This is a genomic window from Phytohabitans sp. LJ34 (assembly GCF_052068095.1).
Classification (GTDB): Bacteria; Actinomycetota; Actinomycetes; order Mycobacteriales; family Micromonosporaceae; genus Phytohabitans.
In genome coordinates this window covers 57,672-115,342 of sequence record NZ_JBQHDG010000027.1, presented here as the reverse complement: position 1 = coordinate 115,342, position 57,671 = coordinate 57,672, and the positions used below count along the sequence as shown (strand labels likewise).

Genomic DNA, 57,671 nt, shown 5'->3' with positions numbered 1-57,671 from the left:
CGTCGCTGCGCCATACGATCACGCTGCCCTACCTGCATCCCCAGCGACACGAGTGGCCCGAGACGGACGAGGAGCTCACCTTCGAGCCGGTCCCCTTCGACCACCCGCTGTACGTGCTCTACTCCTCCGGCACGACCGGGCTGCCCAAGCCGATCGTGCACGGCCACGGTGGCATCCTCGTCGAGCACCTCAAGATGCTCGCCCTGCACCACGACCTCGGTCCGGGCGACCGGTTCTTCTGGTTCACCACCACCGGCTGGATGATGTGGAACTTCCTCGTCTCCGGCCCGGCGGTCGGCGCCGCGATCGTCATGTTCGACGGAAATCCCGGGCACCCGGACCTCGGCGCGCTCTGGCGGATGGCCGAGGAGGCCGGCGTCACGTACTTCGGCACCAGCGCGCCGTTTCTCCTCGCCTGCCGCAAGGCGGGGCTCACCCCGCGGGCGGGCGCCAAGCTGCGCGCGATCGGCTCGACCGGCGCGCCGCTGCCGCCCGAGGGTTTCGCCTGGGTGTACGAGGTGTTCGGCCCCGACATCCAGCTTCAGTCCCTGTCCGGCGGCACCGACGTGTGCACGGGGTTCATCGGCGGCGCACCGCTCGTCCCGGTGTACGAGGGCGAGCTGTCCTGCCGCTGTCTCGGCGCGCGCGTGGAGGCGTACGACCCGGCCGGCAAGCCGGTGACAGACCAGCTCGGCGAGTTGGTGATCACCGCGCCGATGCCGAGCATGCCGGTCGGCTTCTGGGGTGACGCGGACGGCAGCCGCTATCGCGAGGCGTACTTCGACGTCTTCCCCGGCGTGTGGCGGCACGGCGACTGGATCACGATCAGCGAGCGGGGCACCTGCGTGATCACCGGCCGCTCCGACGCCACGCTCAACCGCGGCGGAGTCCGGCTCGGCACCGCGGAGTTCTACTCGGTGGTCGAGGGGCTGGACGAGGTCGTCGACTCGGTGGTCGTACACATCGACGGCGAGGGCCAGGGCGAGCTGCTGCTCTTCGTGGTGCTGGCCGGCGACCGCGAGCTCGACGACGAGCTGCGCGGCCGGATCGCCCGCGAGCTGCGTACCGCGCTGTCGCCGCGGCACATCCCTGACGAGATCCATCAGGTACGGGCGGTGCCGCGCACGCTCAGCGCGAAGAAGCTGGAGGTACCGGTGAAGCGGATCCTCACCGGTACACCCATCCAGCAGGCCGCCGCGACCGGCGCGCTCGCCAACCCGGAATCCTTGGAGGAGTTCCGACGTTTCGCTCGAAAGCACTGACCACTCAGTCAGCAACCGGCTCGTGAGGCCACAGCGTCTCATTGGCCATGAGCGCGTACCTGCGGCTGACCGTCACCGACACGCTTGGCGTGTGGGTCGACGGCAACCACGCGTTCAACCCGCTGGCCAAGGTCACCCGCACCTGCTGGTACAGGGTGCCCACCGACTGGGTGGTCGACGGCGCGCTCGCGCCCGGCCGGCGCGACCGGCTCGTCGACGCGCTCTACGGACCGGGGTGGCGCGAGGGCAACGCGGACGGCTCCCGCTACGTGCTCCTCGAGGTCGACGAGAAGGTGCTCGACGAGCGTGAGGTGCGTTCGCGGCCATGGCTGAGCGACCGGGCCGGCTTCTACGTCTGGACGGCCGAAAACGCGTTTCGCGAGGTCATACCAGCCGAGTTGTGACTTTTTCGGCCGCCACCCGGTCGTCGACCTTGGCCGGGTCGAGCGCGCCGCAGAGCACCAGCGTCGCGCCACCGGCGAGCGGGGCCAGCAGCCAGTCGAGCGGGTCCGGGTGCCTCGCGGCGTCGACCAGCACCCGGTCGCCAGCGTTCAGCCCCAGCTCCGCCGCACGCACGGCCGCGCGCTCCACGAGGTCGCGGTCGCTTTGATCCGGGTACGGCGTGAAGTGGTCTCCGAAAGTGCGCACTTCGGCCACGTAATCCACAAAACCGGACGGCACTGTCCGCATCGGCAGGGCCATCGGCGCGAGCCCGAGCACGAACCGCTCGCTCGCGCCCCATCCCGCCGCGTCATTCACCCGATCGGCCGACGCGAAGATGACATCGACGGGAATTTTTTCATCCGCGACGTCGAGTCCCGCCGCCCAGCAGCCGAGGAGCACCGCCGCGGTCTGCCAGTGCGGTGGCAGCAGCAGCGCGGCCCGGTCGCCCTGATCCAGCCCCAGGCCGTCTACCAGCAGGTTCGCCGTCTTGGAGACCCAGTTGTCGAGCGTGGCGCCGGAGAGTTCGGTGCGGTCGCCGGTCGCGTCGTCGTACCAGGTGAGCAGTGGTCGGGCCGGATCCTCAGCGGCCGCGGTGGCAAAGCGTTCGATCACAATGCCGGACAGTACTCACTCCTGACTCACTCACTTTGGGAAAAGTCTTACCGTCGCGTCGCAGACAACGATGGCTCAACCGTGCGGCGTAGGCTTTACGTACGTGTTGTTGAACACAACCACAGAGCATCTCAAGGAGTCGCCCAGTGACCTCCGGTAGTCCGCCCCGCGTGCTCGTCGACGCCACGAGTGTTCCCGGCGACCGGGGCGGCGTCGGCAGATACGTCGATGGGCTGCTCGGCGCTGTCGCCAAGGTGATCGGCTCCGGGCTGGAGCTTGCCGTCGTCGCCCTCCGCACCGATGCGGAGCGCTACGCGCGGATGCTGCCGGCCGCCGAGGTGATCCCCGCCCCCGCCGCCGTGGCCCACCGCCCCGCCCGCCTGGCCTGGGAGCAGACCGGGCTGCCGCTGCTGGCCCAGCAGGTCGGCGCCGAGGTGCTGCACTCGCCGTTCTACACCTGCCCGCTGCGCGCCGGCTGCCCGGTGACGGTGACCGTCCACGACGCGACGTTCTTCACCGAGCCTGAGCACTACGACAAGTCCCGCCGCACGTTCTTCCGCAGTGCGATCAAGACCGCGCTGCGCCGGGCCGAGCGGGTGATCGTGCCGAGCAAGGCCACGCGTGACGAGCTGATCCGCCTGCTCGACGCCGACCCCACCCGCATCGACGTGGCCTACCACGGGGTCGACCACGCCGCGTTCCACCCGCCGACCGACGAGGAAAAGGCCCGGGTGCGTGCCCGCCTCGGCCTCGGCGGCAGCGGCTACGTGGCGTTCCTCGGTGCCAAGGAGCCGCGTAAGAACGTGCCCAACCTGATCCGCGGCTGGGCCCAGGCGGTGCGCGACCGCACCGACCCGCCCGCGCTGGTGATCGCCGGCGGCCAAGGGCACGACGACGACATCGACCGCGCGGTCGCCGAGGTGCCGGCCCACCTCCGCCTGCTCCGCCCCGGTTACCTGCGCTACGCCGACCTGCCCGGCTTCCTCGGCGGCGCGCTCGTCGCGGCCTACCCGTCCTACGGCGAGGGCTTCGGCCTGCCGATCCTGGAGGCGATGGCCTGTGCGACGCCGGTGCTGACCACGCCGCGCCTGTCACTGCCCGAGGTCGGTGGCGACGCGGTGGCGTACACGAGCGAAGATCCGGTCCAGATCGGGGCCGACCTCGCCGCGCTCCTGGACGACGAGGCCCGCCGGTTGGCGCTGGCCAAGGCCGGTTTCGACCGGGCCAAGGAGTTCACCTGGGAGTCGAGCGCCGAGGTGCACGTCGCCGCGTGGAGCCGCGCCGCCGCCTGAGCGGTAGGTCGTAACTCACAGCAGGCATGATGGGCTGATGCTCTTCGCCGTCATTCCGGCGGGAGGCAGCGGCACAAGGTTGTGGCCGCTGTCCCGCGCCGGTCACCCTAAGTTTCTGCATCCGCTCACCGGCACGGCCGCCTCGCTGCTCCAGGCGACGGTCGAGCGGCTGGCGCCGCTGACCACCCCGGAGCGGACATTGGTGGTGACCGGCGTGTCCCACGCCGCGGCCGTCGCCCGGCAGCTCACCGGGGTACCCGAGGAAAACATCCTGATCGAGCCGTCGCCGCGCGACTCCTGCGCGGCGATCGCCCTGGCCGCCGCGGTGATCGCGCGCCGCGAGCCGGAGGCGGTCATGGGCTCGTTCGCGGCCGACCACCTCATCGGCGATCCGGACGGATACGTGGCGACGGTGCGCCGCGCGGTGGAGGGCGCCGAGCAGGGCCTCCTGATGACCGTGGGCATCATGCCCACCCGCCCGGAGACGGGATACGGCTACCTCCAGTGCGGCGGTGGCGTCGGCGACGGCCCGATCCGCGTGGTCGAGGAGTTCAAGGAAAAGCCGGCCTACGACGTGGCGGTCTCCTATGTGGAGTCCGGCCGCTACTTCTGGAACGCCAGCATGTTCGTGTGGCGGGTCGACGCGTTCCTCGCCGAGCTCGCCCGCCAGCAGCCGGAGATGCACGCCGGGCTTCAGCGCATCGCCGACGCGTGGGAGACGCCGGCCCGCGAAGAGGTGCTCGCCGACGTCTGGCCGACCCTGCCGAAGATCTCCGTCGACTACGCGGTGATGGAGGGCGCGGCCGCGGCCGGGCTCGTCGGCACCGTGCCCGGCGACTTCGGGTGGAACGACGTCGGCGACTTCCACACGCTCGGTGACGTGCTCCCCGCCGACCCGGCCGGAAACGTCGTCGTGGGCGCCGACCCGACCGAAGACAAGCCGGGTGTGCTGCTCCGCGACTCCAGCGGCCTCGTGGTGGTGCCGCAGTCCGGCCGGCTGGTGGCCACGCTCGGCGTACGCGACCTGATCGTCGTGGACACCCCGGACGCGGTGCTCGTCTGCCCCCGCGACCGCGCCCAGGACGTGAAGAAGCTCGTCGACGACCTCAAGAAACGTGGCGACGACAGCTACGTTTGATCATGAGTGGGAGTCGGGCGTCGAGCGATGGAGCGTGGTAGACAAATGACCCTGACCTCGGTGGAGCTGGCCGTCGGGTGCAACGAGGCGAGCGACCTGTTGCCCGTCCTCTCGCCCGAGGTGCTGGCCGCGCACGGCGCTCGGCGGGCGTTCTGGACGGTGCTCGACGAGGGCACCGTCGAGCAGTGCCTGGCGCTGCTGCTGGAACGCCCGGACGGCACCTGGACGGCACACCACGCCGCGTTCGACGCCGGGATGGAGACCGGCCGCACCGAAGACGGCGAGGCCCTGGCCCGGTCCGGCGAGTGGATCTACGTGCTCGGCTCCCACTTCGGCTCCAAGGGCGGCCCGCTGCGCCCCAAGCGGGCGTTCTTCGCGCGCTTTCGGGAGGCGGACGCGGGTCGCCCCGGCGCGGCGTCCCTGCAAATCGTGCGCAACCAGTTCCGCCTACACCGGCTCGTCAACGACGCGCTGGCCGCGGCCGACATCACGCCGCTGCCGCCGGGCAACACGGTGCAGGCGAGGTTCATCGTGGAGACCATCAACAGGGGCACCGCGCGGGAGAAGAGCTGGGCCGCCCGCCTCGCCCCCGGCGACCTCCCGCTCAACGTCGAGGCGGCCGCCTTCACGCCGTCCGGCACGCTACTGCTCGGGCTCCGCTTCCCGGTGACCGAGAAGGGCGAGCCGGTGCTCGTCGAGGTGGCCGGCGTGGAGGGCATGTTCGACAGCGACCCGCGGACCTGGCCCGAGGTCGTCGGCGCGTACGCCCTGACCGGCGTCACGCCACCCGGCACGCTCGTCGGGTTCCGGGCGCTGACCGCGGTGGGCGGCGGGGCGTACGAGGCGGTGGTCGGCTCGATCGACGCGCTGGGCAAGGGCTCGGTGCTGCTCGACGACCACCCCGAGGGCGGCGACGTGACGAGCAGGCACATCCGCTTCGGCCTCCCCACACCGGACGGCAGCCGCCGGATCCCCGCGGAGCTCGTCGCCGACCTCGACCCGTTCCACAACGTCGAGGGCCTGGCCGTCGATGGCGACCAGCGCGTCTACGTAACCGACGAAGACCACCGCGTCGCGGTCTGGCTCGGCTAGAGGGTCTGAGTTTCGCTCGTCGCGAGGTGTCTCAGGCAGATTTGCCCGGGTCCGTGTCAGCTGCGGACCGCCGCTCCCGCCGGAGAACGCGCGGGTCGGCGGCGAGCTGGCGCTCGCCGAGATCCCCGACCCGCGCTGCCAGGTCCGCGCCGCAATCCCGCCGCCATGTTCGTCGTGGTCCAGAACGCCGCTCCCGCCGCCTCGCCCTGCGCGGTTGGTCGCGGTCACCCTTGCGGAGGTGGAACTTGTCCACATTGTCCCTTGCTGGGTCGATGGCGCGGGCGGACAGCGGGTTTCCTTGCGGACAGTAACGACCGCGAGGCATGCGAAATCTGCCCCTGGAAGTAACGCCAGGCGAGCCTGACTTCGTAACGTCTCTAGATCCAGCATGCCGGGAAGTGGCCTCCGTGCTGGTTGGGTTGGGGCTTGTCGCGCGGACGTGGCAGCGGGGGCCGGGGGTTTCGGCGAGCGCCAGCTCGCCGCCGGTCGCCGCGGTCTCCGGCGGGAGCGGCGGCCTGCGTGTGACGCGGATCCGGGCACATCTGCATTGAAGAAAGACCGGCCCCGGGTCTCGCGTGACGCGGGCCCGGGGCCGTGCCACACCCCTACCTGGCGGTGCAGGTGGGATTCATGCCGGTGCCGGTGCCCGTGCCTTGGAAGCCGAACTCGGTCGACTGTCCAGCGGCGACGGAGCCGTTGTAGCTGGCGTTGCTGAACTGGACCGCGCCGCTCGTGCCGCTGAGGGTGACATTCCAGGAGTTGGTGATGCTGGCGCCGGACGGCAGGGTCACGGCGACCGTCCAGCCGTTGATCGCCGCGGGGCCGGCGGTCACCCGCACCGTTGCCACGAAGCCGCCCGTCCACTGGTTGAGCGACACCGTCGCCGTGCAGCCGTTGCCGGTCGGCGGCGGGGTCGTGGGCGGGGGCGTGGTGGGTGGCGGGGTGGTCGGCGGCGGCGTGGTGGGTGGGGGCGTCGTGGGCGGCGGGGTGGTCGGCGGCGGCGTGGTCTGGCCGCCGTCGGTGAGGGTCGGCGTGGTCCAGTCCCGCCACTCGGCGAGGTTGCCCTGCTTGCGGCTGGAGATGCGGATCGTGCCGGCCGCGCTGCCGGTCTTCAGCAGGAACTTCTGGATGAACTGCTGGAGGGGCGTACGCCATTCCGTGCGGCTGGCGCAGTGCGTGCCGTCGGCCACGTCGGACCAGTACGTGATGTTGCCGCCGACACCGAGCGCCTTGTAGATCTCGGCGCCGGCGAGGGCCGCGTTGCTGCCGGAGCGGGCCGCCAGCCAGTCGATGTGCGGGTTTTCCATGATGAGGAGCCCGCGGGGCGCCACCATGCCCACCATCTCGTGGGTGTCCACCGGCAGTGCGTTGGGGTTGCCGGTGAACGAGCTGAACGCGTCGCCGAGCCACGGCTGCTCGCCGTACGCGCTGCTCAGCGGCTGCGAGCCGGACTCGCCGGGTATGCCGCGGAAGATCGGGGCACCGCCGCTGCCCGACTCGATCGGCATGGTCAGTGCGATGCGCTGGTCGAAGACGCCGATCGTGAAGGCGCCCTTGCCGTAGCGGGAGCAGCCCGTGACGCCCAGGCCGTCGGCCCGGAAGATGTTGCTGCCGGAGGACTCGATGACGTCGATGAGGCGGCTCACGCCCCAGGCCCAGGCCATCAGGATGCCGGTGCTGCTCGACGCGCCGTAGAGCGTGTAGAACGCGCCCTGCTTGTTGTTGCGGGGCGTGCCTTCCCGGCCGACGGCGAGCGGGTCGTAGTTGATGACCGCGGCGCCGGAGCTGCGTATGGTCGCGGTGTCGGCACCGAAGCCGCCCACGACGAAGACCGCCGGGTACGGCGCGGAGCCGGTCGTGGGCAGCTGGACGCTGGCCGAGAAGCTCGCGCTGCGGCCCTGGTCCGACACGTTCACGGTGATGCTGCTGGTCGAGACGGTGCCCGTGACGGATGCCGGCTTCGCGGGCTTCTGTCCGTAAACGGAGCGCTCCGCCATCTCCCTGATCTCGGCCCGGCGGCAACGCCAATCGGCCTTGGTCGAAACGCGAGTACCGTCAATCTTCCGGAACGGATCCGGGAGCCTGGCGCTGGACGTCGAAGGGCTGTTGGCCACGGGGCAGTCGGCGCCGTCGTCTTCGACGCCCACCGCCGCGTACGCGGGGGTGGAGGTTCTCGTTAACACAGCTACCGTGCCGGTTACGGCGAGCACCGCCACTGCCAGCACGATGACCGTCGAACGGAACTTAGAGCCGCCCGAGCTGATGATCACTAGGGCTCTCCTTCCGGAGCGGGGTGGTTGGGCGCGGCCATGGCGATCGATGATCTCCGATGCCAACAACGACAAGTTTCGAACGAGACACCGAAACATGTCAATACTGTTCCGAAACAGTTGCCGGCCACCCACAAGAAATCTCGCGTAGGTGCGAGACGGTCAGCCCTTCAGGAGAGCAGGACGGGCACGCCTCCCGCGCCCTCAGCGGCCAGGGCGGCCCGCAGGCGGTGCACATCCGTGCCGAAGCGCACCAACGCCGCGCTGTCCGCTTGCGGGGGAGGTGTCGCCCGTACCCCCTGGTCCGGGATGTGGGTGAAGAGCGTGCCCGGCGCGACCACGCCGGCCACCGCGGCGATCGCGCGCTCCACCGTGCCGGCGTCGGCCGGCTCCGCGGCGGGCGGCGGCACGAGCGGCAGCAGCGCGGCCTCGCGAAGGCCGGCGGCGCGCGCCTCGGCGGTGCCGAGCGAAAACATGTCGGCGGCCGCCTCACGCACCAGCGCCACCGCCCCAGGGCCGTCGTCGCCCGGCCGGGCCAGGTAGCCGCGCACGACCGCGACCGGCACCTGGTCGGTCTTTCCCTTGACCAGCTCGCTCGCGGCCGCCAACTCGTCGATGACGGCCATCTGGGTGATGTGCAGCTCGTTGCCGTACGGGTCGGTCTCGCCCCGGTGGTCGCGGAACGGCACGATCCCGGCGGCGCCGAGCGCGACGTCGGTGAGGCCGTTGCGCCACGGCCGGCCCATCGTGTCGGAGACGACCACCGCGACGTCGAGGCCGTGCCGCTCGCGCAGCGCCGCGCGGAGGGCGCGGGCCGAGGCGTCCGGATCCTTCGGCAGCAGCACGAGCCGCTGGCGGTCCACGTTGGAGGCGTCGATGCCGGCGGAGGCCATCACGAAGCCGTGGTGGGTCTGCACGATCCGGGTCTGGCCACGGCTGGCCACCCTGCGCGCGGTCTCCGCGGCCAGCACCTCGTCGCGCGCGGCGGCCCGCTCCGGCCCGTCAGCCGGCACGTCGACGAGCTGACCCTCCGCTTTGGACACAATCTTGCTGGTGACCACGAGCACGTCGCCGTCGCGCAGCCATGGCGCCGCGCCCGCGATCAGCGCGGCCAGGTCGTCGCCGGGCGAGACGTCACCGATGCCGGTGACGGGCAGGATTTCCAGGTTCACGCCAGCTCCATCGCGGCGCGCACCATCCCGGCGGTCGCCTGCTCGTCGGTCATCCACAGTGGAACAGCCCGCACCGTCACGCCCGGGACCGCCGTGCCTTCGTCGGTCGTGTCCACCAGCCAGCCGTCGAGGAGATCGGCACCGTACAGGCGGCCCACACCGGCCGCCGTGCACTCGGCGCCCACCACGGCGAGGCACTTGTCGGCCATCCCGCGCACCGGCGCGCCGCCGATGATGGGCGAGACGCCGACCACCGGGGCGGTGGCCGCCACGACCGCGTCGCGCAGCCCCGGGACGGCGAGGATCGGCGCGATGCTCACGACCGGGTTGCTCGGCGCGAGAAGCACCACGTCGGCCGCCGCGATCGCGTCGAGCACGCCGGGTGCCGGCTTGGCCGTCTCCGCGCCGACGAAGACGAAGCGCCGCGTCGGGAGGTCGCCGCGGTAACGCACCCACCACTCCTGGAAGTGGATCGCCTTCTGCTCGCCGTCGAGCTCGACCACCGCGTGGGTCTCCAGCCGGTCGTCGCTGGCCGGCAACATCCGCACGCCCGGCTGCCACCGGTCGCAGAGCGCCTCGGTCACCGCGGAGAGCGGGTAGCCGGCGGTGAGCATCGTGCTGCGGACGAGATGGGTGGCGATGTCCTTGTCGCCGAGCCCGAACCAGGTGGGCTCGGCGCCGTAGGCGGCCAGCTCACCCTTCACCGTCCAGGTCTCGCCGGTGCGCCCCCAGCCGCGCTCCGCGTCGGCGCCGCCACCGAGCGTGTACATCACGCTGTCCAGATCGGGGCAAATCCGGAGCCCGTGCATGGATGCGTCGTCTCCGACATTGACCACGGCGGTCACTTCGGCACCCACCTCGCGGGCGTACGCGCGCACGCCGACCAGGAAACGAGCCCCACCGATGCCTCCGGCAAGTACCACGATCCGCATGCCCCCATCCTCTCCCAGGCCATGGGAGCGCAGCAGTCCTACCCCGGGACCGCTAGGCTCACGGGCGCAGACCGCTTAGTCCGCCACCCCAGGGGGAGCCTTGACCACCCAACCCGAGGCCACGCCGAGCGACGGGACGTCGGCCAGCCAGTTCACCAAGCCGCTGCGCGAGCTCGCCGCCCTGGTGCTTCTTGGCGCCACCGCGGTGCTGCTCTTCGTGGGCATCCTCAACCTGATCCCGGACGGCGAGTTCGAGACCTTCACCGGCAACGCCGCCGGCAGCTTCGACCTCTTCGTCAACCTCGCCACGATCGGCCTGCCGTTCCTGGCGGTGCTCCTGGCCAACCACGTCCGGCCGGTGCTGGGCCGGGCCAAGGTGATCACGCTGGTGGCCCTCGTCCTGTACGCGGTCGCCGCGTTCTTCGGCGTGGTCTTCGGCCTCTTCATCGGCGTCGTCAAGATCGCCGATGACAGCATCTTCAACGCGCTGCTGGCGTTCCTCAGCCGGCTCGCCTTCCTGGCGGTGCTCGCCATCGCGGCCTACGCGCTGGTCCGGGTCGGCCGCGGCCTCTACTGGGTGCCGAAGCCCCAGCCCCAGCCGGGCATGTACGGGCAGCCGGCGTACGGCCAGCAGCCGGGGTACCCGCAGGGCTACGGCCAGCAGCCGGGCTATCCACAGCAGCAGCAGCCGGGCTACCCGCCGGCGTACGGGCAGCCGACCGCGGCCTACCCGCAGGCGTACGGCCAGCCGGGGCAGCAGCCGTACGGCGCCGGCCCGGCCGGTGCGCCCACCGCTCCGGTGCCGCCCATGCCGACCAGCGCCCCGCCGCAGGCACCCACCAGCACCCCGCCGAGCCAGGAGCAGCCGCCGCCGACCGAGCCGGGCCAGCAGACCCAGCTCATCAACCCGGCCAGCCAGCAGCCCTCGGCGGGCTTCCCGCCGCCCCCGCCGGGTGGCCTCGGCGACGACCCGACGCGGCCGGTACAGCGATAGCGCGACCCGCTCGGGCGCCGAAAAGATTCCCGATCGTCGTGTGGGGAGGGCAACTGCCCTCCCCACACCCCTCTTTCGGCCGGACCGCCGTAGGCTTCGTCGGGTGGCTGATCACAACGAAGCTCGGCCCACCGAGGCGAGCCTGCGACGGGCGCTACACCGGGCGGCCGAGGGACGGGCGCTCGACGTGGACGAAGCGGCCACCCTGCTGACCGCCCGAGGCGAGCGGCTCGACGATCTGCTGAGCATCGCCGGCGGCATCCGCGACGCGGGGCTGCGAGACGCGGGTCGGCCGGGCGTCGTCACGTTCTCGAAAAACGTCTTCATCCCGCTCACCCGCCTCTGCCGCGACCGCTGCCACTACTGCACGTTCGCGACCGTGCCACACCGGCTGCCGGCGGCCTTCCTGGAGCGCGACGAGGTGCTCCAGATCGCCCGCGACGGCGCCGCGCAGGGCTGCAAGGAGGCGCTCTTCACGCTCGGCGATCGGCCGGAGGAGCGGTGGCCGGCGGCTCGCGAGTGGCTGCACGAGCGGGGCTACGACTCCACTCTGGACTACGTGCGGGCGAGCGCGATCGCGGTGCTGGAAGAGACCGGCCTGCTGCCGCACCTCAACCCCGGTGTGCTCTCCTGGGCCGACCTCCAGCGCCTCAAGCCGGTCGCGGCCAGCATGGGCATGATGCTGGAGACCACGGCCACGCGATTGTGGAGCGAGCCGGGCGGGCCACACTTCGGCTCACCGGACAAGGAGCCGGCCGTGCGCCTGCGGGTGCTGGAGGACGCCGGGCGGGTGGGCGTGCCGTTCACCACCGGCGTCCTGATCGGCATCGGCGAGACGCTGGGCGAGCGGGCCGACTCGCTCTTCGCGATCCGGCGGGTGGCCCGGCAGTACGGCCACATCCAGGAAGTCATCGTGCAAAACTTCCGGGCCAAGCCGGACACGGCGATGCGCGGCATGCCCGACGCCGAGCTGCACGACCTGGCCGCCACGGTGGCCGTCGCCCGCGTCCTGCTCGGCCCGCGGGCCCGCATCCAGGCCCCGCCCAACCTCATCGCCGGCGAGTACGACCTGCTGCTGCGCGCCGGCATCGACGACTGGGGCGGCGTGTCGCCGGTGACGCCCGACCACGTGAGCCCCGAGCGGCCGTGGCCGCGGATCGAGGAGTTGGCCCGCCACACGGCCGCCGCCGGCTTCACTATGCGCGAGCGCCTGGCCATCTATCCCGAGTACGTGGTGCGCGGCGATCCCTGGCTCGACCCGCGCGTCCTGCCGCACGTGTCCGCGCTTGCCCTCTCCGACGGCCTCGCCAACCCCGACGCTCCGCTGGCGGGCCGCCCCTGGCAGGAGCCCGACGACGCGATCCCGGCCGGCCGGGTCGACCTCCACACCGAGATCGACACCCTCGGTCGCACGGAGGACCGCCGCGGTGACTTCGACTCGGTCTACGGCGACTGGTCCTCGCTCGAGGTATCCGCGCCGGCCGTCTCCTCCGCCGCACCCGTCTCCGCCGCGCTGCGGCTTGCCGCCAGTGATCCGGCCGCGCTGCTCGACCCGCGGCATGAAGAGGCCGCGATGGCGCTGTTCGAGGCCGACGGCCCGGCGCTCGACGAGCTCTGCCGGATCGCCGACGACCTGCGCCGCGAAGCGGTCGGCGACGACATCACCTACGTGGTCAACCGCAACATCAACTTCTCCAACGTCTGCTACGTGGGCTGCCGCTTCTGCGCGTTCGCCCAGCGCGAGCGGGACGCCGACGCGTACCGGCTCTCCGTCGACCAGGTCGCCGACCGGGCCGAGGAGGCGTGGAAGGCGGGCGCGACCGAGGTGTGCATGCAGGGTGGCATCGACCCCAAGCTGCCGGTCACCGCGTACGCCGACCTCGTGCGGGCGATCAAGGAGCGGGTGCCGGAGATGCACGTGCACGCGTTCTCTCCGATGGAGATCGTCACCGCGGCGAGCAAGGCGGGCATGTCCATCCGCGACTGGCTGACCATGCTCCGCGAGGCCGGGCTGGACACGATCCCCGGCACCGCCGCCGAGATCCTCGACGACGACGTGCGCTGGGTGTTGACCAAGGGCAAGCTCCCGGCCGCCACCTGGGTCGAGGTGGTCTCGACGGCGCACGAGCTCGGCATCCGGTCCAGCTCCACGATGATGTACGGCCACGTCGACCACCCCGCCCACTGGCTCGGCCACTTCCGGGTGCTGGCCGGCGTGCAGGACCGCACCGGTGGCTTCACCGAGTTCGTGGCACTGCCGTTCGTGCACACCAACGCGCCGATCTACCTCGCCGGCGTGGCCCGGCCCGGCCCCACCTGGCGGGAAAACCGGGTCGTACACGCGATGGCCCGCATCCTGCTGCACGAGCGGATCGCCAACATCCAGTGCTCGTGGGTGAAGCTCGGTGACGAGGGCACCGTCGCGATGCTCAAGGCTGGCTGCAACGATCTCGGCGGCACGCTGATGGAGGAGACGATCTCGCGGATGGCCGGCTCGGCCAACGGTTCCGCGCGTACCGTCGAGCAGCTCCGCTCGATCGCGGCGGCGGCCGGCCGGCCGGCACGCGAGCGCACCACGGCGTACGTGTTGCGCTGACGCCGTTACCTCCCCCGGGGCTGAATCGGTAGGGCGGTGGCGGCCGCGTGTGGTTCTCCCGCGAGTCGCGCGCGGCACGCCGATAAAGCCGGCCTTTTATCAGGTTCGGCTTGACGACGCACGCATTACACGCGTGTAATTTCACTGGGGTTGTTCGAATAGGATCTTCAGGTGTTCCCTAGGATTACCTGAAACTACACCGTTCGGACATAAAGACACGCCTTCCGCGTGGGGGGTTGCGCCGGCGACGCGGCCGGCGCGCAAGAAGGAGGCAGGCTGATGGACGGCCCACTTGAGGTGGCCGACCTGATCGGAGACGCGCCGGAGTGGCAGGAGCGGGCCCTGTGCTCGCAGACCGACCCGGAGGCGTTCTTTCCGGAAAAGGGCGGATCGACCCGCGAGGCAAAGCGCATCTGCTCACGCTGCGAGGTCAAGGCCGAGTGCTTGGAGTACGCGCTGGGTCACGACGAGCGTTTCGGCATCTGGGGCGGGCTCTCCGAGCGCGAGCGCCGCAAGCTCAAGCGCCGCGTCGCCTAGGTCGCGAGGGAGCTAGCGCGGCGGCGTCCGGACCAAGGCGACGCGGCGCTGGACCACCGCGGACACCACGCCGAGGGAAGACGGCGCCTTTGGCGCCGCCTCGCCTGAGTCGCAATCGTGGAGCGTGCCGGGGGGCGCGCTCCATGACCAGGCCTCAGGCCAGCTCGTCCGGGTCGACGCCGAGCAGGTTGGCGACCTGCTCGATGATCACGTCGTGCACGAGGTCGGCGAGGTCTTCCCGATCCATGGCGCGAAACTCCAGCGGGCGGCGGTAGAGCACGATCCGGGGCGGCACCTCCTGCCGCCCGGGGCGCCCGGGCAGCAGGCGGGCGAGGGGCACCTCGCCGTCTTCCAGCACGTCGGAGTCGTAGACGTTGAGATCCGGAGGCACATCCTCGACGGCGAACTCGACGCCCGCCAGCTCCTTGGCGAAGCGCCGCTCCAGCGCCTCCACCGTGTCGAGCACGAGGTCGTCGAAGATCTCCGCCTTGGTGCGGGCCAGCGGCACCGTGGCCGGCACCAGACGCCCGCGAAGGCCACGGCCGTGACGGTCGCGGCGGGTGCGGCGGCCGGGACCCGGGCGCCGTGGTTCGGGACTGCTCACGTCAAGAGCGTAGTGGCCCGGAGGCGGCACAACTCACCCCGTGTCCAACCTGCGTCTTCATATCGTGATCACGGGTAGTCGGCGTGTCGCGGTCGCATCCGGACCGGCGGAGCGGGTAGGGGAGATAACGTGCCGCCGTGAGGTCACCACGGCGTTGCTCCAGAAACGGCTGCCCGCGTCAGGCCGTCGCCACGTTGACCTATGTCTACAACGACTCCACGGCGGTCGTCGGCCCCCTCGCGGCGTTCGCCGAGCCACACACCTACGACCTGTGCGAGCCGCACGCCCGCAGCCTGACCGCCCCCCGCGGCTGGGAGCTCGTGCGCCACGACGGTGAGTTCGCGCCCCCACCCCCCACGCCGGACGACCTCGTCGCACTCGCCGAGGCCGTCCGCGAAGCCGCCCGGCCCACCCCCCGGCTGGACGACTACCACGACGAGCCGTCGTCAGGACACCAGACCGGCCGCCGCGGCCACCTCAGAGTGATCCCGCCCAGCCACTGACTCAGCCGCCGCCGCCCGGCCCACCCCAGCCAGGCGGCCCCGCACGACCCGCCCGCTCACCCCCCGGGCTTGGCGCGCGGGGCTGGCAGCGGAGGTCGGGGATCTCGGCGAGCGCCAGCTCGCCGCCGGCCGCCGCGGTCTCCGGCGGGAGCGGCGGTCCGCAGCTGACGCGGACCCGGGGCAAATATCCGTCAGCGGAAGGTCTTGAGCAGTTGGCGGGCCATGACGATGCGCTGGACCTGGTTGGTGCCCTCGTAGATCTGCGTGATCTTGGCGTCGCGCATCATGCGTTCGACCGGGAAGTCTCGGGTGTAGCCGTAGCCGCCCAGTAGCTGGACCGCGTCCGTGGTGATTTCCATCGCGGCGTCGGAGGCGTAGCACTTGGCCGCCGCGCCGAAGAACGTGAGGTCGGCGTCGCCGCGCTCGGAGCGGGCCGCCGCCGCGTAGGTCAGCTGGCGGGCGGCCTCCAGCTTCATCGCCATGTCGGCGAGCATGAACTGGATGCCCTGGAAGTCGGCCACTGGCTTGCCGAACTGGGTGCGTTCCGTCACGTACCGGGCGGAGAAGTCGAGCGCGCCCTGCGCGATGCCGAGCGCCTGGGCGGCGATCGTGACGCGGGTGTGGTCGAGCGTGCGCATGGCGGTGGCGAAGCCGGTGCCGGGCTCGCCGATCATGCGGGAGGCCGGGATGCGTACCCCGTCGAGGTAGACCTCGCGGGTGGGCGAGCCCTTGATGCCAAGCTTCTTCTCCGGCGCGCCGAAGCTGACCCCCGCGTCCGACTTGTCGACGACGAAGGCCGAGATGCCCTTGGCGCCCACGCCCGGCTCGGTGACCGCGAAGACGGTGTAGAAGCGGGACACGCCGGCGTTGGTGATCCAACGCTTGACGCCGTCGAGCACCCAGTCGTCGCCGTCGCGGACCGCGCGGGTGGTCATCGAGGCGGCGTCGCTGCCCGCCTCGGGCTCGGACAGGCAGTACGAGAACATCGCCTCGCCGCTCGCCACCGGCGGCAGGAACTCCCGCTTGAGCTCCTCGGAGCCGGCCAGCAGCAGGGGCATCGTGCCCAGCTTGTTGACCGCGGGGATCAGCGACGAGGCGGCGCACGCGCGGGCGACCTCCTCGATCACGATCGCGGTGGCGAGGGCGTCCGCGCCGGCGCCGCCGTACTCCTCGGGGATGTGCGGGGCGTGGAAGTCGGCGGCGCGCAGGGCCTCGTAGGACGACTTGGGGAACTCGCCGGTCTCGTCCGCCTCGGCCGCGTTGGGCGCCACCTTCGCGTCACATACGGCACGAACCGCCTCGCGCACGGCTTCGTGCTCCTCCGGAAGCCGGTACGCTTCGAACGATTCTGTCGGCATGGCGCCTCCCCTTTGGCGATCTTCGTGCGTGGATGTGAGGATACCGACCAGCGTTCAGGTGCCGGTCATGACCGCGTAGGCTCACGCACTATCGTCGGCAGCACAGCAGGCTGACCGAGCGTTTGCCCAATAGACCCAAATAGTCCGATAATCGGTGCCGCCCATGGCGCCCCCACCCGAAGCGCGCGACGCGAAGCGCCGCCAAGTGCGAGCGGAGAACACAGGCGTGACGATCCCGTACTCGAGCACCCAGCCAGTCCCTGCGATCGGCGCGGTCACCCCGCCGTCCGGCGCGGCCCGACCCCGGCTGGCGTTCCTCGGCACCGGCTACCTCGGTGCGACCTACGCGATCTGCTTTGCGGAGCTCGGCTACGAGGTGCTCGGCTTCGACGTCGACGAAGCCAAGATCGCCAAGCTGGCGGGTGGCGCGGTGCCGTTCCACGAGCCCGGCCTCGACGAGCTGCTGCGCCGCAACCTCGCGGCCGGCCGCCTGCGGTTCACCACCGACTACAAGGAGACGGCCGACTTCGCGGACATCCACTTCATCTGCGTGGGCACGCCGCAGCGGGCCGACGGGATGGGTGCCGACCTGTCGTACGTGGAGGCGGCCGTCACCGGCCTCTCCCAGCACCTGACCCGCAAGGCGCTCATCGTCGGCAAGTCGACGGTGCCGGTGGGCACGGCCGAGTGGATCGAGCAGCTGGTGGGCAAGCACGCCCAGGCCGATCTCGGTGTCGAGGTGGCGTGGAGTCCCGAGTTCCTCCAGGAGGGCTTCGCCGTCGAGGACGTGCTCCGGCCCAACCGGATCGTCGTCGGCGTGAAGAGCGAATGGGCCAACGCGATGCTCTACGCCGCGCACAAGGGCGTGTTCGACCTCGCCGCGACCGAAGACCGCGAGGTGCCGCTGGTGGTCACCGACTTCGCCACGGCGGAGCTGGTCAAGGTCGCCGCCAACGCGTTCCTGGCCACCAAGATCTCGTTCATCAACGCGATGGCCGAGGTGTGTGAGGTGGCCGGTGGCGACGTCACCATGCTGGCCCGCTCGATCGGCTACGACCCGCGTATCGGCAACCGCTTCCTCCAGGCCGGCGTCGGCTTCGGCGGCGGCTGCCTGCCGAAGGACATCCGCGCGTTCCAGGCCCGGGCGCAGGAGCTGGGCGCCGGTGAGGCGCTGCGCTTCCTGCACGAGGTCGACCTGATCAACCTGCGCCGCCGCACCCGCGTGCTCCAGCTGGCCGCCGACCTGCTCGGCCGCCGCTCCGGCCCGGCCGGCCCGGATCTGTCCGGCACCCGGATCGCCGTGCTCGGCGCCACCTTCAAGCCCAACTCCGACGACGTGCGCGACGCGCCGTCGCTCGCGGTGGCCGCGCTGCTGGCCAAGGCTGGCGCCGACGTCCGCGTGTACGACCCGGAGGGCATGGAAAACGCCCGCGCGGCCCAGCCCGACCTGACGTACGAGGCGTCCATGAACGACGCGGTCCGCGGCGCCGACCTCGTGTGCGTGCTGACCGAGTGGGCCGACTTCCGCAACGCCGACCCGGTCGCGCTCGGCGAGCTGGCCGCCGGTCGTCGGGTGATCGACGGGCGCAACTGTCTTGACTCGGCACTGTGGACGCACGCGGGTTGGGAGTACCGAGGCATGGGCCGCCCTTAGGGCGAGCCCGTAGACTTGGAGCGCCGATCTTAGGCATGCTTTCGGGGAGTCCACTGTGTCGGGCTCCGCGGGAGAGAGGGTGCCATGGCGACGTTCACGTGCTCGTCGTGTGGCCGGCAGATCCAGCCGGCGCCGCAGTGCCCGTACTGCGGCGCACACCAGGGCCAATGGGCTGACGAGCTGGCCCGGATCGAGCGCTCCATCGCGGAGATCAAAGCCGACGACATCCGCATCGCCAAAGAGGCGAAGCTCAACGCCCAGAAGTTGCAGGCGGCGCAGTTCCAGCGCGACATCCTGGCCCACGCCAACGCGGCGGCCCAGGAGAAGGTCCGCGCCCGGACGCGCCGCCGCACTTTCGTCCGCCGGCCGGCCGGCGCGCCGACCAGCGCACCGCCCGGCCCGGGTGGCCCGCCCCCGCCGCGCCGGGTGCCGCGGCAGGAGGGCACCCGCCCGGCCGGTGCGGCACCACCGCCTCCGCCGCCGCCTCCCCCGCCGCCGGTGGACGTCGAGCCCGAGCATCGGCCGGAGGCGTCCACCCGCGAGGTGCAAAACATCTACCTCGGCCTGGGCGGCCTGCTGCTGGGCATCGCGGCGGTCGTGTTCGCCGCGGTCGCGTTCACGTCCTTCGACGACGTCAGCCGTGCGGCGATCCTCATTGGAGCGACGGCGGTCATGCTCGTCGCGCCGCCGATGGTGGCCCGCCGCGGCCTGATCTCCACCGCGGAGACCATCGCCGCCGTCGGGCTCGGCCTGATCCCCCTCGACGGGTACGCACTGTGGACCATCGACCAGATCCGCAGCGACAGCGTGCCCGGTGCTGTCGTGGCGGGCATCGTCTTCGCGCTGACCGCGCTCGTCGCCGGCTGGTACGGGGTGCTGACCGGCCTGAGCGTCCCCCGGTACGCCACCGTGCTCGCGCTCCAGCCGGTCCTGCCGCTGCTGGCGTACGAGTGGATCAATGGGCCCACCGGCTGGGCGCTCGTGCTGACCCTGGTCGCCGCGCAGGACCTTCTGCTCGCGAGGCAGTTCGACCAGCGCGGCCGGCTGGCCACCCCGCCGTGGTTGGGTGCGCCGCCGGCTCCCGAGCCACCGGCGGATGCGCCCGCCGACAGTGAGCGGCCGGAGAGCGCACCCGAGGAGTCCGACGCGGTGGTCACCGACGCGGCCGACGCGGGACGCAAGCCGGCGCCCGTACCGGCGGCGGTGTGGCTGCGGCAGCTGGCGTGGGGGCTGCACGCCCTCGCGGTGGCGGCGGCGGTGCTCTTCGGCGCGTTCGCGACGCTCCGGGCCACCGACCCGCCCGGCGCGCTCAGCGCCGGCCTCACGCTGGTGCTCGCCGCCGCGGCCGGGGTGGCCGGGGCGCTGGGGCTGGGCCGGCGGGTCGTCGTCGACGTGGCCGCGGGGGTGTTCACGCTCGCGGTGATCGGTGCGGCCGCGCAGATCGTGGCGGTCGCCGTCCCGGGCCGGGCGCTGCTGCTGATCGCCGGCGTGATCGCGCTGACCGGCGTGGGCGTGCGCGCGGTCCCCGAGGCCTTCCGGCGCGGCCCCCAGCTCGCCTCGGCCGTCGCGCTGATCGGCATGGGCGTCGTGGTCGCCGGCACCGCTCTGCGCGCCGCCATCGCGCCGGTCCGGGCGGCGCTGCCGGTCTGGGAGGCCGACCTCGCCGCGTACCAGGGTCGTCTGGAAGAGGCCGCGGGGGCGGCGGGCTGGCAGCTCGCCGCGAGCGCCCTGCTGCTCACGATCGCCGCCGTGCTCTCGCTGCCGCCGGAGGCGCGGCGGGAGTCCGCCGTCGCGGGCGTGGCGCTGACCGCGCTCGCCGCACCGGCGTCGTTCGCCCTGCCGTGGACCGCCGCGCCGTGGCTGCCCGTGCTGGCCGCGATCGGCATCGGCGCTACCGGCCTGTACGCGAAGAGCGAACGCGCCGCACAGGCGCACGTGGCCGGCGCCGCGGTGGTCGGCCTGGTGGGCGCCGGCGCGTCCCTCGCCCGGCCGGCGTCGACCGCGGCGGTACTCGCCGTCCTCACCCTGGCCGGCGTGCTCATCGCCATCGCGGGGTCGTGGCTGCCCGAGCAGGCCGAGGCGCTGCGCGACGAGCCGGCGCCGGCCCAGCTGCTGCGCTCCGGGCCCGCCGCCGAGATGGTGGGCGAGTGGGCGGCCGGCGGCGCGGCGTTCGCGATGCCGGGAGCGGCCGCGGCGGCGGTGGCGGCCACCGCACCGGTCCGCGAGGAGGCCGCCGTGCCGATCCTCGCGGCCGCGTTCGTGGCGGTCTGCGCGACGCTCGGGTACGCCGCGCTCGCCCAGGTCTCCTGGCGGCGCATCGCGTTCCCGCTGTCGCTCGGCACCGGGCTCGGCGCGCTGGCGGTGACCGCGGCCGCGTTCGGCGCGCCCGGCGCCGAGGTGGCCGACGCCTGGGTCGGCGCGCTGTTGCTCGTCGCCGCCGTGCTGCTCTTCCTCGCCCCGTCGATCGACGCGGGGCGCCGGCCCGACCGGCTGCTCGACGGCCCCGACTTCGCGGCCGCGGCGGCGATCGCGGGCATCATCGGCACGTTCGCGCGGATCTCCGGCATCCTCTTCCCCGACGCGGTGCTCGCGGTCGCCGCGCTGCTCGTGCTCTTCGTGGCCGTCGGCGTGCGCGCGATGCCGCCCGACTGGCGGCGCGGCCCGACCCTCGGCGTCGCGGCCAGCGGAGCCGTGCTCGCGGTGATCGCCGGCTACACGGCGCTCAGCGGCGGCCTGCGCGTGCTCGCCACGCCGGGCGCGCTGTGGGAGGCCGACCTCAGCGCCTGGCCCTCCAGCGGCGTCGGCGTGGGCTGGCAGGCCCCGATCGCGCTCGCGCTGCTGGCCGGGGCGGCCGCGATCGTGCTGCCGCGCCCGTGGGCGTACGACGTCGCCGCGATCTGCGTGGGCCTCGCGACGATCGGTGCCCCGGTCGCGCTCGGCCTGCCGTGGTGGTCGCCGATGCTCGTCGGCGGCGCGGTCGCCACGATCTACGGCGTCGCGTCGGTGATCGCCGACGACCCGCGCGCCGGCCTGGCCCGCGCTGCCGTGGCCGCCGGTGTCGCGCTGCACGCGGTGGGCGCCAGCCTGGTACGGCCGTGGACGACCGCCACGGCGCTGGCCATGATCGTGCTGGTCGGCGCGCTGGTGGCGACGCTCGCCCGGATGCTGCCCGCGCTCGACGACGCCGCGCTCGAAGAAATACCCGGCAGCGCGCCGCCACCCGAGGCCGAGATGCCGCTGCACCTCGGCCAGATCGGCGGCGCGGCGGCCGGTGGCGCCCTGCTCGCGCTGCCCGGCGCGCTCGCCTCCATCGCCGCCGCGCTGGGTCAGGGCGCGCCGGCGGTGCTGGCCTGGGCGCTCGCCGGGTCCACCGCCGGTCTCGCGGTGATCGCGCTCGTCCGCCGGCAGGTGGCCCGCTACCTGCCGTACGCGACGGTGGGCATCGCCGGTGGCGCCACGATCACCGCGTTCGCCGCGCTCCCCACCGACCTGCCCATCGGCGTGTACGCGGCGGCCGCCGCGCTCCTCGGCGTGGTCGCCGAGCTCCTGCGCGCCGCGACGCCACCGCCGAGGTACGTCGGCCAGCCCACCCAGCGCTGGTCGGTGATGCTCGGCGGCGTGTGGCGGCGGATGCCGTCCGGCCCGGCGCCGCGTGGCCGCTGGTCGGTCAGCCCGGAGATGGGCGCGGCGCTGGTGGCCGCGATCCCGACGCTCATCGCCCTCGCCTCGATCGCCCCGGCGCTCGTTGCCGCGCTGGTCGACCCGCACCAGACGGTCAACCACATCTGGGACGGTCCGCCGGAGGCGCTCACCAACCCGGACCGCTCGGTCGACCCCACCGACCTCGTCGGCACGCTGTTGCTGACCATCGCGGCGGCGCTGGCCGCGGTCGGCTTCGGCGGCCGACTGTCCACTTCGGCCGATCGTCCTGTCGTCGGGCCGCTACGCGAGGATCAGCAGCGGGCAAACGGCTTCGCCCAGGCGATCCCTGTCATCCTGCCCGGCGCGGCGATCACCCTGCTGATCACGCCGATCGCGCTCGGCGCCGCGTGGCCGGCGTCCACGATGGCCGCGCTCGCGGTCTTCACGCTCGCGATGCTCGGCCTCGCGCTCACACCTCCCCCGCCCCCGGCCGAACGCGCCCGCCCGCTGCGGGTGACCCGCCTCGTGGTGTTCGCGCTCGGCCTGGCCGCGGGCGGCGCGGGGTTGGCCGGCAGCCTCGCCACCCGCTCGCTGACGCTCTTCACGCTGGGCGGCGCGGTGGCCGTGGGCGCCACCGCCGCGGTCTTCGGGCAGACCCAGCGGGCCCGCATCCTCGGCTGGCTCTTCGCCGCCGCCTCCGCGATGGGCCTCGTGCTCACCACCGCGCTCGTCGCCGGCCTGCCCGCGGCCTGGTCCGCTTACGGCGTACTGGCCGTCGGCGCCGCCCTGCTCGTGGTCGCGGCCGTGATGCCGCGCCTGCGCCGCCCCGAGGCCTACCGCGAGGCGGCCACGGTGGAGTGGAGCGGCTACGGCGCCGCGCTCGTCGCCCTGGCGCTCGCCTTCGACTCGCTCGGCCACGTGGCCGGCCTGCTCGCCGCCTGGGGCGCCGTGCTGGGCATCGCCTCGGCCCGCCCCGGCCGGCGCGCGGTGGAGCGCCGCACGCTCTTCTGGGCCAGCATCCTGTGCGAGATCATCGCGTGGTGGCTCTTCATGGCGCTGGCCGACGTGGCGGTGCCGGAGGCGTACACGCTGCCGTTCGCCGCGCTCGCCCTGCTGGTCGGCCTGATCGAGCTGCGCCAGCGGCCCGACCTGAGCAGCTGGACGGCGTACGGCCCGGCCCTGATCGCCGCGTTCGTGCCCACGCTGGTCATCGCCATCCGCACCGAGACCAGCGCCACCCGCGAGGTGCTGCTGCTCCTCGGCGCGGTCGCGACGGTCATCTTCGGCGCGCGCACCCGCCAGCAGGCTCCGCTCGTGATCGGCACGGTGGTCACGGTGATCGCGGCGCTGCACGCACTGACGCTCGTCGGCCTGTCCTGGCTGATCCTGATCCCGATCGGCGCGCTGCTCATCTTCTTCGGCGCCACCAACGAAAGCCGCCGCCGCACGCAGGAGCGATGGCGCGCGGTCACCCGCATGCGCTGACCCGCGAGAGCATGCATCGAGGGGGTGAGCGGGACCAGCGGCGGAACGGATTCGGGGTGGCTTCGAACCCTATTTGGACAGAGATTTGAGCTACCGCGACGTCCGTCGTGGTCCAGACCGCCGCTCCCGCAGCCTCACCCGTCCGCCGCTGGTCGCGCTCACCCCGTCGGGCCGCCGCGACGGTCGCTGTTTGTCCACAATGCCTGCTCCCGGATCGGCGCTCTGGGAAGGCTGCGGGTTTTCGTCGCCGCGGGTAACCGCCGCAGCGGTGTGAGCGGCGCGATATTCCAGATCTCGGAGAGCTAGGGCGCTATTTTCAACCCCAACTCTCCGAGATCTCGAAGTCTCGACCCATGAGCTGGTAACGCTGCGTCAGGATGGCGGAGGTAGGCCCCGCGAAGACTCCCTTCGGGGCTTGTCTCGCGGACCTGCCAGTGGACGGCCGGGGGTCTCGGCTCGCCCCGCGAGCCGCCGGCCGGGAGCGGTCCCCGCGGGAGCATACGGTCTCCAGCTGACGCGGACGGGGGAAATCTGCCGGAGCGCCGCCACGCGCGTAACCCCAACTCCGAAAGCTCTCTAGAGGGTGGCGCGGAGGTTGGCGTCCTTCTGGGCGACCGCCTCGACGAGCGCCTCCTGGAAGGCCACCACGCGCTGCCGCAGCGCTTCGTCCGATGCGGCCAGGATGCGGACGGCGAGGAGGCCGGCGTTGCGGGCGCCGCCGATCGAGACCGTCGCCACCGGGATGCCGGCCGGCATCTGCACGATCGACAGCAGCGAGTCCATGCCGTCCAGGTGCTTGAGCGGCACCGGCACGCCGATCACCGGGAGCGGGGTGACCGAGGCGACCATGCCGGGCAGGTGGGCGGCGCCGCCGGCACCGGCGATGATCACGCGGAGGCCGCGGGCGGCGGCGGACTGGGCGTACTCGATCATGCCGACCGGCGTGCGGTGGGCGCTCACCACGCGCACCTCGTAGGCCACCTCGAACTCGTCCAGGGCCTCGGCGGCGGCCTTCATCGTCGGCCAGTCCGAGTCGCTGCCCATGATCACACCGACCGACACCGTCATACGCCCTCCTGGAGCCAGCGGGCGGCGCGTGCAGCGCGGGCCCGTACCTCGTCCATGTCGTCGCCGAGCGCCGTGACGTGCCCGATCTTGCGGCCTGGGCGGATCTGCTTGCCGTACAGGTGGACCTTGGCGCCCGGGTCGGTGGCGAAGAGGTGGTGCAGTCGCTCGTCGATGCTGATGCCACCGGGCTGGCCGCCGAGCACGTTGGCCATCGCCACCGCCGGGGCGGTCAGCGCGGTCTCGCCCATCGGGTAGTCGAGGACGGCCCGCAGATGCTGCTCGAACTGCGATGTGCGCGCGCCCTCGATCGTCCAGTGCCCGGAATTGTGCGGGCGCATGGCGAGCTCGTTGACGACGATGCCACTGTCCACTTCGAACAGTTCGACGGCGAGCATGCCGACCACGTCGAGCGCCGTGGCGATGTCGATCGCGAGCTGCTGGGCGGCCACCGCGAGCGACGTGGGGAGGCCGGGCGCGGGCGCGAGCACCTCGACGCAGATGCCGTCACGCTGCACGGTCTCGACGACCGGGTAGGCCGCGACCTGCCCGAAGGGTGAGCGGGCCACCTGCACCGCCAGCTCGCGGCGGAGCGCCACCCGCTCCTCGACGATCAGCTCGACGCCCGCCGGCGGCGCGTCGTCCGGGGAGAGCATCCACACGCCACGGCCGTCGTAGCCGCCGCGGACCGCCTTGGCCACCACCGGCCAGCCGACCTCGTCGCCGAAGGCGCGGACGTCTCCGGCCGAGGACACCGGCCGCCACCGGGGCACCGGCGCGCCGAGGGCGGAGAGCCGCTCGCGCATCGCGCGCTTGTCCTGGGCGTACACGAGCGCGTCCGCGCCCGGGTGCACCACCACGCCGGACGCGGCCAGCTCGCGCACCGCCTCGGTGGGCACGTGCTCGTGGTCGAACGTGACGACGTCGCACCCCTTGGCGAACGTGCGCAGCGCCGCCAGGTCGGTGTGGTCGCCGTACTGCACGTCGGCGGCCACGAGCGCGGCACCGTCGTCGGGCGCGACGGCGAGCACGCGCAGCGACTGGCCGAGGGCGATCGCGGCCTGATGGGTCATCCGGGCCAGCTGCCCGGCGCCCACCATGCCGACAACGGGCAGACCGGTTCGGGTATCCATCTCGCGAGCCAGCCTAGCTGGGCCTACACGGTTCACCTCCGCCGGCGCTCCCCCTTCCGGACCGGTGGGTTGCTGAGCACCACCGCGATCGGGTCGGTGGCGAGCGGGTCGTCCGCGCACATCTCGGCGGCGACCGCGGCGTCGAGCTCCCCCGCCACGCCCACCACCCCGCCCGCGCCGACAACCGCGCAGCCGCCGAGCGTCGCGTACGCCTCCTCGGGCAGCGCGGTGCGCAGCGCGGCCAGCACCTCGGTGGCGACCCGCGCCGGCTCTTCCGGCGGCAGCACCACGGCCACCCCGCCGGCACGCGGGCCGCGTACCCCGTGGACGGCGGCCGGACCGACCGCAGCCCGCAGCGCGCCGACCCGCTCGACCGCCACCTGGGCCGTCCACGGGTCGTGCAGGCCGGCCGTGGGGCGGGCCCAGCGGTGCAGCGCCCGCGCGACGGCGCCGGGCCGGATCTCCCACACCGGCCGGGTGCGGCCCTGGACCACCGCGACCGGGTGCGCGGCTAGCAGGACGTGCCACCGCCCGCGCCGGTACGCCTTGCGTCCCAACCCGGCGAGGCACTCGCTCACGTACCAGGCGACCTTTTCCGGCAGCTTGTCGCCGGCCGCGAAGACCTCTGTGGACACCGACACACGGGTCCACTGTGCACTCTTGGCCGTCCGGTGTGGACGCCGCGCGGGCGGCGCCGGTGGAGCAAGGGTGCGGAGCCAACGCTCCACAATGTACCGGCGGAAGACCGCCCCGCTGTCGACCTGCCCGCCGGCAAAGAGCCCGGCCAGCGCTTCCCACGACGGGCGGCGGGCGCCGGGCAGCCGCGGGTGGAGCAGCGCGGCGGCCAGCTCGCCGCGCATCCGCACCAGCACCTCGCGCAGCGGCGGCAGCAGGCTGTGGGTGGCGTGCGCGGTGGCGAACTTGGCCGCCGGCAACGGCAGCGTGCCCTCGACGATCGCGGCCAGCTCGGCGCGGAGCACCGGCCCGGTGGAGGGCAGCGCGCGGAGCGGGAAACGGACGGTCACCCCGTACCGGCTCTCCAGCCGGTCCGCGACGCGCGCGAGGTGAGCGCCGCCGCCCGAGGTGTCGATGAGCGTGTCGACCTCGCCCGCCGTGGCTCGCGCGGTGGCCCAGGTCAGGTAGCTGTCGAGATCGGGCACCGGCTCGCCGAGGTCGGCGAGGAGGCCGTCGAGGTCGAGCTCGTCGGCGAAGTGCGGCTGCGCGCGGTGCCGCGCGCCGGTCGTGGCCACCGGCCCCAGCACGGCCGCGGCGAAGTCGGCCGCCGCCGTGGTGAGTCCGGGAAAAGTGGCTGAGTACACGGTCAGCGCGCGCCGCCCCTCCGGTCCGGTGAGGGCGGCACCGATGGTGGCCGCGCCGGCCAGGCCGTGGCCGAAACGCACGCCGATCCGGCCCCGACCGATCGCCGCGTCCAGCACCGACCGCGCGAAGCGTCCGGCGCCGTCGCGGACGGCCATGGGCTTGCGGGTACGGGTGCCGCCGGCGATCTCCACGACCTCGCCGGGCAGCACGCGCCGGATGCCGGCGTAGAACGTGGCGGCGGTGTCGTCGCACGCGCCGGTGGCGATGAAGCGCCCGACCACGCCCTCGTCCGGCTCGGCCGGCACGCCGGCGGCGAGCAGCGCGCCCGGCTCGGAGGCGGCCAGGATGCCGCCCGCCGTCTCCGCGTAGTAGAGCGGCGGGCCGTCGCCGTGGCGGGCCAGTACGAGGGCGCCGCGTGCGGGGTCGGCGAGGATCAGCGCGTACGGCTCGGCGCCGGCCACGAGACCGGGCGCGCCCCGGCTGGCGTACCCCGCGGCCAGCGCGCTGACCTCGGCGATCCCGTCGACGGCGAGCGCCAGGCCGCCGTGCTCGTGTACGGCCGGCATGCTCGCCCGCACCAGCAGCCGGGTGGCGCCCGCGCGCCAGGTGGCCGGTTCGGCGCCCCGGCGGGCGAGCGCGGTGGAGAGGGCGTGGAGGGCACTTTCAGGCATGCCAAAGGTGGCAGCGATTCCGGCCATTGGCCGATTTTAGGACTATTTACCCCGTATGCCGCGGAGCTGGGCCACGAGTTCACCGGCTTCGGTGACGGGACGGTCGCAGACGAAGCCGCGACACACGTAGGCGGTGGGCTTGCCACCCAGCATCGGGCGGTCCGCGAGCAACGGCACACCCGGCTGGTCCGGCGCGCCGGCCACGATGACCGCGCCGGGCGGGGCGTACTGGCGGGCGGCTTGAAGCAACTCGTCCGCGCCGCCGCCCGCGGCGACGATCGCGATCTCGTACGGCCCGGAGAGCAGCGCCTCGCCGGTCGCGGCCGCGTACCCGGTGAAGCGGGGATGCCTGTCGACGATCGGCGCGACCGTCGCCAGCGCCGCCTCGGCCGCCTCCCGATAGCGCGTTTCGCCGCTCAGCGCGGTGTACGCGGTCAGCGCCGCCACGACCGCGGACAGGCCGGAGGGGGTGGCGTTGTCGGTCGGGTCGGCCGGGCGGGTCACGAGACGTTCGGCGTCGTCGGCCGTGTCGTAGAAGCCGCCACCCGGCGCGGCGAAATGGGCGAGCGCGGCGTCGAGCAGCCGGCCGGCCAGCTCCAGCCACCGCCCCTCGCCGGTCAGCTGGTGCAGCGCGCAGAAGCCCTCCGCCACCGCGCCGTAGTCTTCCAGCACGCCGGCCGGCGCACCCACCACGCCGGCCCGCGACACGCGCCGCAGCCGCCCGTCGACGATGTGCCGCTCGGCCAGGACCGCGCCGATCTCTCGGGCCGCCCGCGCCGTAATCCCGTCGTCGGTGACCATCGCGTGCTCGGCGAGGGCGGTGACGGCCAGCCCATTCCAGGCGGCGACCACCTTGTCGTCGCGCGCCGGCTGGGGTCGCCGGTCGCGCACCTCGCGCAGCCTGGCGCGCACCCGCGTCCACCGCTCGGCCACCGCCGGGTCGGCGTCGTCGACGTCGCGGGCCAGCCGCAGCACGCTCGTGCCGTGCTCGAACGTGCCCGTCGCCGTCACGCCGAACAGGTCGGCCGCCCAGGGACCATCCTCGCCGAGGGCTTCGCCGAGCTGGGTCGGCGTCCAGGCGTACGTCGCGCCCTCCACACCCCCCGTGTCGGCGTCGAGCGCGGAGGCCAGGCCACCCTCGGGCGTGCCCAGCCCATCGAGCAGAAAGGCCGCCGTCTCGGCCGCCACCCGCCCCGCCAGCGCGTCGCCGCTCACCCTCCACAGATGGGTGTACACCCGCAGGAGCAACGCGTTGTCGTAGAGCATCTTCTCGAAGTGCGGCACGGTCCAGGTGGCGTCGACCGAGTAGCGGGCGAAGCCGCCGGCCAGCTGGTCGTAGATGCCGCCCCGCGCCATCGCCTCGGCGGTGTGCCGCACGATCTCCAGGCTCGACTCCGAGCCGGTGCGCTGGTGGTGGCGCAGGAGGAAGAGCAGGTTCATGTGCGGGGGAAACTTCGGCGCGCCGCCGAACCCTCCGTACATCTCGTCCTGCTCCTTGGCGAGCTGGACCGCCGCGGCGTCGAGGATTTCCGCGGTGAGCGGCGTCGTGCGGCCGCCGACGGCCTGGGCGCCACCGATCGCCTCAACCACCGCGGCGCCCTGGCGCATCACGGCCTCGCGCTGGTCGCGCCACGCGGTCGTGACGCTCTCCAGGAGGCGAACGAAGTTGGGGCGCGGGAAGTACGTGCCGCAGAAGAACGGCTGGCCGTCGGGCGTGGCGAACACCGTCATCGGCCACCCGCCCTGCCCGGTCATCGCCTGCGTGGCGGTCATGTAGACGGCGTCGACGTCCGGCCGCTCCTCACGGTCGACCTTGACGGAGACGAAGTTGGCGTTCATGAGCCGCCCCACGCCCTCGTCTTCGAACGACTCGTGTGCCATCACGTGACACCAGTGGCAGGCCGCGTATCCGACCGAGATCAGCACCGGCACGTCCCGCCGGCGCGCCTCCTCGAAGGCCTCCTCGCCCCACGGCCACCAGTCGACCGGGTTTTCCGCGTGCTGAAGCAGGTACGGCGAGGTAGCACTCCCGAGCCGGTTCACTCCTCCACCCTCTCACGCGAACCAGCGCCCCGCCGTGCACGCCGTCAGCCCGTCCATCGCCGGTAATCGCGTCGAGGGCCTGGTAGTGCCGCGTTCGAGTCGTTGGTTCGTTGATTCGCGGCCAACTGCTCATAACCGTCTGCTGCCAGCCTGTGGCCATGCGTACGGTCTGGACCCGGATACGCCCCGTCGTCACCAACGCCTGGCTCGGCTTCGCGGTGCTGGTCGCCAGCGCGGTCGTGTCGGTGTGGAGCATCTCGAGCGTGCCTCAGGCCTCGCCGCTGCCGGTGCTGCTCGGCCTGCTGCCGTGGACCGTCGGCAAGTACGTTCTCTGCCCGCTGCGCTGGCACGCCCTCTCGATGAGCGGGCGGAGCCGCTGGTGGCACATCCGCGCGTACGCGGAGAGCGAGCTGATCGGCCTCGTCTCACCGGTACACGCCGGCGCCGACCTGTGGCGCGTACACCGCCTGCACCAGGCCGGCCTCGGCCGCACCGTGGCGGTCGCCGAGGTCGCGATGGACCGGGTGATCGGCATGGCCGGCATCGCGCTGGGCGTGGTGCTGGCCGGCGTCACGCTGCCGTGGGAGATGCTCGCCGCGTTCGGTGGGGTGGCGGCCGTCGCGGTCGTCGTCGCGCTTGTGGTGCACCGCCGCCGCCCCGACCTGCTCGCCCGCCGCCCACTGCCCGGACCGGGAGTGCTGGCCTTCGGGCTGACGATCTCGGTGGCCTACCAGGTGGGCGTCGCCGGCCTGATCCTCGGCTCGGTCATCGGGGTGGGCAGCGGCGTGAGCCTGCTCGGCCTGGTGACGGTCTTCGCGGCCAGCCAGCTCGCCAGCATCATCCCTCGCTTCGGCGGCGCCGACCCGCACAACGCCGCGCTGGCCGTCGGCCTGGCGTCACTCGGCGTGCCCTGGACCGCCGCCATCGGCGCGATCTCGCTGGTCGCGGTGGTGCCGTGGATCCCAGCCCTCCTCTTCGGCGGCGGCAGCCTCGCCGCCCGGCGGGTGGCCGCCCTCCTGGCCGCACACCCCCGCCCACTGGCCGCCACCCACGAACGCCTCGCGACCCGCCGCCTCATCCCCCGCCGCTTCGCCTCGCGTGGCCTGGCCGCCGACCTGGAGCCCGAGCCGGCAGGCCTCCAGCCCTAGCGATTCTTTTGAGCTACCGCGACGTCCGCCGTGGTCCATGCCGTTGCTCCCGCGGCCTCACCCTGATTCTTTGGTCGCGGTTACCCCTGTTTTTGCCTCCGGCGGGAACGCTCCGGGCCGTCGGGATGGCATAGATCTCGAAGTCGGTCGCTCGATCTGCTTACGCTGCGTTACCTGCGGGCGGTGCCCCTCGTCCGCGCGGTGGGTGGGGTTGGTTGTGAGGCGCGGAGGGTGAGGCCGCGGGAGCAGCGGTCCGGACCACCGCGTACGTCGCGGTAGCCCAAAGCTTGATCTTGAATGGATCCCAAGGGGGACCGGGTCAGGAGGCTCCGTCGGCGCGGAGGGGGAAGACCTGGGCCTGCGCGGAGTCGAGGAGCGAGCGGAGCACAGCCACGATCTTGTCGGCCGGCATGGGCTTGAAGAAGTGGTAGCCCTGCGCCGCGCTGCAACCAAGCGCCGCCAGCGCGGCCCGCTGGTCGGCGGTCTCCACGCCCTCGGCGACCACGCGCAAGCCGAGCCGGTGGCCGAGGTCGACGGTCGCGTTGACGATGGCGGCCGATGTCGGCGCGTCGGCCATCGTGCGGACGAAGGAGCGATCGATCTTGACCTCGTCGACCGGGATGCGGGTCAGGAACGTGAACGACGAGTAGCCGGTGCCGAAGTCGTCGACGGAGAGCTGCACGCCGAGCTCGCGGAGGGCGGCGAGCACCTCGTCGATGACTTCGAGCTCGCTGAGGACGACCGTCTCGGTGATCTCCAGGACCAGGCGGCGGGGCGGCACGCGGTGGCGGCGGAGCAGCTCGGCGATGTCGGCCGGCAAGTGGGGATCAAGCAAACTGCGGGCCGACAGATTGACCGAGATGGGCACCTCGAGACCCTCGCCGGCCCACTCGGCGGCGACGGTGAGCGCCTTGTCGACCACGTACCTGGTGAAGGGCGCGAGCAGGTCGCTGCCCTCGACGGCGCGCACGAAGTCGACCGGGCTGAGCGAGCCGCGGCGCGGGTGGCGCCACCGGATCAGCGCCTCGACGCCGGTGGGCGCGCCGGTGCCGAGGTCGACCGCCGGCTGGAGCGCGAGCATGAGCTGGTCGTCGACGGTGAGGGCCTCGCGCAGCTCGGCGAGCAGGGCCAGCCGGTCGGTGCTCGCCTCGTCTTTGGCGCTGTCGTACCAGGCGACGCAACCGCCGGCCTCCTTGGCCTGGTACATCGCGTTTTCGGCCCGCCGCACCAGCTCGGCCACGTCGGCGGAGCCCGCGGGCGCGACGACCACGCCCACCGACGCCTCGACCGACATGACCACGCCGGCCACCTCGATCGGCGTCGCCAGGTGCTCGACCAGCGCGCGGGCCCGGCGCAGCGCCTGCGGCATGGGCGAGGAGCGGTCGCCGTCGGGCGCTTCGAGGTCGGTCACCAGCAGCGCGAACTCGTCGCCGTCGAACCGGGCCAGCAGCTCACCGGGCTCGGCCAGCTCGCCGAGCCGGGAGGCGATGCCGCGCAGCAGCTCGTCACCGGCGGCGTGGCCGAGGGTGTCGTTGACCTCCTTGAAGCGGTCGAGGTCGAGTAGCAGCAGCGACACCGGCACATCGCGCACGACCTGCCGCAGCGCGGCGTCGCCCTTGAGCAGGAACGCGGACCGGTTGGCCAGCTTGGTCAGCGGGTCGTGCACCGCCTCGAACGCCGAGCGGTCGGTAAGCGCCTTCAGCGCCTGGTGGGTGGCGGCGTCGTGCAGTGCGGTCGCGAGCGCGTCGGCGTACGCCGAGAGGGCCATCTGCTCGCGCTGCCCCGGCTCGAGCGCGCGGGGGAACCTGACGCGCAGCTGCCCCACGCGGGTGCCGCCGACCGACAGGCGCACGACACCCACCTCTTCCGGGATGGTGTCGGGCAGCGGCTCCCGCACGTCGGCCTCGGCGAGGGTGCCGGACGCGTCGCCGGTGTATCGCCGGCGGGAACGGTCGGCGCGGACCACGTCGACCTCGACCGCCTCGGCGCCGAAGATCGCCAGCGCGCCGTTGACCCCCGCGGTGGCGACCGCCCGCTCGTCGAGCCGGCCAAGCTCTCGCGTCGCGGCGGCGAAGGCGGACCACAGCCGGCGCTCCTCGTCGGCGCGCAGGCGGTGACCGTACGTCTGCTGGAGCAGCCACAGCGCGGGCGGGAGCAGCAACAGCCAGCGCAGGTCGCGCTCGATCATGCTGATCACGACGAAGCCGACCAGCACGTTGCCCACGAACATCAGGAACTTCGCGCGGAGGGCGCGCAGGAACAGCCCACCCGCCGGCCGGGCCTGCCGCACAGCGAGCGTCAGCGCCGCGAGCCATCCGGTGATCAGCAGGTATGCCAGGGAGCCGAGCGCCAGCGCACCCGCGAGCACCGGCGTCAGCCGGGCGTCGAACGGGTCGGCGAACGCCCGCGTGGCGACCGCGCCGACCGCCACGGCGACCGTCAGCGAGGCGGCGACGTGGAAGATCTCCAGCGCCGACCGCCGGTCGGTGAAGAACGAGAGCAGCACCCAGGCCAGCAAGGCACCGGCGAACGTGGCCATCGGCAGCCACGCGGCGGGCGCGAGGTAGAGCCCCACGATGAACGCGGCCTCGCCCCAGGTGACGCTCACCGCGCCGGCGCCGACCCGGAAGCGGAGTCGGGCGAGCTGCCCGAGCGCCATGACGCCCGCGGCGATGACACCCCAGGCGATCGGCGGGAGCTCGCCACGGCTCGACGCGTCGGCGGGGAGGAACAACCCGGCGACGGCGGCCGGCAACGCGATGGCGAGCACGACGATGTGGAGCACGCGGATCCGCCGGGGCGCGGCGGTCGCGTGCGGGGCTGTCACGGGTAGCCCCCGCCCGCCGGCGACAGGTCTGTCCGCATACACCCCAAAGGGGGGTGACCGTGGCGAATGTGCATCGGCGCCCCCTTCAGCCCGCGGCTCGGGGACAATGGCCCCCCGGCGAGGCTAAGCCAAACCGGTTTGCGGCAACAGGGGTTGCCGGGTCGGTTTCGCCATCAAGCGGCAAGACCCGCGGACGATGGCGGCCGATCCGGCTCCAGGGAGCGCTCTACTCCCATAAACACGGTCAGGCGCGGTCCGTGCGATCTGTCGGATCTTGGACAGTCTCGGCGGGATCGGCCGGCGGGGTCTCCGCCTCCTGCCCCGGAAAGCGGCCCGGGAGGCGGCGCAGCCGCGCATTCATATTGCGGATCAGCAGCACCGTCGCGATCGCCAGCAGCACGATGATGAACAGCCCCATCGGCCCGGCCAGGCCGCCGGAGCGGGTGTCGCCGAAATTGTTTTCCGCGAGCACCTGAGCAGCCGTCAGCATCACCCCACGGTACGCCTCACCGGGTCACCCGGTCGCGCGCACCCCCGCGAAGAGGTCGGTCTCCGGCATCGAAGTCTCCACGTGGGAAGTGACCAGCTCGTAGTCTTCGGTCGGCCAGATCCGCTGCTGGACCTCCTGCGGCGCGCGGAACCACGGCCCGTCGGGGTCGACCTGGGTGGCGTGGGCGCGCAGCGCGTCGTCGCGCACCGGGAAGAACTCGGCGCACTCCACCCGCGTGGTGATGCGGTGCCCCTTGTCGGTGCCGTCGTCCATCCAGTTGTCGAGCATCTCCTGGTAGGGCGAGTCGAGCCCGGCCGCGACCATGCCCTCGTGCAGCGCCTGGAACTTCGCCCGGGTGAACGTGTGGTGGTAGTAGAGCTTTCGCGGCTGCCACGGCTCGCCCATCCCGGGAAACTGCTCCGGGTCGCCGGCCGCCTCGAAGGCCACCACGCTGATCTTGTGGCACATGATGTGGTCGGGGTGCGGGTAGCCACCGTCCTCGTCGTACGTCAGCACGACGTGCGGACGGAAGTCGCGCATGAGCTGCACGAGCGGGCCGGCCGCCGCCTGCGGGTCCTGGAGCCCGAAGCACCCGTCCGGCAGCGGGGGCAGCGGGTCGCCCTCCGGCAGGCCGGAGTCGACGAAGCCGAGCCACGCCTGGTCGACGCCGAGGATCGCGCGGGCCGCGGCCATCTCGGCGCGGCGGATCTCGGCGATGTTTTCCCAGACGTCGGGGCGGTCCATCTTCGGGTTGAGCACGCTGCCGCGCTCGCCGCCGGTGCAGGTCGCGACCAGCACGTGGACACCCTCGGACGCATACTTCGCCATCGTGGCGGCGCCCTTGCTGGACTCGTCGTCGGGATGGGCGTGTACCGCCATCAGGCGCAGCTGCTCTGCCACTGGAACTCCCCCGGGACACCTGCCGGACCCCCGTGGAGCGCCGGCTGCGAAGATAGTTGCTGGGACATGGACTCAGCCATTCTGGCCGATGCCTCCGACAACGACCGCAGGAGACCACACCCGGTGACCGAGACGCACGCCACAACGGGCCCCGGCGCGCCGGTGTTTCCGCCCGGGCGCTACGGCCGCCGGCGGGAGCCGCGACGCCGCCGCCCGTGGCTCGTCGCGCTGCTGCTCGTCGTGGTGATCGCCGCCGGCGCCGTGCTCTCGCTCCGCCTCTACCGGCAGTACGGCGACCCGACGTACGACGCGCAGGTCCTGCGGTACACGGAAATCACCGACGCCCAGGTGTTGATCGAGTTTCGGGTGACCGTGCCGGCGGGTGGCGACGCGATTTGTGTCGTCCGGGCCCGCTCGCGCGACGGCGCCGAGGTCGGTAAGGCCGAGGTGCACGTCGACGCCGCGCCCGGCGAAACCCGGCCGGAGATCGCATATCGGCTGGTCACGACCGCTCGCCCGATAAATGGGGAAGTGGTCCGCTGCCGAGCGGCGTAAAAATAGAGGCTCGGTCAACATCAGAACACCGCGCAACGGCGCGCGGTTCGGTGCGGCAAAACTTGGTTAATTCTCAGGGTGTCGCGCGCTGGTAAGTTTGTAGTTCTACCTTGTTCGCCCATTAGCCCTACGGAGGAGATCGTCTGTGTCCAGCACCGACCGCGAGGCGCCTGCCACCTGGCTGTCTCAGGACGCGTACGACCGCCTACAGGCCGAGCTCAACGAGCTGATCGCGGCCCGTCCGGCGATGGCTGCCGAGATCAACGCTCGGCGGGAAGAGGGCGACCTGCGCGAAAACGGGGGCTATCACGCCGCCCGTGAAGAGCAGGGCAAAGCCGAGATGCGCATCCGCCAGCTCAAGGAGCTGCTGCGCACCGCGCAGGTCGGCGACGCGCCCACGGCTGACAAGGTCGCACCCGGCACCGTGGTCACGATCCACTTCGACGACGACACCGACGACACCGAGACGTTCCTGCTCGGCTCGCGGGAGATCTCCGCGACCACCGACCTGACCGTCTACAGTCCGGAGTCCGCGCTCGGCCAGGCGATCCTGGGCGCCGGCACCGGCCAGACGGTGACCTACACCGCGCCCAGCGGCGCGGACATCAAGGTCACGGTGGTCAAGTTCCAGCCCTACGGGGGCTAGCTCACCGGAAAGCGGACGGTGTAGCCCTGTGCCCGCAGCGCGCCGATCAGCTTGTCGGAGTGTTCCGGGCCGCGGGTCTCCACGGACAGGGCGACCTCCACCTCACCCAGGCGCAGCCGCGGGTTGTGCCGGGTGTGCAGCACGTCCACGACGTTGGCCCGGTGCTCGGCGATCTGCGCCAGCAGCGCGGCCAGCTCGCCGGGCCGGTCACCGCAGCGCACGGTAAAGCGCAGGTATCGGCCGGCCGCCGCGAGACCGTGCTCGATCAGCCGCAGGAGCAGCAGCGGGTCGATGTTGCCGCCGGAGAGCACCGCGACGACCGGCGGCTCGGCCTTGACCGCGCCGGACATCAGCGCCGCCACAGCCACCGCGCCGGCCGGCTCGACCACCTGCTTGCCGCGCTCCAGCAGCATCAGCAGCGCCCGCGAGATGTCCTCCTCGGTCACCGTCACCACGTCGTCGACGAGCTTGCTGACGTGCGCGAACGTGATGTCGCCCGGGCAGCCGACCGCGATGCCGTCGGCGATCGTGGACAGGTGCGGCAGCCGCACCGGCGCGCCCGCCTCCAGTGACGGCGGGTACGCCGCGGCGCCCGCCGCCTGTACCCCGACGATCCGGATGTCGGGCTTGATCGCCTTCGCGGCGACGGCCATGCCGGAGAGCAACCCGCCGCCGCCGAGCCCGGTCACGATCGTGCCCACCTCGGGGCACTGCTCCAGGATCTCCAGCGCCACCGTGCCCTGCCCGGCGATCACGTCCACGTGGTCGAACGGGTGGATCAGCACCGCGCCGGTCCGCTCGGCGAACTCATGTGCCGCCACCAGGGCATCGTCCACTGTGCTCCCGGCGAACTCGATGTGCGCGCCGTACCCCTTGGTGGCGGAGACCTTCGGGATCGGCGCGCCCATCGGCATGAAGACCGTCGACTTGGCGCCGAGCAGGCCAGCCGCGAGCGCCACCCCCTGGGCATGGTTGCCGGCGCTCGCGGCGACGACGCCGCGGGCGCGCTCCTCCGGTAAGAGGCGGGCGATCCGCACATAGGCGCCGCGGACCTTGTACGAGCCGGCGCGCTGGAGGTTTTCGCACTTGAGCCACACCGGCCCGTCGAGCGCCGCGGTCAGCGGGCGGGACGGCTCCAGCGGCGTGACCCGCACGACGTCGCCGAGCAGCTCGCGCGCCGCCCGCACGTCCTCCAAGGTCAGAAGTTCGCTCACTGGTCGATCGTCGCACCATCCGCGGGCTGCCCGAGGCGGGGCCAGGTGGGTGCGTGCCGCTGCCACGGCGCGGCCATCTCGAACTGCCCTGCCACCGCGAGCAGCAGCAGCTCGGAGCCGGGCGGCCCGACCAGCTGCACCGCGACCGGCAGCCCGTCCGGACGCAGGCCGACGGGCACGACGAGGGCGGGCAGGCCGGCGACGTTCCAGGGCGCGGCGTACGGCGCGTACCGGATGTTGGCCGTCATGTTGGCCCGCCAGGAGCGGCCGGACCAGCCCTCGGCCCGCGGCGGCGCGCTCGCCAGCGCGGGCGTGAGCATGAGGTCGGCGCCCTGGTCCGTGAAGAAGTCGATCGAGCGCTCGCGCCACGCCGCGCGGTCCGCCTCCCGGACGTACCCGCGGCGCAGTGCCCAGGCCCCCAGGCCCACGTGCCGGCGGGTCCGCGGCTGAAGCGTGGCCCGGTCGAGGCCGGCCGACTCGGCGTCGCGGCAGGCGGCGGCGAACCACGTCGCGAGGCCGCGCATGCTCAGCGCGGGCGGGTAGACCGGCTCGGCGGCGACCGCGTCGTGCCCGGCCGCCACCAGCAGCCGCGAGGCGGTGGCGACGGCGTCCCTGTTGGGCTGGTCGGGGCGGACGCCGAGCACCGGCGAGCGGAGCGAGACGGCGACCTTGAGACGCTGCGGCTCGACGAGCTTTTCCGGCCGCCGCCCGGCCAGCACGGCCAGCCCGACCGCCGCGTCGGCGACGGTGGTGGCGAGGATGCCGTGCTCGGCCATGCCGTACCAGTCGTCGGCGCCGATGCCCGCGGGCACCACGCCCCGGCCCGGCTTGATGCCGACCAGGCCACAGCACGCCGCCGGGATGCGCACCGAGCCGAGCCCGTCGTTGGCGTGCGCGAAGGGCACCAGGCCCGCGGCGACCGCGGCCGCCGCGCCGCCCGAGGAGCCTCCAGGGGTACGGTCGGTGCGCCACGGGTTGCGCGTGGTGCCCGACTCGTCGTCGGTCGTCGCCCACAGCCCCAGCTCGGGCATGCGGGTCACGCCCAGCACCACCGCGCCGGCGCCGCGCAGCCGCCGCACGACCTCGTGGTCTTCTTCGGCGACCGGCCCGCGGGCGGCCGCCGAGCCGTTCCAGGTGGGCAGGCCGGCAACGGCGGTGTTTTCCTTGACCGCGACCGGCACACCGGCCAGCGGCAGGTTGGCCAGGTCGTCCTGCTCGTCGACCTTCTCCGCCTCGACGATCGCCTCGCCGCCGCGCACCACCCGGAACGCGGTCAGCACCGGGTCGCCCGCCGCGATGTGATCGAGGTGGTCGGCGACGACCTGCGTCGCGGACGTGTCACCGCGGCGAACGGCGCGGGCGATCTGCTTGGCCGTCGCACCGACCCACGTCTGTTGCACAGCCCCTCCCCTGGGTGCGCAGTCACCGCCGGCTGGTGGCCGCGGACGCGACCGCCAGCCTCGAAAGATCAGCCGAGCGCCTGCTCCAGATCGGCGAGCAGATCGTCAGCGGTCTCGATGCCGACAGACAGTCGCACGAGATCGGCGGGTACTTCAAGCGGCGAGCCCGCCGCACTCGCGTGTGTCATCCGGCCGGGGTGCTCGATCAGTGACTCGACTCCGCCGAGCGACTCGGCGAGCACGAAGAGGCGCGCCCGGTTGCAGATCTCCACGGCGTGCTCCTCGCCGCCGGCGGCCGAGAACGACACCATCCCGCCGAACCGCCGCATCTGCTTGGCCGCCGTCTCGTGGCCCGGGTGCTCGGGCAGCCCGGGGTAGTAGACCCGCTTGACCTTCGGGTGGCTGTGCAGGTAGCCGGCGATCCGCTCGGCGTTGTCGCAGTGGCGGTCCATGCGTACGCCCAGCGTGCGCACACCGCGCAGGGTCAGCCAGGCGTCGAACGGGCCGTTGATCGCGCCCATCGCGTTCTGGTGGTACGCGAGCTCGTCACCAAGCGCCGGATCGGCCACGACGAGCGCGCCACCCACCACGTCGGAGTGGCCGCCGACGTACTTGGTGGTCGAGTGCACCACCACGTCCGCACCGAGGGCGATCGGCTGCTGGAGGTAGGGCGACGCGAACGTGTTGTCGACGACCAACCGGGCGCCGTGCTCGCGGGCCAGCCCGGCGAGCGCGGCGATGTCGGCGATGTTGAGCAGCGGGTTGGTGGGTGTCTCTACCCAGATGACCTTGGTGCGGTCGGTGATCGCGGCCCGCACGGCGTCGACGTCGGAGATCCGGGCCGCGGTCCAGCTCAGCCCCCACCGCTCGGCCACCTTGGCGACCAGCCGGTACGTGCCGCCGTAGGCGTCGTCGGGGATGACCACGTGGTCGCCGGGCTGGCACACGGTGCGCAGGAGCGTGTCCTCGGCCGCCAGGCCGGAGGCGAACGCCAGGCCTCGCCGGCCGCCCTCCAGCGCCGCCAGGCACTCCTGGAGCGCGTCGCGGGTGGGGTTGCCCGAGCGGGCGTACTCGTACCCCTGCCGCGGCGACCCGACCGCGTCCTGCACGTAGGTGCTGGTCTGGAAGATCGGCGGAATGACCGCGCCCGTCCGCTCGTCCGGCTCCTGGCCGGCGTGGATGGCGAGCGTCTCAAACCCGTACGTCATTGTGCTGAGGCTAGTCCCTGGACCCTCGCGACACGCGTTTAGTCGGCTCTAGACGGCCGCTGGTCGGCGCTAGTCGGCCAGCAGAGCGCCTGTGGCGGCCGCGATGCCCTCCAGGTAGCCCCGGGCCCGCTCGGCCTTCGGATAGCGCCCCACGAGCTCCCAGAACCGCGAATTGTGGCTGGGCACGACCAGGTGGGCCAGCTCGTGCAGCAGCACGTAGTCGATCACCCAGTCGGGCATCTCCTGGATGCGGTGGGAGATGCGGATCGTGCGGTCGGCCGGGGTGCAGGAGCCCCACCTGCCACTCTGGTTGGTCACCCAGCGTACGCTCGCCGGGATCGCGATCCGGGCGTGCTCGCTCAGGTAGCGCCCGATCAGCCGCTGCGCCCGGATGAGGAGCTCTTCGTCGGAGCGGCTCACCCGCTCTTCGCGAGCGGCCAGGCGGGCGAGCATCTTGTCGACCCACTCGGTCTCTTCGGCCCGGGAGAACTGGTCGGGGATGAGCACGACCACGCGCTCACCGTCGCGGTACGCGGACACCGTGCGGCGACGGCGCTGGCTGCGCCGTACCTCGACGACCGGCTTGCGCGCCCCAGCCACTAGCGGACCGCGCAGCCCCGCGGAACGTTCACGATGGCACGCTAATCCGTACCAGCCAGGTTGCCGCAAGAGCCAAGGGTGAGGTAGGCGCCGGAAAGATTCCTTCTACACATCATTTGTCCGGAAAATTTCTTCACGGCAGGGCGCCGGGCGACCAAGGTCACTACGGTAAGTGATCTTTTGCGGAGTAGATGCGCGGTCACTCTGCACCGGTTCCTCCGGCGTGTCCCGGCGAAACTGACTTATCCGGTAGATTCCGGCATGCACACTCACGTCGTCGGCTTCCTCACAATGTCGACGCGTCGTTGACATGGAACCGCTCAGACCTGGGTAGGGTCCGGCGGGACCAGCGGCTACAGCGTGGCCGCGGAGTTGGGTCCAGGGTCGGCGCCTCCGGCGCAGGCTCGGGGGGACGTGCCGGAGCTCGAACCCGGCAAAAGAGTACGAGGAGGGGCACTGTGGCCACTAAGACACAGACCTACAACGGCTACTGCGTGAAGTGCAAGGAGAAGCGGGACTTCGAGGGCACCGTCGAGGTGTCCAAGACCGGCATGAACATGGCGAAGGGCAAGTGCCCCGTCTGTGGCACGACGGTCAACCGGATCCTGGGCAAGGCCAAGTAAAGATCAAACCAACGCGACACTGCGGAGAGGGGCGGCCGGTCGGCCGCCCCTCTCCGCATTCAGTGACTGGGCGCTATGCCGCGGTGTCGTGACTCGATCACAAAAAGTCATGTCGGCAGGCTGACAGAAGCCTGCCAGAACCTGTGGATAACTCGCTCGGCGCTGTGGATAACCCAGTGCATGGCGATTTTCGCCTGTGGACAACGAACGACGGGCCGCGAAGATACGGTGACACGCTGTCATGCCATGACAGCCCTCCCGCGCCCGACGCTTCTGCCCGGACTGCACCGCCTGTGGCGAGATCGGCACACACTCCAGCTCGGTCTCGACCCGGCCCGCGCGGTCGTGCTGGAGGTCGCCAACCCGAGTGCCGTGCGCCTGCTCGACCTGCTCGACGGCACCCGGCCCGAGCGGGCGGTCCTGGAGCAGGCCGGCCGCATCGGGGTGAGTCGGGAGGACGCCCGCCTCCTGCTCGACACGCTGCGCGCCGCCGGCCTCGTGGTCGGCGGGCAGACCCTCCTGCCGGGCAGCCTGCCCGAGCCGGTGCGCCGCCGCCTCACCGCCGAGGCGGCCGCCCTGGCCCTGCGCGGCACCGACACGCCGGGCACGCCGGCCCAGATCCTGCGCCGCCGGGCCGCCGCCCGCGTCGTGGTGACCGGTCGGAGCCGGCTGGCGGCCCCGCTCGCGGTCACGCTGGCCCAGTCCGGGGTCGGGCACGTGCAGCCCGACCTGACCGGCGTGGTGGACCCGCTGGACGCCGTTGGCGGCCCGCTGTTGCCCGCCGACGTGCGGCGCGAACGCACCGAGGCGGTCGCCGAGGCGATCACCCGGGCCGCGCCGGGCACCGAGACCCGCCCCATCCAGCGCGGCCGGGCCTCCCTGGTCGTCCAGGCCGGCACCGACCGGCCGGCGGCCCTCCTGGCGGCCAGCTACGGCCAGCGCCGCCTCGCCCACCTCGTGGTGGGGGTACGCGACGCGGTGGCCGTCGTCGGCCCTCTCGTCCTGCCCGGCGGCGCCCCGTGCCTCAATTGCCTCGAGCTGCACCGGCGCGACCGCGACCCGGCCTGGCCCGCCCTCGCCGCCCAGCTCGCCGGCGACGCCCGCCCGGAGCCGTGCAGCGCGCCCACGCTGCTCGCCGCCGCCGCGTACGCGGCCAGCGAGGCCCTGCTCTACCTCGACGGCGAGCCACCCGACACGGTCGGCGGCGCGATCGAGATCAGCGCTCCCGGGCGCACCCGCCGCCGCGCGTGGCCACCCCACCCGTCATGCGGCTGCGTCCGCCGCGGCCGCCAGCGCGCATTCACGTCCGTCACTTCGTCTGAGCGTCGGTCACAATGATCCGGTGACCGATATCCCGCGGCGTGCCGTCACCCGCACCGCCAGGCTCGCCGCACTGCCGCTCGGCTTCGCCGGCCGCGCCGTCCTCGGCCTTGGAAAGCGGGCCACCGGCCTCGCCTCCGAAGTGATCTCCCCGGAGATCCAGCAGCGCACCGCAGAGCAGCTCTTCAGCGTGTTAGGGCAGCTCAAGGGCGGCGCGATGAAGCTCGGCCAGGCCCTGTCCGTCTTCGAGGCGGCCCTGCCGGCCGAGCTCGCCGGCCCGTACCGCCAGGCACTCACCCGGCTACAGGAGGCCGCGCCACCGCTGCCCGCCGCGAGCGTGCACAAGGTGCTGGCCGCCCAGCTGGGCGAAGACTGGCGCGACTTGTTCGCGGAGTTCGACGACACGCCGGCCGCGGCGGCCAGCATCGGCCAGGTGCACAAAGCCGTGTGGCAGGACGGCGGCCGCGAGGTCGCGGTCAAGGTGCAGTACCCCGGCGCCGGCGAGGCCCTGATCGCCGACCTCAAGCAGCTCTCGCGGCTGGCCGGCATGTTTCGCATCATCCAGCCGGGCATCGACGTCAAGCCTCTGGTGGTCGAGCTGCGCGCCCGGATCACCGAAGAGCTCGACTACGAGCTGGAGGCCGAGGCCCAGCGGGCCTTCGCGGCGGCCTACGCGGACGACGACGAGATCTTCGTGCCCCAGGTCGTGGCCGCCGCGCCACGCGTGCTGGTCACCGAGTGGGTGGACGGCACCCCACTTTCGAAGATCATCAGCGACGGCACACAGGAGGAGCGCGACGCCGCCGGCCGCCTCATGGCCACCCTGCACTTCTCCGCCCCCGAGCGGGTGCACCTGCTGCACGCCGACCCCCACCCGGGCAACTTCCGCATGCTGCCCGACGGCCGCCTCGGCGTGATCGACTTCGGCGCGGTAGCCCGCCTCCCCGAAGGCCACCCCGAGCCCATCGGCCGCCTGGTCCGCCTGGCCCTGGCCGACGACGCCAACGCGGTGCTCGAAGGCCTGCGCGACGAGGGCTTCGTCAAGCCCGACGACGACATCGACGCGCGCGCCGTGCTCGACTTCCTGCTGCCGATGCTGGCCCCGCTGGTCGAGGACGAGTTCCAGTTCACCCGCGCCTGGCTGCGCGCCGAAGCCACCCGCCTGGGCAGCCCGAAGAGCCCGGCCTACCAGCTCAGCCGCCACCTCAACCTGCCGCCCTCGTACCTGCTGATCCACCGCGTGACGCTCGGCTCGATCGGCGTGCTGTGCCAGCTCGAGGCGAAGGCACCGTACCGGTCCATCGTGGAGCGCTGGCTCCCCGGCTTCGCCCCGGCCGGCTAGAGATTCGGGAAATGCGATAGTTCCGCTGCCAGCGGAACTGCTATATTTCCCGAATGAGCCAGCCCGCCAACGCGCCCTCGCCGCATGAGGTCGACGTCCTCGGCAGCGCTCTCAAGCAGATTCAGGGGCACCTGCCCCCAGGCTGGAGCACATTCCCGTCAAGCGCCCTTCCTGGCCCCGACCTGCTGCTGGATCTGTCCGCGCCAGACGGCACGGTCACCACGCTGGTGATCGAGGCGAGGCGTTCGGTGGAGGTTCGCGACCTGCCGCGCGTGGCTGGGCAGCTAGAGACCTGGGCGCGCGCTGTAGGCGGACCCGCCGCGGCGTTGCTCGCGGTTCGCTACATCGCCCCTTCCGTGGCGACATGGCTCGAAGAGCACGGTGTGTCCTACGTCGACACCACCGGCAATATGCGGATCTCGATCGAGCGGCCCGCGCTGTACATACGTGATCGTGGCGCCGACCGAGATCCGTGGCGGGGGCCTGGTCGGCCACGCGGGACACTCCAAGGCGCACCAGCGGCACGTGTGGTCCGCGCGCTCGCCGACTACGCACAACCGGTCACGATGCCTGAGCTCGTTCGGCGTTCGGGCGCTTCGACGGGTGCCACATACCGCGTGGTCGAATACTTGGAGCGGGAAGCGCTGCTCGAGCGCACCCCGCGCGGGCCGATCATCGACGTGTCCTGGCGGGCGATGCTCCAGCGCTGGAGCCTTGCCTACGGATTCCAGCAAACCAACTCGGTCACGAGATTCGTTCAACCGCGCGGACTCCCGGCATTGGTGGAGCGGCTCGCTGAGGCACACGGCCTGCTCTACGCGGTAACGGGATCTCTCGCCGCCCACCGGCTGGCCCCGCACGCGCCCGCACGTCTCGCGATGATCTATGTCGATGACGTTGATCGAGCGGCAGAGCTGCTCGACCTGCGCCCGGTCGATACGGGCGCCAATGTCCTCCTAGCCGCACCTTCATACGACGTGGTCTTCGATCGGTTGAGCGTCGTCGACGGCGTTTTCTACGCCGCCCCCAGCCAGACTGCCGTCGACCTGCTCACAGGACCTGGCCGAAGCCCCGCCGAAGGTGCGGCCGTCCTCGATTGGATGGCGTCCCATGAGACCGCCTGGCGACGTTGACGACCTCCAAGTGGCCATCCGATGCGCCCTGCTCGACGCCCTCGACGCCTTGCAAGACCACCTACCGGCCATCACTGTCGTCGGCGCCCAGGCAATCTACCTACACACCGGACGTGCTCGGGTGGCACTGGCGGAGGCTACGAAGGACTGCGACCTCGCACTCGATACGCGGGTGCTCGCGTCCAGCCCCCTCATTGAGCAGGCGATGCTCGCCGCTGGCTTCTTCCTGAACCTTCAGGCGGGTCAGCCCGGCGCCTGGCTGAACGCAAGTGGCATACCGGTCGATCTCATGGTGCCCGAGACTCTTGCCGGTGCCGGCGGTCGCCGCGGAGCTCGGATCCCTCCGCACGACAAGCTCGCCGCACGCCGAGCCGCCGGTTTGGAGGCGGCGGTCGTCGACCGCACCACGATGCGGATAGCGGCTTTGTCACCGGACGATCCACGCTCGCACGCGGCCAACGTGGCGGGACCGGCCGCGCTTCTCGTCGCGAAGCTGCACAAGCTTGGCGAACGACAGGCCACGCCTGGTCGGCTTGTCGACAAGGACGCCCACGACATCTACCGAATCCTGGTGGCGATCGAGACGGATCGGCTCGCCGCGAAGCTACGCCTGCTCGCTGAGAGCCAACTCGCCGGACCGACCACCGCGCAGGCGCTCGTCTTCCTCAGGACGATGTTCGCGAGCGGCCCTGACGGGATCGGCTCCACGATGGCCGGACGGGCGGAGGAAGGCATCGGAGAGCCGGCGACAGTCTCCGCGGCGGTTGCCATCCTCGCAGAGGACTTACTCGCCTCGGTTGGATGAACGCCGCTAGGGGCCCGGCGTCGCCGGGCCCCTGCGGCCTAGGTAGCGGTCTAGAGAAGGCCCATCTCGCGGGCCGCCTGCCGGCGGGCCTGCATCGCTACGTGACGGGCGGATCGGGTGGCCTCAGAGCTCGTGGTGTTGCCGGCCTGAGGCCGGCGCATTCGAGCCCTCGACAACGCTTCGTGGATTAGGTGATGCATGACGGATGCTCCATCTCGGGAAGGGACGCGTACGTTGATCGGGTTCATGTCAGGCCGCCAACCGGACGGCGTTGCGCGACTCGGCGAGCCCGTTGGCCGCCATTCGCGCCTCGACCTCGACCCGCAGGGCGGCGTCGCGGGCGACGTCCTCCTTGCGCGGGCGACCACGGGGCCGCTTGCGCGGGACGACCGCGCCACGCTCGAAGATCTCGCCGCCCCAGACACCCCAGGGCTCGGCACGCTCGACCGCGCCAGCCAGGCACTCGACGCGGAGCGGGCAGTCCCCGCACAGCGACTTGGCCAGTTCCAGCTCGGCCGGGGCGTCCGCGAACCACAGGTCGGGGTCGAACTTCCGGCAGGGCAGGTTCGCCTCCATGTCGACGCGCTCGTCGACCGGGGCCAACGCCAGACTCATCGCCCGGTCACCTCTCTCTCGCTCGTTGCTTCTCTGCTTGTGGCGAACAACGCCTGTGCTTGTGGCGAAATGACTGAGGCCGCGGATCCCGGTTACGGGTTCCGCGGCCTCGAGGTGAGCCGGTGGTCTGTTTGTCAGACCGGCCTTCCTCGAGGTGGAACACCGCGGACGTCCTGCCGCTTGGCCGAAACGCCCTTAACCGTGAGCCCACTGGTCCCGTAGCCGCCGCCGTCGATCCACGCATCGGTCCGGACCAGGGAATCGACCTGGGTCTGGACCTGGTGCACCTGCGTCAGCTGCGGCACGTCGGCAACGGCCAGCCCCAGAGGCAGGGCATTGGCAGCGGCCGACATCGGAGCGCAGACAGCAGGCAGCGCCGACGGTCGCTCGATCGTGTAGAAGATCTTCACCGGGGCCACCTCCTGTCTCTCTCGTCGTCAGATCTGGTCTCGGTGACTTTCGCCCACCCCGGCGAGCAGCATGGACGCCGCGCGCGCGAGGTGTGCCATGAGGCTATGCCTGCCCCTGGGGCGACCGCAAACGGTTTTACGGCTAGTTGACGGAACTTTTTTCCGGAGGCTCCTCCGGTACAAGATCATCGACGCTCGCGCCCCCTACCAGAGCGAGCACGGCATCGCCGTAGAGGCCTAGCTTTCGCGGCCCGATGCCGGCGATCGCGACGAGATCCTCGCGCCCGGTCGGCTGGCGCTCGGCGAGCGCGACGAGCGTGGCGTCGGTGAAAACCACGTACGCCGGGACCTTCTGCGTCTCCGCGACGCGCATCCGCCACTCGCGCAGCCGATCGAAGAGATCGTCATCCAAAGTGGACGGACATGTGGCGCAGCGGCCCAGCTTGCGGTCGGCGCCCGCGAGCAGCGTCGCGCCGCACACCCGGCAGGAGACGACCAGCGTCCGGCGGCGCTCGGGCCGCCGGCTCAACGCCGCCGTGCCGCTCCGCTCACCACCGCCGCCGCGCTCGAACTGGGGCAGGAAACGGCATGGCCGCCGCGGCCGGCCGCCGGGCGAGCGGGACTGGGCGTACGAGAGCCAGAGCCACTGGCGCGCCCGAGTCACCCCGACATAGAGCAGCCGCCGCTCCTCCTCCAGCGCCTCGGTCGTCTTCGCGTACGTGGTCGGCAGCGTGCCGTCGGAGAGCCCCACCACGAAGACGGCGTCCCACTCCAGGCCCTTGGCCGAATGAAGTGAGGCGAGCGTCACACCCTCGACGGTCGGCGCGTGCTGCTGCGCGGCCCGCCGCTGTAGCTCCTCCACGAAGTCGGCGAGCGAAGGCGGCCGCTCCACCGTGGCCGCCTCGCCGAGCGGCAGCAGAGCCGGCGTGCCGGTGTACTCCTCCGCGAGCGCGACAAGCGCGGCGAGCGCCTCCCACCGCTCGCGCGTGGCGCCGCCGGGCGGGGGCTTGTCGCGCTGCCAGCCGGTCGCCGCGAGCGCCTCGACCACGGCCGGCACCAGCGGCGCGTCCGCGGGCGTGGATCGGGTCGCCACGCGCAGGGCGAGCACGGCTTGGCGCACCTCGGCCCGCTCGAAGAACCGCTCGGCGCCCTGTACCACGTACGGCACCTCGGCCTCGGCCAGCGCCTCCTCGTACGCCTCGGACTGCGCGTTGGTGCGGAACAGCACCGCGATCTCCCGCGCCGGCGTGCCCGCGGCGATCAGCTGCCGGCAGCGCGCGGCCACGCCGGCGGCCTCGGCCGGCTCGTCGGGGAAGATCCGCAGGTCGGGCTCGGGCCCGGGCGGGCGCTGCCCCACGAGCTCGAGCCGCAGCCGCGCCTCGGGACCCCGCGCCTGCCGGATGACCGCGTTGGCGAGGCCGACCACCTGGGGCGTCGAGCGGTAGTCGCGGACCAGCCGGACGACGACGGCGCCCCGGCGCAGGCGGGGAAAGTCGATCAGGTAGCCGGAGGTCGCGCCGGTGAACGAGTAGATCGTCTGGCTGGCGTCGCCGACCACGGTCAGGTCTTCGCGCCCACCCAGCCAGGCGTCGAGCAGACGCTGCTGGAGCGGGTTGACGTCCTGGTACTCGTCGACCACGAAGTGCCTGTACTGCGCGCGGACCTGCTCGGCGACGTCGGGGTGCTCCTCGATCCCCCACACCGCAGCGCGCAGCAGGTCTTCGAAGTCGATAACGCCGTTGGCGCGCTTGACGTGCTCGTACGCCGCGAAGACCTCGGCCACCTTGGCCGGCTCGTAGGGCGGCTCGCGGGTCGCCTTGGCCGCGGCCACCGGGTACTCCGCCGGCTCGACGAGCGACGACTTGGCCCACTCGATCTCACTGGCCAGGTCGCGCGCGCCGGTGCGGTCGGCCCGCACACCGGCGCGCGAGGCGGCGAGCGTGACGAGCCGCGCCTTGCTCTCCAGGAGCTCTGGCATCGCCCGGCCGTCGAGCAGGCGCGGCGCGAAGTAGCGCACGAGGCGCAGCGCCGCCGAGTGGAAGGTGCGCGCCTGCACGCCGGTGACGCCGAGCGCCGCGAGCCGGGCGCGCATCTCCGCCGCCGCGCGGGCGGTGAACGTGACGGCCAGCACCTGCCGCCCGGCGATCTCCCCGGTCAGCGTGCGATAGGCGATGCGATGGGTGATGGCCCGCGTCTTGCCGGTGCCCGCGCCGGCGAGGATGCACACCGGCCCGGCCGGAGCGGTCACGGCGGCGCGCTGCTCCGGGTCGAGCCCGGACAGCACCCGGTCCGCTGGCGTGTTTCCCCCCACGGCTAGGAATCATGGCACCCACCACCGACGTTGGCCGGTGTGGCGCGCCTCCCGCCCGCGCGCGACCCCCATACGGAAGGACCGACAAATGCTCACGATGTACTCGACGAGCTGGTGCGGCTACTGCTACCGACTCAAGTCGCAGCTCGATCGGGAAAGCATCGGATATGAGATCGTCGACATCGAGCGCGATCCGGTGGCCGCAGAGTACGTGATGAGCGTAAACGGCGGTAACCAGACCGTGCCGACGGTCCGCTTTCCGGACGGATCGGCGCTTACAAATCCTTCGATCATCGAGGTGAAAGACCGCCTCGCGGCTATCGCAAGCTAACCAAACCTTTTGCGGAACACGCCCACGGTCGAGAACATGATCGGGTCACAATCGGTTCATACTGTGTCGTCCCGAATGACCGAGGGAGGGTTGGGGTGCCTCCTGCGCCGAGTCCGATGGTGCGACGTCGGCGGCTGGGGGCCGAGCTACGCCGTCTGCGCGAGGCTGCCGGCCTGACCGGCGACCAGGTGATCGCGCGGGTCGGCTGGGCCTCGGCCTCAAAGCTCTCCCGGCTGGAAAACGGCCGCAGCCGCCCAGACCTCAGCGACGTGCTGGACCTGCTCGACCTGTACGAGGTCAGCGGATCCACCCGTGACGAGCTGATCGGCGTCACGCGGGACGCCGGCAACACCCGAGGATGGCTGCGTTCGTACCCGGTGATGACCCAGCGCCAGCGCAGCTACGCGGAGCTGGAGGCGGGCTGCGCCGAGATCTTCGAGTACGGCCCGGTGATCCTGCCGGGCCTGCTCCAGACGCCCGGATACACGCGGGTCCGGCTGCTCTCCTCGCGCGAGGTGATCGCGCCCGAGGACGCGGAAGACCCGGAGACCGAGATCGCCGCGCGCTCCGCACGGCAATCGACGCTCACCAGAGAGGCCGAGCCGCCACGGTACGAGGCCGTGCTCGAAGAGGCGGCGCTCGGCGCGCGGGGCGGCCCCGCGCCGGTAATGGCCGGCCAGCTGCGTCATTTGGCCCGCCTGGCCGCGCTGCCCAACGTTACGCTGTGGGTGCTGCCGCCGTCGGCCAAGGTCGCCGACTGGTACCTGCCGGAGACCGCGTTCTCCATCTACCGGTTCGCCGATCCCGACGACCCCGACGCGGTCGCGGTCGAGTCGCTGGCGGCCGATCTCATCCTGACCGACGAGGACATGCTCGCCCGCTACGGGCGGGTCTTCGACTGGCTCCGGCAGGCCGCGCGCTCGCCGGACGAGTCCCTCACGTGGATCACCGAGGCCGCCGCGGCCCTCGGCCCGCCGTCCGGCGACGACGCTGACGCGCCGCTGGCACCCCTGACGCCCCCGGTACAGCGCAGGCGCCGCACACAGCAGCGCCCAACGCAGCGGACGAACGCGCCGCCCGACCGATAGGAGTCGCGTCATGAGTGCAGGTTCCCGAATCAGCTGGCGGACGAGCTCGCGCAGCCAGAACACCAACTGCGTCGAGGTCGGTGAGACAGAGACGGCCGTCGTCATGCGAGATAGCAAGGATCGGGAAGGGCCGATGCTGGTCTTCGCGCGCGAACGGTGGACCGACTTCGTGGCCAGTGCCAAGGCTGGCGAGTTCGATTTGAACTGAGAATCCCTTGCCCGACGCTCGGAATTCCGCGAACATGGTGTGGAACTTCCACGCGTGGATTTCCAAGTTGTTGGGCACAAGCTAAGCGACCGTTGTGACCGGCCGGCTCCCCCGCCGCGTTCTTGCCTCATGCCGGCACGACGGCTTCGGTCTCGGTCCGTGACCGTCGCGGCAACGGTGGTCACGGACCGAGATAGCTTTCCGGGCGCTATGCCGGCAGCTTGGCCAGCCAGCGGTTGATGAGATAGAGCGCGATCGACGAGGGCGGCGGCAGGCCGACCCGTGCGCCGTCGCCGGCGTCCAGCACCTCACCGGCCAGCACGGCCGCGATCTCCTCGCGGGTAAACCAGCGCGCGTGCGCGATCTCGGTCGGATCGACGCGTACCGGCTGGGTCGCGTCGCCCAACGCGGTAAAGCCCAGCATCAGCGAGCCGGGAAAGGGCCAGGCCTGGCTGCCCTCGTACTCGATCGCTTTGACCCCGATGCCGACCTCTTCCGCGACCTCGCGGACCACCGCGGCCTCGGCGGACTCGCCGGGCTCGACATACCCGGCGAGGCAGGAGAAGCGGCGCACCTCGCGCCCGCTGCCCCAGGCGGCGTTGTTGCCCAGCAGGCAGCGGCCGGACGGGCCGTCTTCGCCGTCGTGTACGAGCACGATCATCGCGGGATCGGTCCGCGGCCACACCTGCGTGCCGGCCTCGTCGACGCGGGTCCAGCCACCCTCGGCCGCCGTCGTGGGCAGCCCGGTCGTCGAGGAGTACGGGTGACCCGCGTGCCACTGCGCCAGCGCGGCGGCCGCGGTGTACAGCCCGGCGTCCCGGTCGCTGAGCAGGTGGCCGATCTCGCGCAGGTTGGCGGCACGGGCGCCGGGGTGCTCGGGCAGTGGCGCGTCGACCGCGAAAACCGGTGTGCCGTCCGGCTCGACGCCGAGGAACATCCGCTGCTCGACCTCGACCTCGGGTGCTTCCTTGGCGTCGAACAGCACCAGGGCGCCGTCTTCGTCGACGAGCGCTCGGCCGCCGGTGACGGTGTCCACGACGAGGACACGCGCTCTCGACCACGCCGCCGCGAGCCACTCCGGGTCGCGGCGGTGATGGGCCGCCCGGTCCAGAGTGGAGCGTGCCAGCGGCGGCAGGCTGCGGGGCCCCCGGGGAAACGTGGAGCGAAGCGGAGCGTCTTCTTGGGGTGCTTTCACACTCTCTCGACCGCCGTCAGGGCACGCAGCGGCCCTTCGATCCGCTCCGCGTCGCCCAGCACGACCGTCGCCACCTTCGACGGCGCCAGGTACTCGGCTCCGGCGGCGGCCACCTCGTCGAGGCTCGCGCCGGCCAGCTTCGCCGCGTACTCGGGCAGGTAGTCGAGCCGCAGCCCGAAACCGGCGTACGTGCTGGCCAGCGTCGCCAGCCCGGTCTGCGTGGACATGCCGAGCTGGAGGGTGCCGAGCGCGTACTGGCGGGCCTGCTCCAGCTCCTCCTGCTTGGGCGGGAGGGAGGCGAGGCGCCCCAGCTCGTAGTAGGTCTCCAGCAGCGCCGGGCCGGTCACCTCGGTGGCCACCTCGGCGGCGGCGACGAAGGACGAGCCGGCTTCGTTGTGCTCGATCACCGAGTGCGGCCCGTACGTGTACCCCTTGTCCTCGCGGATGTTTTCCACCCAGCGGGACGAGAAGTAGCCGCCGAAGAGCAGGTTGGCCAGCTGGAGCGCGGCATGGTCGGGATGGGTGCGCTCGACCGCCGGCAGCGCCACCCGCAGCGACGACTGCACCGAGCCGGGCCGGTCGACCAGCGTCAGCGGACCCGGCTCGATCGGCGGCGTGGGCGGCAGGTCGACCTGCTTGCCACCGCCGTTCCAGGTGCCGAGCACCCGCTCGGCCGTATCCAGCGCCTTTTCCGGCGTGATGTCGCCGACCAGGACCAGCGTGGCGCCGGCCGGGTGCAGCCGCTCGGCGTGCAGCGCCCGCAGCTGGGCCGGCCGGACCGCCCGCACCTGTGCCACGTCGGGCGTCTGCACCGCGTACGGGTGCTTGCCGTAGATCCGCTGGAGCAGCGCGACCCGGGCCAGGTGCGACGGCTGGCTCTGCGCCACCTGGATCCCGTCGGCCAGCCGGTCGCGCTCGGTGGCGACCTCGTCGGCCGGGTATGCCGCACCGCTGAGCACCTCGCCGAGCAGCTCGAGGATCCGGTCGAGCCCGGCGACCAGGCCGTTGCCGGAGACCATCAGCCGGTCGGGGTCGACGCCCGCGTTCAGCCCGCCGCCGACCTTCTGGAGCTCGGCCGCGATGTCCACAGTGGATAGCTCGGCGGTGCCGGAGAAGAGCGTCTGTGCGAGCAGCCGCCCGCGTGCCAGGTGTGTCCGGGCGAACGGCACCCGCAACCGCACCTCGGCCAGCGGCACCGCCGGCCGGCGGATCGCGATCACGGTGAGGCCGTTGGGCAGCGTGCGCTCGGCCTCCTTGGGCAGCTTCAGCTTTCGCGTCGGGCCGAGGTCGGGCAGGGCTTTCACTGGTTTCCTCCCGCGACGACCTCGACCGTGGCCCGGCGCTGGGGCACCAGCGCCGCCGCGGCCTGCCGGATCTGCTCCTCGGTGACCTCGCCGACAAGGCGGGGCAGGTCGTTGATCAGCTCGGGCGTGCCCCGCTGCTGCTCCAGGACGGCCATGCGCAATGCCCGCCCTAGCGCCGCGTCGGTGTCGCGCAGCAGGTGGGTGGCCATCCGCGCCTGGGTGCGGGCCAACTCGCCGTCGGCAAGCCCGTCGGTGGCGAGCCGGTCGAGCTCCTCGTCGATCGCGCGTAGCACCTTGTCGACGTCGCCGCCGGGCGGCAGGTGGGACTGGAGCAGCATGGCGGTGGGGTCACGCACCTCCCACGGCTCGCCCATGAAGCCGATGTACCCGCCGACGGTGGTCACCGTGCGGTCGCGCAGCACGAGCCGCTCGACGAGACGAGACGCGTCGCCGTCGGTGAGCACCTCGGCCAGCACCACGTACGGCAGGTAGGCGGCGTAGTCGGAGACCGGATCGGGCACCCGCCACGCGCTCGCCACGGCGGGGAGCGGGGCCAGCGGGTCCGTGTACGACTCGCGCCGCTCGGACGTCAGGTCGGGCTCGGCGAAGCTCGGCCGATCCGGCGCCGGGCGGGCCGGCACGTCGCCGAAGTGGCGCTCGACCATCTCCAGCGTCTCGGCGAGGTCGAGGTCGCCGGCGACCGCCAGGACCGCGTTGCCGCTCGCGTAGTTTCGCTGGAAGAACTCGGCGGCGTCGGCCACCGTGGCGCTCTCCAGGTCGTCGAAGGACCCGTAGCCGTCGTGCGCGTTGGGGAACGTGTCGAACATGACCGGCGGCAGCTTGAGCCACGGAAAGCCGCCGTACGGCCGGTTGAGCACGTTGACCCGGATCTCCTCCTTGACCACGTCGACCTGGTTGCGGAGGTTTTCCTCGGTCAGCCGCGGGCCGCGCATCCGGTCGGCCTCGAGGAAGAGCGCCCGCTCCAGCGCGTTGGCCGGGAGGGTCTCGTAGTAGTCGGTGTAGTCGAGGTGGGTCGAGCCGTTGAACGTGCCGCCCGAGCCCTGCACATGCCTGAAGTGCGCGAGTTTCTCCAGGTTTTCCGAACCCTGGAACATGAGGTGCTCGAAGAGGTGAGCGAACCCCGTGCGCCCCTCGGGCTCGGAGCGGATGCCCACGTCGTACACCACCGCGACGCCGATCACCGGTGCGCTGCGGTCCGGCGCCAGCACCACCCTCAGACCGTTTTGGAGCGTGCGCCGCTCCACCGGGTACTTCGTCGCTGGGATTTTGGGTCTGCGCGCCACACGGCGACACTAGCGCGTCACCGGCCGGGGCGGTCCGGAAGCCTCGCAGCGTGAGACGCTTGGGTGTGCGTGTAGTCGGGATCAACCTGTACCCGGTGAAGTCGACCCGGGCCCGCACCGTGGATCGGGCGCGCGTCGAGTGGTGGGGGCTGGCCGGCGACCGCAGGTGGGCCGTGGTCACGCCGGAAGGCGAGCCGATCACCGCACGGCATTGCCGGCCGCTCTTCACCATCACGGCGTCGACCACGCCGGATGACGGCCTGCTGCTCACCGCGCCTGGCGCGCCGGATCTCGCGGTGCCGCGGCCCGAGCCGGCGCACACCGTACCCGTGGGCTTTGTGAATCTGGATCGTGCCGCCGCGGGCGGCGCGGCGGCCGACGAGTGGCTGACCGCCACGCTCGGCCGGCCGGCGCGGCTGGTGTGGCTGGCCGACACGACGGCGCGCGCGGTGCCGGAGGCGGTGGGCGGGCAGCCCGGCGACGTGTACGCCTTCGGCGACACCATGCCGGTCCACCTCGTCTCGCTCGGCTCGCTGCGCCGCCTCGACGACTGGATCGCGGAGACCGCCGTCGAGCGCGGTGAGGAGCTGCCCGAGCCGCTGGAGGTGGGCCGCTTCCGGGCAAACGTGGTGATCGAGGGCGCGCCCGCCTTCGCGGAAGACGACTGGAAGCGGCTACGGGTCGGCGCCGTCGACTTCCGGGTGGCGGGGCACTGCGGGCGGTGTGTGATGACGACGATCGACCCGGCGAGCCTGGCGAGCGGCAAGGAGCCGATCCGCACACTGGCCAGGCACCGCAGATGGGACGGGTGGGCCTGGTTCGGGATCCAGCTCGTGCCGGAGACGCTGGGCGAGATCGCGGTGGGCGACCCGGTCGAGGCGCTCCCTTAGAGCTGAGCGGGCCGGCGGAGGCAGGCGGCGGTGATTACGGCGGCCGCGGCGAGCGGGATGACCGGCGCGAGCGCGTAACCCATGGTGGGTGCGTCGACCGTCGCGGCGAGCGAGACGGCGGCGCTTTCCTGGACGCTGTACCGCAGGCCGGGCTGGAGGAAGGCGTCGGCCTCGTAGAGCGGGTAGAGGTACACGCGGTCGAGCGCGTTGCCCACCAGGGCGAGGGCCGCGAGCCCAAGTAACGCCAGCCCTACCGTGGGCACCCACGGCGTGGTGCGGCCGGCGACGAGAAAAGCGAGCACCGCCACGAGCAGCGGCGGCACGGCCGCGAAGACCGGCGCGAGTCCGTCACGGCTCCACAGCTCCAGGACCGTGTAGGTGACCGCGACGCCGATGCCCACGACCGCCACCGCGATCCCCACCCGGGTGCGCCGCCGCGGCAGGAAGAGCGCGGCGAGCGCGAGGCACCCGTACGCGACGAGCGCGGGCACGTCGTCCCACACGGCGCTACTCGCGACGTGGAGTGCACTCTGCCGGGGCAATTCGGTGTAAGCCATGACCCCGAAGTGGCTCGGGTACGAGTCCACTGTGGAGAATAGTGATATTGCCGCGAGAGCGCTCAGGATCACCAAGCCGGACGCCAGGGCCAGCCGCACGCGCAGCGGGGCACCGCGGCCGGCGACCGCGAGGTAGGCCGCGAGCGCGACCCAGGCCAGCAGCTCCGCGGACGGCAGGATCGGTGAGCCGAAGAGCTCACCGATCAGGTACGTGGCGCCGAAGGCGGCGCACGCCAGCAGCAGCCATCCCCGTATCGACACCGGCGTATGCTGCCACACCCGCCGCGATCAGGTGGGGCGGACCGACTCCAGGACCTCGTCGACGACGTAGTCGAACTGGCGGTGGGTGCCGGGAATCGACACGTACAGCACGGCGGCCGTCGGCTTGCCCACGTCGATGATCGCGACGCCGGCGAACTCGTCTTTGGCCTGGAGCCCGGCCCGGTCGAAGTGCAGGCGGAAGATCGTCACCCACGCGGGCCGCCCGCCCAGCGTGGTGCGCTCGTCGCGGTGCAGGTCCATGGTCGTGGGCTGCGGGTAATACTCGGCCCGCACGTCCGCGGCGACCTGGCGGCCGACGCACTCGAGGTTGATCGCGACGGCGTCGTTGTCCGCCGCGGGCACTGCCGCGGACAGGATCGAAGCGTGGTACGTGCCGCCGGAGTAGGTCTCGGTGATGAAGTGCTGGCCCATCTTGTAGGGCACCTCGAGCGTGCCGGCGCTCCACGTCGTGCGCCAGGGCTCCCACGGCGCGCCGTACGCCGCGTAGGAGATGCCGGCCTCCTCGTCGACCGTGCGGGCGCCGCTCGGCGGCGGGCCGGGGTCGACCGGCTCCGGCGCGGTGAGGCCGCTGGGCGCCGGGCACGCGCGGGCGAGGGGCGGGCGGACGTCGGACGGCCCGGGGGGCTTGTCGGCGAACGGGCCGCCGCCTCCCGACAGGGTGAACGCGAGCACCACCACCAAGCCGATCACGAGCATGCCGCCGGCCACGCCGGCGAACCACAGCAGCCGCCGCCGCTCCCGGCCCCGGTCGTTTGGCGGCGCCGGAGGTGGCGGGATGACCGGCGGTGGCAGCACGGGCGTCCCGATCCTGGTCACCGTGCCCGCACCCCAAGGCTGCGGGTCAGTGTTTTCAGGCATGTCTCCCAGTGAACACCACGGCGGCTCAGCGCGTCTCTACGGCCACGCCTCCACTACCGGGACCGGCCCGTTGCGGAGAGTGCATCTCGACCACCGCGCCGCCACCGGCGTCGGCAGGCGTCACATACCAGGGCGCGAACGCCGCCAACACGGCGAGTAACAGGCCGGCCAGGGCGAGCGCCAGCACGACGAGAAACTCGCGTAGCGCCCCTGCTCCTGCTTCGGTCATGATCACTCACTCCCCCAATCCCCCTACAGAACAGGATCGGGCAAGTGGGGTCTCGATAC

49 protein-coding genes (1 of these 49 only partly in view) are annotated in these 57,671 nt (G+C 72.4%); 23 read left to right on the top strand and 26 right to left on the bottom strand.

Features of this window, described 5'->3' with window-relative positions; translation table 11 throughout:
• A protein-coding gene (locus ACTMTJ_RS37970; protein ID WP_441223550.1) for an acetoacetate--CoA ligase crosses the window boundary here: on the top strand, positions 1-1,262 show its 3' portion. It extends 661 nt beyond the left edge of the window; the window shows 1,262 of its 1,923 coding nt (coding positions 662-1,923); its start codon lies off the left edge, out of view; it ends in the stop codon at positions 1,260-1,262.
• Between the two features lie 47 nt (positions 1,263-1,309).
• A complete protein-coding gene (locus tag ACTMTJ_RS37965) occupies positions 1,310-1,666 on the top strand; it encodes a hypothetical protein (protein WP_441223547.1) in 357 nt (118 codons plus the stop codon).
• Here ACTMTJ_RS37965 and ACTMTJ_RS37960 read toward each other — a convergent pair.
• Positions 1,647-2,330, bottom strand: coding sequence for a TIGR03089 family protein (locus ACTMTJ_RS37960; protein ID WP_441223614.1), 684 nt, complete (start codon positions 2,328-2,330; stop codon positions 1,647-1,649). The genes ACTMTJ_RS37965 and ACTMTJ_RS37960 overlap by 20 nt on opposite strands.
• Positions 2,331-2,464: 134 nt before the next feature.
• On the opposite strand from ACTMTJ_RS37960, the gene ACTMTJ_RS37955 reads away from it, so the two are divergent.
• The 3 genes from ACTMTJ_RS37955 to ACTMTJ_RS37945 are packed head-to-tail and all read left to right on the top strand — an operon-like array spanning position 2,465 to position 5,840.
• Positions 2,465-3,610 carry a glycosyltransferase family 4 protein gene (locus tag ACTMTJ_RS37955; RefSeq protein ID WP_441223546.1) on the top strand — a complete coding sequence of 382 codons (1,146 nt, stop codon included), beginning with the start codon at positions 2,465-2,467 and terminating at the stop codon, positions 3,608-3,610.
• 37 nt (positions 3,611-3,647) lie between these two features.
• Positions 3,648-4,748: a mannose-1-phosphate guanylyltransferase gene (locus ACTMTJ_RS37950; RefSeq protein ID WP_441223545.1), complete on the top strand. Its 1,101-nt coding sequence runs from the start codon at positions 3,648-3,650 to the stop codon at positions 4,746-4,748.
• Positions 4,749-4,793: 45 nt separating this feature from the next.
• Complete coding sequence (locus ACTMTJ_RS37945) at positions 4,794-5,840, top strand: hypothetical protein (protein ID WP_441223544.1); 1,047 nt, start codon at positions 4,794-4,796, stop codon at positions 5,838-5,840.
• A gap of 605 nt (positions 5,841-6,445) precedes the next feature.
• Here the strand turns inward: ACTMTJ_RS37945 and ACTMTJ_RS37940 are convergent.
• From ACTMTJ_RS37940 to cofD, 3 genes are all read right to left on the bottom strand, one after another.
• A complete protein-coding gene (locus ACTMTJ_RS37940) occupies positions 6,446-7,756 on the bottom strand; it encodes a glucuronyl esterase domain-containing protein (protein WP_441223543.1) in 1,311 nt (436 codons plus the stop codon).
• Between the two features lie 524 nt (positions 7,757-8,280).
• On the bottom strand, positions 8,281-9,282 hold the full coding sequence (locus ACTMTJ_RS37935) for a coenzyme F420-0:L-glutamate ligase (protein WP_441223541.1): 1,002 nt from the start codon (positions 9,280-9,282) through the stop codon (positions 8,281-8,283).
• A complete protein-coding gene (gene cofD / locus ACTMTJ_RS37930; protein WP_441223540.1) occupies positions 9,279-10,214 on the bottom strand; it encodes a 2-phospho-L-lactate transferase in 936 nt (311 codons plus the stop codon). The genes ACTMTJ_RS37935 and cofD overlap by 4 nt, the downstream gene beginning before the upstream one ends.
• A 100-nt stretch (positions 10,215-10,314) precedes the next feature.
• Here cofD and ACTMTJ_RS37925 point away from each other — a divergent pair, with 100 nt between their 5' ends.
• The 3 genes from ACTMTJ_RS37925 (at position 10,315) to ACTMTJ_RS37915 (ending at position 14,341) form a co-directional block, all read left to right on the top strand.
• Complete coding sequence (locus ACTMTJ_RS37925; protein WP_441223539.1) at positions 10,315-11,208, top strand: hypothetical protein; 894 nt, start codon at positions 10,315-10,317, stop codon at positions 11,206-11,208.
• 103 nt (positions 11,209-11,311) lie between these two features.
• Entirely contained in the window at positions 11,312-13,804 is a 2,493-nt protein-coding gene (locus ACTMTJ_RS37920; RefSeq protein WP_441223538.1) for a bifunctional FO biosynthesis protein CofGH, read from the top strand.
• 279 nt (positions 13,805-14,083) lie between these two features.
• The gene (locus ACTMTJ_RS37915; RefSeq protein ID WP_173039867.1) at positions 14,084-14,341 is read left to right on the top strand and encodes a WhiB family transcriptional regulator; all 258 of its coding nucleotides are present in this window, start codon (positions 14,084-14,086) and stop codon (positions 14,339-14,341) included.
• A 154-nt stretch (positions 14,342-14,495) separates the two neighbouring features.
• Here the strand turns inward: ACTMTJ_RS37915 and ACTMTJ_RS37910 are convergent, their stop codons facing one another.
• Complete coding sequence (locus ACTMTJ_RS37910; protein WP_441223537.1) at positions 14,496-14,945, bottom strand: metallopeptidase family protein; 450 nt, start codon at positions 14,943-14,945, stop codon at positions 14,496-14,498.
• A 137-nt stretch (positions 14,946-15,082) separates the two neighbouring features.
• Between ACTMTJ_RS37910 and ACTMTJ_RS37905 the strand changes: the two genes are divergently transcribed.
• The gene (locus ACTMTJ_RS37905) at positions 15,083-15,448 is read left to right on the top strand and encodes a DUF3499 domain-containing protein (protein WP_441223536.1); all 366 of its coding nucleotides are present in this window, start codon (positions 15,083-15,085) and stop codon (positions 15,446-15,448) included.
• 191 nt (positions 15,449-15,639) lie between these two features.
• Here the strand turns inward: ACTMTJ_RS37905 and ACTMTJ_RS37900 are convergent, their stop codons facing one another.
• Entirely contained in the window at positions 15,640-16,806 is a 1,167-nt protein-coding gene (locus ACTMTJ_RS37900; protein WP_441223535.1) for an acyl-CoA dehydrogenase family protein, read from the bottom strand.
• Between the two features lie 226 nt (positions 16,807-17,032).
• On the opposite strand from ACTMTJ_RS37900, the gene ACTMTJ_RS37895 reads away from it, so the two are divergent.
• Positions 17,033-18,460, top strand: a complete 1,428-nt coding sequence (locus ACTMTJ_RS37895) for a UDP-glucose dehydrogenase family protein (RefSeq protein ID WP_441223534.1) — start codon at positions 17,033-17,035, stop codon at positions 18,458-18,460.
• A gap of 84 nt (positions 18,461-18,544) precedes the next feature.
• Positions 18,545-23,587, top strand: a complete 5,043-nt coding sequence (locus tag ACTMTJ_RS37890; protein WP_441223533.1) for an SCO7613 C-terminal domain-containing membrane protein — start codon at positions 18,545-18,547, stop codon at positions 23,585-23,587.
• Positions 23,588-24,163: 576 nt separating this feature from the next.
• Here the strand turns inward: ACTMTJ_RS37890 and purE are convergent.
• Genes purE through ACTMTJ_RS37870 form a run of 4 tightly spaced genes read right to left on the bottom strand, consistent with a single transcriptional unit; the run spans position 24,164 to position 29,819 of the window.
• On the bottom strand, positions 24,164-24,655 hold the full coding sequence (purE, locus tag ACTMTJ_RS37885) for a 5-(carboxyamino)imidazole ribonucleotide mutase (RefSeq protein WP_441223532.1): 492 nt from the start codon (positions 24,653-24,655) through the stop codon (positions 24,164-24,166).
• On the bottom strand, positions 24,652-25,785 hold the full coding sequence (locus ACTMTJ_RS37880; RefSeq protein WP_441223531.1) for a 5-(carboxyamino)imidazole ribonucleotide synthase: 1,134 nt from the start codon (positions 25,783-25,785) through the stop codon (positions 24,652-24,654). Before ACTMTJ_RS37880 ends, purE begins: the two co-directional genes overlap by 4 nt.
• 32 nt (positions 25,786-25,817) lie before the next feature.
• Positions 25,818-27,776 carry a hypothetical protein gene (locus ACTMTJ_RS37875; RefSeq protein WP_441223530.1) on the bottom strand — a complete coding sequence of 653 codons (1,959 nt, stop codon included), beginning with the start codon at positions 27,774-27,776 and terminating at the stop codon, positions 25,818-25,820.
• Between the two features lie 42 nt (positions 27,777-27,818).
• On the bottom strand, positions 27,819-29,819 hold the full coding sequence (locus tag ACTMTJ_RS37870; RefSeq protein WP_441223529.1) for a thioredoxin domain-containing protein: 2,001 nt from the start codon (positions 29,817-29,819) through the stop codon (positions 27,819-27,821).
• Positions 29,820-29,977: 158 nt separating this feature from the next.
• Here ACTMTJ_RS37870 and ACTMTJ_RS37865 point away from each other — a divergent pair, with 158 nt between their 5' ends.
• A complete protein-coding gene (locus ACTMTJ_RS37865) occupies positions 29,978-30,967 on the top strand; it encodes a hypothetical protein (protein WP_441223528.1) in 990 nt (329 codons plus the stop codon).
• A 319-nt stretch (positions 30,968-31,286) separates the two neighbouring features.
• Here the strand turns inward: ACTMTJ_RS37865 and ACTMTJ_RS37860 are convergent, their stop codons facing one another.
• From ACTMTJ_RS37860 to mca, 3 genes are all read right to left on the bottom strand, one after another.
• Positions 31,287-33,794, bottom strand: a complete 2,508-nt coding sequence (locus tag ACTMTJ_RS37860; protein WP_441223527.1) for a putative bifunctional diguanylate cyclase/phosphodiesterase — start codon at positions 33,792-33,794, stop codon at positions 31,287-31,289.
• Between the two features lie 244 nt (positions 33,795-34,038).
• The gene (locus tag ACTMTJ_RS37855; protein WP_441223526.1) at positions 34,039-34,284 is read right to left on the bottom strand and encodes a hypothetical protein; all 246 of its coding nucleotides are present in this window, start codon (positions 34,282-34,284) and stop codon (positions 34,039-34,041) included.
• Between the two features lie 24 nt (positions 34,285-34,308).
• Entirely contained in the window at positions 34,309-35,163 is an 855-nt protein-coding gene (gene mca, locus ACTMTJ_RS37850; RefSeq protein WP_441223613.1) for a mycothiol conjugate amidase Mca, read from the bottom strand.
• A 144-nt stretch (positions 35,164-35,307) separates the two neighbouring features.
• Here mca and ACTMTJ_RS37845 point away from each other — a divergent pair, with 144 nt between their 5' ends.
• Together ACTMTJ_RS37845 and greA are read left to right on the top strand one after the other, a co-directional pair.
• Positions 35,308-35,739: a DUF4307 domain-containing protein gene (locus ACTMTJ_RS37845; protein ID WP_441223524.1), complete on the top strand. Its 432-nt coding sequence runs from the start codon at positions 35,308-35,310 to the stop codon at positions 35,737-35,739.
• Between the two features lie 145 nt (positions 35,740-35,884).
• Entirely contained in the window at positions 35,885-36,385 is a 501-nt protein-coding gene (gene greA / locus ACTMTJ_RS37840) for a transcription elongation factor GreA (protein WP_441223523.1), read from the top strand.
• Here greA and ilvA read toward each other — a convergent pair.
• The 4 genes from ilvA to ACTMTJ_RS37820 form a co-directional block, all read right to left on the bottom strand.
• A complete protein-coding gene (gene ilvA, locus ACTMTJ_RS37835) occupies positions 36,382-37,599 on the bottom strand; it encodes a threonine ammonia-lyase (RefSeq protein WP_441223522.1) in 1,218 nt (405 codons plus the stop codon). The two genes, greA and ilvA, sit on opposite strands and share 4 nt — an antisense overlap.
• Positions 37,596-38,999, bottom strand: coding sequence for an amidase (locus ACTMTJ_RS37830; RefSeq protein ID WP_441223521.1), 1,404 nt, complete (start codon positions 38,997-38,999; stop codon positions 37,596-37,598). The genes ilvA and ACTMTJ_RS37830 overlap by 4 nt, the downstream gene beginning before the upstream one ends.
• Before the next feature lie 68 nt (positions 39,000-39,067).
• Entirely contained in the window at positions 39,068-40,207 is a 1,140-nt protein-coding gene (locus ACTMTJ_RS37825; RefSeq protein WP_441223520.1) for a cystathionine gamma-synthase, read from the bottom strand.
• 69 nt (positions 40,208-40,276) lie between these two features.
• On the bottom strand, positions 40,277-40,807 hold the full coding sequence (locus tag ACTMTJ_RS37820; protein ID WP_441223519.1) for a M48 metallopeptidase family protein: 531 nt from the start codon (positions 40,805-40,807) through the stop codon (positions 40,277-40,279).
• A gap of 458 nt (positions 40,808-41,265) precedes the next feature.
• On the opposite strand from ACTMTJ_RS37820, the gene ACTMTJ_RS37815 reads away from it, so the two are divergent.
• The 5 genes from ACTMTJ_RS37815 to ACTMTJ_RS37795 all read left to right on the top strand — a co-directional run bounded on the left by ACTMTJ_RS37815 (position 41,266) and on the right by ACTMTJ_RS37795 (position 46,030).
• A complete protein-coding gene (locus ACTMTJ_RS37815) occupies positions 41,266-41,430 on the top strand; it encodes a DUF5679 domain-containing protein (protein WP_173057968.1) in 165 nt (54 codons plus the stop codon).
• Between the two features lie 246 nt (positions 41,431-41,676).
• Positions 41,677-42,768: a TOMM precursor leader peptide-binding protein gene (locus ACTMTJ_RS37810; protein WP_441223518.1), complete on the top strand. Its 1,092-nt coding sequence runs from the start codon at positions 41,677-41,679 to the stop codon at positions 42,766-42,768.
• 4 nt (positions 42,769-42,772) lie between these two features.
• Complete coding sequence (locus ACTMTJ_RS37805; protein WP_441223516.1) at positions 42,773-44,092, top strand: ABC1 kinase family protein; 1,320 nt, start codon at positions 42,773-42,775, stop codon at positions 44,090-44,092.
• Between the two features lie 53 nt (positions 44,093-44,145).
• Positions 44,146-45,225, top strand: coding sequence for a helix-turn-helix domain-containing protein (locus ACTMTJ_RS37800; RefSeq protein ID WP_441223515.1), 1,080 nt, complete (start codon positions 44,146-44,148; stop codon positions 45,223-45,225).
• Positions 45,226-45,346: 121 nt separating this feature from the next.
• Entirely contained in the window at positions 45,347-46,030 is a 684-nt protein-coding gene (locus ACTMTJ_RS37795; RefSeq protein ID WP_441223513.1) for a hypothetical protein, read from the top strand.
• A 249-nt stretch (positions 46,031-46,279) separates the two neighbouring features.
• On the opposite strand, the gene ACTMTJ_RS37790 is transcribed toward ACTMTJ_RS37795, so the two are convergent.
• The 3 genes from ACTMTJ_RS37790 to ACTMTJ_RS37780 form a co-directional block, all read right to left on the bottom strand.
• Positions 46,280-46,645, bottom strand: coding sequence for a WhiB family transcriptional regulator (locus tag ACTMTJ_RS37790; RefSeq protein WP_441223512.1), 366 nt, complete (start codon positions 46,643-46,645; stop codon positions 46,280-46,282).
• A gap of 134 nt (positions 46,646-46,779) precedes the next feature.
• Positions 46,780-47,055 carry a hypothetical protein gene (locus tag ACTMTJ_RS37785; protein WP_441223511.1) on the bottom strand — a complete coding sequence of 92 codons (276 nt, stop codon included), beginning with the start codon at positions 47,053-47,055 and terminating at the stop codon, positions 46,780-46,782.
• A 142-nt stretch (positions 47,056-47,197) separates the two neighbouring features.
• Positions 47,198-49,366, bottom strand: coding sequence for an ATP-dependent DNA helicase UvrD2 (locus ACTMTJ_RS37780; protein WP_441223510.1), 2,169 nt, complete (start codon positions 49,364-49,366; stop codon positions 47,198-47,200).
• Between the two features lie 88 nt (positions 49,367-49,454).
• Here ACTMTJ_RS37780 and ACTMTJ_RS37775 point away from each other — a divergent pair, with 88 nt between their 5' ends.
• From ACTMTJ_RS37775 to ACTMTJ_RS37765, 3 genes are all read left to right on the top strand, one after another.
• Positions 49,455-49,697 (top strand): mycoredoxin, encoded by a 243-nt coding sequence (locus ACTMTJ_RS37775; RefSeq protein ID WP_441223509.1) that lies wholly within the window; start codon positions 49,455-49,457, stop codon positions 49,695-49,697.
• A 95-nt stretch (positions 49,698-49,792) separates the two neighbouring features.
• Entirely contained in the window at positions 49,793-50,785 is a 993-nt protein-coding gene (locus ACTMTJ_RS37770; RefSeq protein WP_441223508.1) for a helix-turn-helix domain-containing protein, read from the top strand.
• A gap of 10 nt (positions 50,786-50,795) precedes the next feature.
• Positions 50,796-50,993 carry a DUF397 domain-containing protein gene (locus ACTMTJ_RS37765; protein ID WP_441223507.1) on the top strand — a complete coding sequence of 66 codons (198 nt, stop codon included), beginning with the start codon at positions 50,796-50,798 and terminating at the stop codon, positions 50,991-50,993.
• Between the two features lie 208 nt (positions 50,994-51,201).
• Here the strand turns inward: ACTMTJ_RS37765 and nudC are convergent, their stop codons facing one another.
• From nudC to ACTMTJ_RS37750, 3 genes are read right to left on the bottom strand one after another with little or no spacing between them, the layout of a single operon-like run.
• A complete protein-coding gene (nudC, locus tag ACTMTJ_RS37760; protein WP_441223612.1) occupies positions 51,202-52,128 on the bottom strand; it encodes an NAD(+) diphosphatase in 927 nt (308 codons plus the stop codon).
• Between the two features lie 56 nt (positions 52,129-52,184).
• On the bottom strand, positions 52,185-53,492 hold the full coding sequence (locus ACTMTJ_RS37755; RefSeq protein ID WP_441223506.1) for a M16 family metallopeptidase: 1,308 nt from the start codon (positions 53,490-53,492) through the stop codon (positions 52,185-52,187).
• Positions 53,489-54,778, bottom strand: a complete 1,290-nt coding sequence (locus ACTMTJ_RS37750; RefSeq protein WP_441223611.1) for a M16 family metallopeptidase — start codon at positions 54,776-54,778, stop codon at positions 53,489-53,491. Before ACTMTJ_RS37750 ends, ACTMTJ_RS37755 begins: the two co-directional genes overlap by 4 nt.
• Positions 54,779-54,861: 83 nt before the next feature.
• On the opposite strand from ACTMTJ_RS37750, the gene ACTMTJ_RS37745 reads away from it, so the two are divergent.
• Positions 54,862-55,686 carry an MOSC domain-containing protein gene (locus tag ACTMTJ_RS37745; protein WP_441223610.1) on the top strand — a complete coding sequence of 275 codons (825 nt, stop codon included), beginning with the start codon at positions 54,862-54,864 and terminating at the stop codon, positions 55,684-55,686.
• On the opposite strand, the gene ACTMTJ_RS37740 is transcribed toward ACTMTJ_RS37745, so the two are convergent.
• The 3 genes from ACTMTJ_RS37740 to ACTMTJ_RS37730 are packed head-to-tail and all read right to left on the bottom strand — an operon-like array spanning position 55,683 to position 57,612.
• Positions 55,683-56,504, bottom strand: a complete 822-nt coding sequence (locus tag ACTMTJ_RS37740; RefSeq protein ID WP_441223505.1) for a hypothetical protein — start codon at positions 56,502-56,504, stop codon at positions 55,683-55,685. The genes ACTMTJ_RS37745 and ACTMTJ_RS37740 overlap by 4 nt on opposite strands.
• A 27-nt stretch (positions 56,505-56,531) precedes the next feature.
• Positions 56,532-57,383: a hypothetical protein gene (locus ACTMTJ_RS37735; protein ID WP_441223504.1), complete on the bottom strand. Its 852-nt coding sequence runs from the start codon at positions 57,381-57,383 to the stop codon at positions 56,532-56,534.
• Positions 57,384-57,408: 25 nt separating this feature from the next.
• Positions 57,409-57,612 carry a hypothetical protein gene (locus ACTMTJ_RS37730; RefSeq protein ID WP_441223503.1) on the bottom strand — a complete coding sequence of 68 codons (204 nt, stop codon included), beginning with the start codon at positions 57,610-57,612 and terminating at the stop codon, positions 57,409-57,411.
• Positions 57,613-57,671 lie beyond the last annotated feature (59 nt).

Excerpts from the sequence above, each read along its gene's own strand:
- ACTMTJ_RS37965 (WP_441223547.1), top strand. The coding sequence starts at position 1,310 with ATGAGCGCGTACCTGCGGCTGACCGTCACCGACACGCTTGGCGTGTGG.
- ACTMTJ_RS37950 (WP_441223545.1), top strand. The coding sequence starts at position 3,648 with ATGCTCTTCGCCGTCATTCCGGCGGGAGGCAGCGGCACAAGGTTGTGG.
- ACTMTJ_RS37945 (WP_441223544.1), top strand. The coding sequence starts at position 4,794 with ATGACCCTGACCTCGGTGGAGCTGGCCGTCGGGTGCAACGAGGCGAGC.
- cofD (WP_441223540.1), bottom strand. The coding sequence starts at position 10,214 with ATGCGGATCGTGGTACTTGCCGGAGGCATCGGTGGGGCTCGTTTCCTG.
- ACTMTJ_RS37915 (WP_173039867.1), top strand. The coding sequence starts at position 14,084 with ATGGACGGCCCACTTGAGGTGGCCGACCTGATCGGAGACGCGCCGGAG.
- ACTMTJ_RS37900 (WP_441223535.1), bottom strand. The coding sequence starts at position 16,806 with ATGCCGACAGAATCGTTCGAAGCGTACCGGCTTCCGGAGGAGCACGAA.
- ACTMTJ_RS37890 (WP_441223533.1), top strand. The coding sequence starts at position 18,545 with ATGGCGACGTTCACGTGCTCGTCGTGTGGCCGGCAGATCCAGCCGGCG.
- purE (WP_441223532.1), bottom strand. The coding sequence starts at position 24,655 with ATGACGGTGTCGGTCGGTGTGATCATGGGCAGCGACTCGGACTGGCCG.
- ACTMTJ_RS37880 (WP_441223531.1), bottom strand. The coding sequence starts at position 25,785 with ATGGATACCCGAACCGGTCTGCCCGTTGTCGGCATGGTGGGCGCCGGG.
- ACTMTJ_RS37875 (WP_441223530.1), bottom strand. The coding sequence starts at position 27,776 with ATGCCTGAAAGTGCCCTCCACGCCCTCTCCACCGCGCTCGCCCGCCGG.
- ACTMTJ_RS37865 (WP_441223528.1), top strand. The coding sequence starts at position 29,978 with ATGCGTACGGTCTGGACCCGGATACGCCCCGTCGTCACCAACGCCTGG.
- ACTMTJ_RS37855 (WP_441223526.1), bottom strand. The coding sequence starts at position 34,284 with ATGCTGACGGCTGCTCAGGTGCTCGCGGAAAACAATTTCGGCGACACC.
- mca (WP_441223613.1), bottom strand. The coding sequence starts at position 35,163 with ATGGCGGTACACGCCCATCCCGACGACGAGTCCAGCAAGGGCGCCGCC.
- ACTMTJ_RS37825 (WP_441223520.1), bottom strand. The coding sequence starts at position 40,207 with ATGACGTACGGGTTTGAGACGCTCGCCATCCACGCCGGCCAGGAGCCG.
- ACTMTJ_RS37810 (WP_441223518.1), top strand. The coding sequence starts at position 41,677 with ATGACAGCCCTCCCGCGCCCGACGCTTCTGCCCGGACTGCACCGCCTG.
- ACTMTJ_RS37800 (WP_441223515.1), top strand. The coding sequence starts at position 44,146 with ATGAGCCAGCCCGCCAACGCGCCCTCGCCGCATGAGGTCGACGTCCTC.
- ACTMTJ_RS37790 (WP_441223512.1), bottom strand. The coding sequence starts at position 46,645 with ATGAGTCTGGCGTTGGCCCCGGTCGACGAGCGCGTCGACATGGAGGCG.
- ACTMTJ_RS37775 (WP_441223509.1), top strand. The coding sequence starts at position 49,455 with ATGCTCACGATGTACTCGACGAGCTGGTGCGGCTACTGCTACCGACTC.
- ACTMTJ_RS37765 (WP_441223507.1), top strand. The coding sequence starts at position 50,796 with ATGAGTGCAGGTTCCCGAATCAGCTGGCGGACGAGCTCGCGCAGCCAG.
- ACTMTJ_RS37735 (WP_441223504.1), bottom strand. The coding sequence starts at position 57,383 with ATGCCTGAAAACACTGACCCGCAGCCTTGGGGTGCGGGCACGGTGACC.
- ACTMTJ_RS37730 (WP_441223503.1), bottom strand. The coding sequence starts at position 57,612 with ATGACCGAAGCAGGAGCAGGGGCGCTACGCGAGTTTCTCGTCGTGCTG.